The organism is Stenotrophomonas maltophilia group sp. LNF247, from assembly GCF_054083135.1.
This window is the reverse complement of the sequence record NZ_JBSRQL010000002.1, coordinates 170,154-226,972: the sequence shown is the minus strand read 5'-3', so window position 1 is coordinate 226,972 and position 56,819 is coordinate 170,154. Positions and strand designations below refer to the sequence as shown.

Annotated in this window: 48 protein-coding genes and 1 riboswitch (2 of these 49 cut by a window edge); of the genes, 26 read left to right on the top strand and 22 right to left on the bottom strand. The window is 66.9% G+C overall.

Features of this window, described 5'->3' with window-relative positions; translation table 11 throughout:
* The 3 genes from ACTXG9_RS03140 to ACTXG9_RS03130 all read left to right on the top strand — a co-directional run.
* On the top strand, nt 1-1,038 hold the 3' portion of the coding sequence (locus ACTXG9_RS03140; RefSeq protein ID WP_019662058.1) for a glycosyltransferase. Its footprint begins 78 nt before the window's first position; only the last 1,038 of its 1,116 coding nucleotides appear in the window; its start codon lies beyond the left edge, outside the window; the stop codon is at nt 1,036-1,038.
* Complete coding sequence (locus ACTXG9_RS03135) at nt 1,019-2,350, top strand: O-antigen ligase family protein (RefSeq protein WP_021204349.1); 1,332 nt, start codon at nt 1,019-1,021, stop codon at nt 2,348-2,350. Before ACTXG9_RS03140 ends, ACTXG9_RS03135 begins: the two co-directional genes overlap by 20 nt.
* A 137-nt stretch (nt 2,351-2,487) precedes the next feature.
* Entirely contained in the window at nt 2,488-2,937 is a 450-nt protein-coding gene (locus ACTXG9_RS03130) for an REP-associated tyrosine transposase (RefSeq protein ID WP_021204348.1), read from the top strand.
* A gap of 107 nt (nt 2,938-3,044) precedes the next feature.
* On the opposite strand, the gene ACTXG9_RS03125 is transcribed toward ACTXG9_RS03130, so the two are convergent.
* Nucleotides 3,045-3,962: an LpxL/LpxP family Kdo(2)-lipid IV(A) lauroyl/palmitoleoyl acyltransferase gene (locus ACTXG9_RS03125; RefSeq protein ID WP_058983548.1), complete on the bottom strand. Its 918-nt coding sequence runs from the start codon at nt 3,960-3,962 to the stop codon at nt 3,045-3,047.
* A 60-nt stretch (nt 3,963-4,022) separates the two neighbouring features.
* Between ACTXG9_RS03125 and waaA the strand changes: the two genes are divergently transcribed.
* Nucleotides 4,023-5,321 (top strand): lipid IV(A) 3-deoxy-D-manno-octulosonic acid transferase, encoded by a 1,299-nt coding sequence (gene waaA, locus ACTXG9_RS03120; protein ID WP_058983546.1) that lies wholly within the window; start codon nt 4,023-4,025, stop codon nt 5,319-5,321.
* Nucleotides 5,322-5,546: 225 nt separating this feature from the next.
* The gene (locus ACTXG9_RS03115) at nt 5,547-6,773 is read left to right on the top strand and encodes an amino acid transporter (RefSeq protein WP_456115449.1); all 1,227 of its coding nucleotides are present in this window, start codon (nt 5,547-5,549) and stop codon (nt 6,771-6,773) included.
* Nucleotides 6,774-6,839: 66 nt separating this feature from the next.
* Here ACTXG9_RS03115 and ACTXG9_RS03110 read toward each other — a convergent pair whose 3' ends face one another.
* The 3 genes from ACTXG9_RS03110 to ACTXG9_RS03100 form a co-directional block, all read right to left on the bottom strand.
* Complete coding sequence (locus ACTXG9_RS03110; RefSeq protein WP_005419128.1) at nt 6,840-8,198, bottom strand: TolC family outer membrane protein; 1,359 nt, start codon at nt 8,196-8,198, stop codon at nt 6,840-6,842.
* 16 nt (nt 8,199-8,214) lie between these two features.
* Nucleotides 8,215-8,862 carry a protein-L-isoaspartate O-methyltransferase family protein gene (locus ACTXG9_RS03105; protein WP_019662052.1) on the bottom strand — a complete coding sequence of 216 codons (648 nt, stop codon included), beginning with the start codon at nt 8,860-8,862 and terminating at the stop codon, nt 8,215-8,217.
* A gap of 135 nt (nt 8,863-8,997) precedes the next feature.
* Nucleotides 8,998-9,678: a TetR/AcrR family transcriptional regulator gene (locus ACTXG9_RS03100; RefSeq protein WP_019662051.1), complete on the bottom strand. Its 681-nt coding sequence runs from the start codon at nt 9,676-9,678 to the stop codon at nt 8,998-9,000.
* A 117-nt stretch (nt 9,679-9,795) separates the two neighbouring features.
* Here ACTXG9_RS03100 and ACTXG9_RS03095 point away from each other — a divergent pair, with 117 nt between their 5' ends.
* Together ACTXG9_RS03095 and ACTXG9_RS03090 are read left to right on the top strand one after the other, a co-directional pair.
* Nucleotides 9,796-10,926: an efflux RND transporter periplasmic adaptor subunit gene (locus tag ACTXG9_RS03095; RefSeq protein WP_111099200.1), complete on the top strand. Its 1,131-nt coding sequence runs from the start codon at nt 9,796-9,798 to the stop codon at nt 10,924-10,926.
* 4 nt (nt 10,927-10,930) lie between these two features.
* A complete protein-coding gene (locus ACTXG9_RS03090) occupies nt 10,931-14,092 on the top strand; it encodes an efflux RND transporter permease subunit (RefSeq protein WP_111104247.1) in 3,162 nt (1,053 codons plus the stop codon).
* Nucleotides 14,093-14,370: 278 nt separating this feature from the next.
* Here the strand turns inward: ACTXG9_RS03090 and ACTXG9_RS03085 are convergent, their stop codons facing one another.
* Nucleotides 14,371-15,276, bottom strand: coding sequence for a LysR family transcriptional regulator (locus ACTXG9_RS03085; protein ID WP_456115448.1), 906 nt, complete (start codon nt 15,274-15,276; stop codon nt 14,371-14,373).
* A gap of 117 nt (nt 15,277-15,393) precedes the next feature.
* On the opposite strand from ACTXG9_RS03085, the gene ACTXG9_RS03080 reads away from it, so the two are divergent.
* Nucleotides 15,394-16,167: an SDR family oxidoreductase gene (locus ACTXG9_RS03080; RefSeq protein ID WP_111099202.1), complete on the top strand. Its 774-nt coding sequence runs from the start codon at nt 15,394-15,396 to the stop codon at nt 16,165-16,167.
* Nucleotides 16,168-16,274: 107 nt separating this feature from the next.
* Here ACTXG9_RS03080 and leuB read toward each other — a convergent pair whose 3' ends face one another.
* The 9 genes from leuB to ilvC form a co-directional block, all read right to left on the bottom strand.
* Nucleotides 16,275-17,336 (bottom strand): 3-isopropylmalate dehydrogenase, encoded by a 1,062-nt coding sequence (gene leuB, locus ACTXG9_RS03075; protein ID WP_021202145.1) that lies wholly within the window; start codon nt 17,334-17,336, stop codon nt 16,275-16,277.
* The gene (gene leuD, locus ACTXG9_RS03070; protein ID WP_021202144.1) at nt 17,326-17,904 is read right to left on the bottom strand and encodes a 3-isopropylmalate dehydratase small subunit; all 579 of its coding nucleotides are present in this window, start codon (nt 17,902-17,904) and stop codon (nt 17,326-17,328) included. Before leuD ends, leuB begins: the two co-directional genes overlap by 11 nt.
* Nucleotides 17,904-19,322: a 3-isopropylmalate dehydratase large subunit gene (leuC, locus tag ACTXG9_RS03065; protein WP_021202143.1), complete on the bottom strand. Its 1,419-nt coding sequence runs from the start codon at nt 19,320-19,322 to the stop codon at nt 17,904-17,906. The genes leuD and leuC overlap by 1 nt, the downstream gene beginning before the upstream one ends.
* A gap of 60 nt (nt 19,323-19,382) precedes the next feature.
* Nucleotides 19,383-20,162, bottom strand: coding sequence for a class I SAM-dependent methyltransferase (locus ACTXG9_RS03060; protein WP_180832760.1), 780 nt, complete (start codon nt 20,160-20,162; stop codon nt 19,383-19,385).
* Nucleotides 20,163-20,172: 10 nt separating this feature from the next.
* Nucleotides 20,173-21,759, bottom strand: coding sequence for a 2-isopropylmalate synthase (locus tag ACTXG9_RS03055; RefSeq protein WP_180832761.1), 1,587 nt, complete (start codon nt 21,757-21,759; stop codon nt 20,173-20,175).
* Complete coding sequence (locus ACTXG9_RS03050; RefSeq protein WP_111099069.1) at nt 21,756-22,847, bottom strand: threonine dehydratase; 1,092 nt, start codon at nt 22,845-22,847, stop codon at nt 21,756-21,758. Before ACTXG9_RS03050 ends, ACTXG9_RS03055 begins: the two co-directional genes overlap by 4 nt.
* A 96-nt stretch (nt 22,848-22,943) precedes the next feature.
* On the bottom strand, nt 22,944-23,195 hold the full coding sequence (locus ACTXG9_RS03045) for an ACT domain-containing protein (RefSeq protein WP_005410947.1): 252 nt from the start codon (nt 23,193-23,195) through the stop codon (nt 22,944-22,946).
* A complete protein-coding gene (gene ilvG / locus ACTXG9_RS03040) occupies nt 23,179-24,915 on the bottom strand; it encodes an acetolactate synthase 2 catalytic subunit (RefSeq protein ID WP_058983527.1) in 1,737 nt (578 codons plus the stop codon). The genes ACTXG9_RS03045 and ilvG overlap by 17 nt, the downstream gene beginning before the upstream one ends.
* A gap of 39 nt (nt 24,916-24,954) precedes the next feature.
* Nucleotides 24,955-25,929 (bottom strand): ketol-acid reductoisomerase, encoded by a 975-nt coding sequence (gene ilvC, locus ACTXG9_RS03035; RefSeq protein WP_021202138.1) that lies wholly within the window; start codon nt 25,927-25,929, stop codon nt 24,955-24,957.
* Nucleotides 25,930-26,588: 659 nt separating this feature from the next.
* Here ilvC and ggt point away from each other — a divergent pair.
* Nucleotides 26,589-28,307, top strand: coding sequence for a gamma-glutamyltransferase (ggt, locus tag ACTXG9_RS03030; protein WP_111099071.1), 1,719 nt, complete (start codon nt 26,589-26,591; stop codon nt 28,305-28,307).
* A gap of 640 nt (nt 28,308-28,947) precedes the next feature.
* Here the strand turns inward: ggt and ACTXG9_RS03025 are convergent.
* Entirely contained in the window at nt 28,948-30,525 is a 1,578-nt protein-coding gene (locus ACTXG9_RS03025; RefSeq protein WP_111098781.1) for a BCCT family transporter, read from the bottom strand.
* A gap of 245 nt (nt 30,526-30,770) precedes the next feature.
* Nucleotides 30,771-30,871, top strand: a riboswitch (TPP riboswitch).
* Between the two features lie 82 nt (nt 30,872-30,953).
* Between ACTXG9_RS03025 and thiC the strand changes: the two genes are divergently transcribed.
* The 6 genes from thiC (at nt 30,954) to ACTXG9_RS02995 (ending at nt 40,450) form a co-directional block, all read left to right on the top strand.
* Nucleotides 30,954-32,798 (top strand): phosphomethylpyrimidine synthase ThiC, encoded by a 1,845-nt coding sequence (thiC, locus tag ACTXG9_RS03020; RefSeq protein WP_111101874.1) that lies wholly within the window; start codon nt 30,954-30,956, stop codon nt 32,796-32,798.
* Nucleotides 32,799-32,891: 93 nt separating this feature from the next.
* Nucleotides 32,892-33,563: an ion channel gene (locus ACTXG9_RS03015; RefSeq protein WP_010483983.1), complete on the top strand. Its 672-nt coding sequence runs from the start codon at nt 32,892-32,894 to the stop codon at nt 33,561-33,563.
* 260 nt (nt 33,564-33,823) lie between these two features.
* Nucleotides 33,824-36,148 (top strand): winged helix-turn-helix domain-containing protein, encoded by a 2,325-nt coding sequence (locus tag ACTXG9_RS03010; RefSeq protein WP_111101875.1) that lies wholly within the window; start codon nt 33,824-33,826, stop codon nt 36,146-36,148.
* A 114-nt stretch (nt 36,149-36,262) separates the two neighbouring features.
* Complete coding sequence (locus ACTXG9_RS03005; protein WP_010483985.1) at nt 36,263-37,162, top strand: helix-turn-helix transcriptional regulator; 900 nt, start codon at nt 36,263-36,265, stop codon at nt 37,160-37,162.
* A 49-nt stretch (nt 37,163-37,211) separates the two neighbouring features.
* On the top strand, nt 37,212-40,070 hold the full coding sequence (locus tag ACTXG9_RS03000) for a TonB-dependent receptor (protein ID WP_188250319.1): 2,859 nt from the start codon (nt 37,212-37,214) through the stop codon (nt 40,068-40,070).
* A gap of 170 nt (nt 40,071-40,240) precedes the next feature.
* Nucleotides 40,241-40,450 carry a hypothetical protein gene (locus ACTXG9_RS02995; RefSeq protein WP_010483987.1) on the top strand — a complete coding sequence of 70 codons (210 nt, stop codon included), beginning with the start codon at nt 40,241-40,243 and terminating at the stop codon, nt 40,448-40,450.
* 55 nt (nt 40,451-40,505) lie between these two features.
* Here the strand turns inward: ACTXG9_RS02995 and ACTXG9_RS02990 are convergent, their stop codons facing one another.
* Together ACTXG9_RS02990 and ppa are read right to left on the bottom strand one after the other, a co-directional pair.
* Entirely contained in the window at nt 40,506-41,627 is a 1,122-nt protein-coding gene (locus ACTXG9_RS02990) for an HDOD domain-containing protein (protein ID WP_111101876.1), read from the bottom strand.
* A gap of 151 nt (nt 41,628-41,778) precedes the next feature.
* The gene (gene ppa, locus ACTXG9_RS02985; RefSeq protein WP_005410935.1) at nt 41,779-42,315 is read right to left on the bottom strand and encodes an inorganic diphosphatase; all 537 of its coding nucleotides are present in this window, start codon (nt 42,313-42,315) and stop codon (nt 41,779-41,781) included.
* A gap of 185 nt (nt 42,316-42,500) precedes the next feature.
* On the opposite strand from ppa, the gene ACTXG9_RS02980 reads away from it, so the two are divergent.
* The 4 genes from ACTXG9_RS02980 (at nt 42,501) to ACTXG9_RS02965 (ending at nt 47,734) form a co-directional block, all read left to right on the top strand.
* Nucleotides 42,501-42,974 carry a hypothetical protein gene (locus ACTXG9_RS02980; RefSeq protein WP_188250317.1) on the top strand — a complete coding sequence of 158 codons (474 nt, stop codon included), beginning with the start codon at nt 42,501-42,503 and terminating at the stop codon, nt 42,972-42,974.
* 72 nt (nt 42,975-43,046) lie between these two features.
* Complete coding sequence (locus ACTXG9_RS02975) at nt 43,047-43,547, top strand: RNA polymerase sigma factor (RefSeq protein ID WP_019662030.1); 501 nt, start codon at nt 43,047-43,049, stop codon at nt 43,545-43,547.
* 104 nt (nt 43,548-43,651) lie between these two features.
* Nucleotides 43,652-44,587, top strand: coding sequence for a FecR domain-containing protein (locus ACTXG9_RS02970; RefSeq protein WP_188250316.1), 936 nt, complete (start codon nt 43,652-43,654; stop codon nt 44,585-44,587).
* 228 nt (nt 44,588-44,815) lie between these two features.
* Nucleotides 44,816-47,734 carry a TonB-dependent receptor domain-containing protein gene (locus tag ACTXG9_RS02965; RefSeq protein WP_456115447.1) on the top strand — a complete coding sequence of 973 codons (2,919 nt, stop codon included), beginning with the start codon at nt 44,816-44,818 and terminating at the stop codon, nt 47,732-47,734.
* A 108-nt stretch (nt 47,735-47,842) separates the two neighbouring features.
* Here ACTXG9_RS02965 and ACTXG9_RS02960 read toward each other — a convergent pair whose 3' ends face one another.
* A complete protein-coding gene (locus ACTXG9_RS02960) occupies nt 47,843-48,100 on the bottom strand; it encodes a DUF2789 domain-containing protein (RefSeq protein ID WP_006390068.1) in 258 nt (85 codons plus the stop codon).
* Between the two features lie 106 nt (nt 48,101-48,206).
* Here ACTXG9_RS02960 and ACTXG9_RS02955 point away from each other — a divergent pair, with 106 nt between their 5' ends.
* The 6 genes from ACTXG9_RS02955 to ACTXG9_RS02930 all read left to right on the top strand — a co-directional run bounded on the left by ACTXG9_RS02955 (nt 48,207) and on the right by ACTXG9_RS02930 (nt 51,582).
* Nucleotides 48,207-48,794, top strand: a complete 588-nt coding sequence (locus ACTXG9_RS02955) for a biliverdin-producing heme oxygenase (RefSeq protein WP_188250314.1) — start codon at nt 48,207-48,209, stop codon at nt 48,792-48,794.
* A gap of 31 nt (nt 48,795-48,825) precedes the next feature.
* Nucleotides 48,826-49,293 (top strand): YbaN family protein, encoded by a 468-nt coding sequence (locus ACTXG9_RS02950; RefSeq protein WP_021203620.1) that lies wholly within the window; start codon nt 48,826-48,828, stop codon nt 49,291-49,293.
* Nucleotides 49,280-50,008, top strand: a complete 729-nt coding sequence (gene exbB, locus ACTXG9_RS02945) for a tonB-system energizer ExbB (protein WP_456115452.1) — start codon at nt 49,280-49,282, stop codon at nt 50,006-50,008. The genes ACTXG9_RS02950 and exbB overlap by 14 nt, the downstream gene beginning before the upstream one ends.
* 9 nt (nt 50,009-50,017) lie before the next feature.
* Nucleotides 50,018-50,443 carry a TonB system transport protein ExbD gene (gene exbD / locus ACTXG9_RS02940; protein WP_164144704.1) on the top strand — a complete coding sequence of 142 codons (426 nt, stop codon included), beginning with the start codon at nt 50,018-50,020 and terminating at the stop codon, nt 50,441-50,443.
* Complete coding sequence (locus tag ACTXG9_RS02935) at nt 50,440-51,159, top strand: energy transducer TonB (RefSeq protein ID WP_207048893.1); 720 nt, start codon at nt 50,440-50,442, stop codon at nt 51,157-51,159. Before exbD ends, ACTXG9_RS02935 begins: the two co-directional genes overlap by 4 nt.
* 117 nt (nt 51,160-51,276) lie before the next feature.
* Nucleotides 51,277-51,582, top strand: coding sequence for a hypothetical protein (locus tag ACTXG9_RS02930; RefSeq protein WP_111101879.1), 306 nt, complete (start codon nt 51,277-51,279; stop codon nt 51,580-51,582).
* Nucleotides 51,583-51,625: 43 nt separating this feature from the next.
* On the opposite strand, the gene ACTXG9_RS02925 is transcribed toward ACTXG9_RS02930, so the two are convergent.
* Nucleotides 51,626-53,653, bottom strand: coding sequence for a sodium-translocating pyrophosphatase (locus ACTXG9_RS02925; protein ID WP_019662021.1), 2,028 nt, complete (start codon nt 53,651-53,653; stop codon nt 51,626-51,628).
* A 360-nt stretch (nt 53,654-54,013) separates the two neighbouring features.
* On the opposite strand from ACTXG9_RS02925, the gene ACTXG9_RS02920 reads away from it, so the two are divergent.
* Complete coding sequence (locus tag ACTXG9_RS02920) at nt 54,014-54,517, top strand: hypothetical protein (RefSeq protein ID WP_207048894.1); 504 nt, start codon at nt 54,014-54,016, stop codon at nt 54,515-54,517.
* A gap of 74 nt (nt 54,518-54,591) precedes the next feature.
* On the opposite strand, the gene ACTXG9_RS02915 is transcribed toward ACTXG9_RS02920, so the two are convergent.
* The 3 genes from ACTXG9_RS02915 to ACTXG9_RS02905 all read right to left on the bottom strand — a co-directional run.
* A complete protein-coding gene (locus ACTXG9_RS02915; RefSeq protein WP_019662019.1) occupies nt 54,592-54,984 on the bottom strand; it encodes a DUF488 domain-containing protein in 393 nt (130 codons plus the stop codon).
* Between the two features lie 121 nt (nt 54,985-55,105).
* On the bottom strand, nt 55,106-55,900 hold the full coding sequence (locus tag ACTXG9_RS02910; protein WP_019662018.1) for a hypothetical protein: 795 nt from the start codon (nt 55,898-55,900) through the stop codon (nt 55,106-55,108).
* A 165-nt stretch (nt 55,901-56,065) separates the two neighbouring features.
* Nucleotides 56,066-56,819, bottom strand: the 3' portion of a protein-coding gene (locus ACTXG9_RS02905; RefSeq protein ID WP_456115446.1) for a 6-phosphofructokinase. 503 nt of this gene lie beyond the right edge of the window; only the last 754 of its 1,257 coding nucleotides appear in the window; its start codon lies off the right edge, out of view; it ends in the stop codon at nt 56,066-56,068.

Below are 56,819 nucleotides of genomic sequence, written 5' to 3'. Positions count from 1 at the left end.
GCGGCCCTGGTCGCTGCCGGCCATCGTGCGCTGGTGGTCTCCGCCGGTGGCCGCCTGGTGCAGCCCCTGCTCGATAGCGGTGCCGAGCACCTCACCCTCGACATCGGCCGCAAATCGCTGCTGACGCTGCGCCACCTGCCGACCCTGCGCCGCCTGTTCGCTGAAGTCGGCGCGGACATCGTGCACGCCCGTTCGCGGCTGCCGGCATGGCTGGGCCTGTACGCGATCCGTGCCATGCCCGCCGCCCAGCGCCCGCACTGGGTAACCACCGTGCACGGGTTGAATTCGCCCAGTCGCTACAGCGCGGTGATGACCAGCGGTGAACGCGTGATCTGCGTGTCCAACACCGTGCGCGACTACGTGCAGCGGCACTATCCGACGGTACCCGAAGCGAAGCTGCAGGTGATTCCGCGCGGCGTCGATGTCACACAGTTTCCGCGTGTGGCCCGCGCCGACCGCCGGCCACGACTGGCGCTGGCAGCCGACTACCCGTGGCTGGCGCAGGTTGGGGGCCCGCTGCTGCTGCTGCCGGGGCGGGGCACCCGGCTGAAGGGACATGCCCATGCGCTGCAATTGCTCGCCGATGTACGTGCAGCTGGTGTGCCGGCACAGCTGTGGATGCTGGGCACCGATGAACCGGGCCGCGAAGCCTACGTGGCCGACCTGCGCCGGCAGGCCACTGCCTTGGGCGTGACCGACGCCGTGCAGATCAGCACGCCGACCGCGCGCATCGCCCAGGCCTATGCAGCCAGCGATCTGGTGCTGCAGCTGTCGGACAAACCGGAAGCGTTTGGCCGCACCGTGGTCGAGGCGCTGTCGGTCGGCCGTCCGGTGCTGGGCTGGGATCATGGTGGCGTCGGCGAACTGCTTCGGCAGCTGCAGCCCGCTGGCGCGGTGCCGCTGGGCGATGCACGCGCGTTGGGTGAACGTGCGCTGGCCCTGCTGGCGCAGCCGCCGTTCTTGCCGACCCGCATCCCGTTTACGCTGCAGGCCATGCAGCGCGATACCCTCCGCCTCTATGCCGACCTCGCTGGCTGACTCCGCCGTCACCGTGCGCGACGACCGCGCCGGGCGCTGGGCGCCGTGGTGGGTGCTGACGTACGTAGCACTGTGGCCATTGCCGGGCATCGCGGAGACCGTGCTGGGCCTTGGCGCGGTCTACGCCGCCGCGCGCATGGTCATGCGCCGCCTGCAGCGCCGCCCGCATCTGTTGAGCACGGCAGCGTGGGCGCTGACCTCCATCCTGTTCCTCGGCTATTGGCTGCCGCAGGCGTTCTCGGCGTTTGATGCAATCGATCCGGCAGCGTCGTGGACGAAGGCGGCTGCCGGCCTGCGCTACCTGCCCTTCATGTGGCTGGTGGCGATCGCGGTGGCCACGCCGGAACGCAGGCGGCTGACCTTCGGTGGCCTGGCGCTGATCACCGGCGCATGGACGCTGGATGCGCTGGTGCAGGCGCTGGCCGGAACCAGCCCGTGGTTCTGGTCGCTTGAGCAGCTGAAGCTTGCGGTGAGTGGTCACGCGTTGTGCCCGGCCACTGAGGCAGCCGTGGTCGATCGCCTCAGTGGGGCACTCGGGCCGTGCAACCTGAAGTTCGGCCAGGTCCTGGCCAGTCTCTCACCGTTCCTGTTGTTGCCGCTGGCGCGTCGCTTTGGCAATCCGGGTTGGGTACTGGCCGCGGCGGCGCTGGGCTGCGTGCTGCTGCTGGCCGGCTCGCGCGCGTCGTGGATCACCTTCGCGCTGGTGCTGGCCTACAGCGGCGTGCGCCAGTTCGGTGTGAAGCGGATGCTGCTGCTGGCGCTGCTCGGCGTGCTGGGCGCCGGCGTGCTCACCGCAGGCGTGCCGCAGCTGCGCGAACGCCTTGCGCGTACCGCGATGGCGTGGGATGGAAGCGAACGCGGTGTCGACGAGGCACTGTCGGGGCGCGCGCGTATCTGGGAAGCCGCCGTCTGCATGATCGAAGAACACCCGTTCAACGGCGTCGGCGCACGCGGTTTCCGCGATGCCTATCCCGCTTGCGTGGCCGAAGAGGGGCTGGCGGTATGGGGGGATGCTCCCGCCCTGCACGCGCATCAGATCGTGCTGGAAATCCTGGCAGAAACCGGGGTGATCGGCCTGCTGCTGTGGCTGGCAGCCGTGGCCCAGGCCTGGCGGGCCTGGCGCTATGCACCGACGGCCGCGCGTGACCGGGCCCGCCCTGCGATGCTGGCGCTGGCGGTCACCGTGTTCCCGCTCAACACGCATCTGGCGTTCTATTCCGCGTTCTGGGGCGGCCTGACCGTGCTGCTCGCTGCCTTGTTCGCCGGCAGCCTGCTGGCCCGCGACGCAGATGATTCCCCGCCGGTGAAGTGACCGCGCATCCGCGCATGGTAGGGATCAACCATGGAGTCGATCAGTAGATCCACGCCATGCGTGGATGAGGCTTTCCCGACCTGAACACGGTGACATCTCCACTATCGGTGCCCCGGCAGTTCGCGCACGCTGGAGGCATGGCCAGCCCCAGACTCCGCTACGGTCGGTATTCCCGAACCGGCAACGTGTACTCATTGACCACGGCAACCCTTGGCCGTGAACCGTTATTCGCCGATGCGGCGAACATGGCGATCCTGATCGACACCCTGCGCTTCGTCGAGCGTAGGGGCTTCAGCCACAGTCTCGCCTGGGTGGTGATGCCTGACCATCTGCACTGGTTGATGGAACTGCGCAGTGGAACCCTGGCCGAGTGCATGGCCCTGCTCAAATCACGCAGCAGCCGACTGCTGAACCGGCGATTGGAGCGACGAGGGGCGCTGTGGCAGCACGGTTACCACGATCATGCCGTACGCAGCGATGAATCCCTTCATGAGAAGGCGATGTACATCCTGGCCAATCCGGTCCGTGCGGGCCTGGCCGGCACGTTGGGTGAGTACCCGCACGCATGGTGCCGTTGGCCGTTGTAGGTGCCGGCACCCGGATTAGAGCATCCACGCATGGCGTGGATCTACTTCAGAATGCTCCGCGTCATCAAATTCACGCCATGCGTGGACGAAACCCTCCCGCCCCACCGTTATTTGTAGAAATCACTCCGGCCGCCGGGCTGGCGCTTGAAGCGGCGGTGGATCCACAGGTACTGGTCGGGAGCCTCGCGCACCATCGCTTCGATGGCCTGGTTGACCCGCGTGGTATCGGCTTCCACATCCTCGCTGGGAAAGTTCTCCAGCGGCGCGCCGATCTTCAGGAAGTACTTTCCGCCCTCGCGGCGGTGGAAGTACGGAATCACCGCGCAGCCGGTCATGCGCGCCAGCTGGTGGGTGGCGGTAATGGTGGACGCGGTATGGCCGAAGAACGGGACGAACACGGTGTCCTTGCCACGCATGTCCTGGTCCGGCGCATACCAGAGAAAGCCGCCCTTCTTCAGGTGGCGCACGGTCGCGCGGATGTCCTCGTTGGCGAACATCGCCTTGGCATAGCGCAGGCGGCCGAACTTCACCGCCCACTCGTACACCGGGTTCTTGTGCTTGCGGTACATGCCTGAAAGATCGACGTAGTCGCACAGCAGGCGGCCGCACATCTCCAGGGTCATGAAATGGCCGGACACCAGCAGTACGCCGCGGCCTTCGGCCTGCATCCGCCGCAGATGTTCCAGGCCTTCGATCTGCACCTGTGGGCGGATGCGGTCGATGCTGCCCCACCACGCGCGGATGCACTCGAACACGCCCACACCCAGTGCGTCGAAGCTGTCGCGCACCAGGCGCTGGCGCCAGGCTTCGTCCTTTTCCGGGAAACACAGCCGCAGGTTGACTTCGGCGGCGCGACGGCGGCTGCCGAGCAGGCGCCAGCTGATCCAGCCCACGCCACGACCGAGCGCACGCTGCAGCATCCACGGCAGGCGGGCGATGGCGAAGGCGCCGAGCATGGCGGCGAACATCGGCCAGTTGCGGGGATCGCGCAGCGACGGACGGACGGCGGTGGTGGCATCGGACATGGCGCCATTCTACCAACCCGGCAGCGTGTCTTTCCCGGGGGGCTCCCGTATCCTTGCCGCATGCGCAAAGACCCTGCCGAATGGATCCTGCGCGGCCTGTACTCGGCCGTGCTCTACATCCTGCTGCCGATCACCGTGTACCACCTGGTCTGGCGCGGTTTCCGGGTCCGTGAATACTTCCGGCGCTGGGACGAGCGCTATGCCTCGTATCCGCAGCCGACCGGCCAGCCGCGGGTCTGGCTGCATGCGGTCTCGGTGGGCGAAGTCAATGCCGCCGCGCCGCTGGTGAATGCCCTGCGCCAACAGCGTCCGGACATCCGCTGGGTCATCACCACCATCACGCCGACCGGTTCGGAGCGCGTGCGTGCGCTGTGGGGGGACGCGCTGGACCACGTCTATCTGCCGTACGACGTGCCGGGCAGCGTCAACCGCTTCCTCGGCCACTTCCAGCCCAGCCTGGCGCTGATCCTGGAAACCGAGCTGTGGCCGAACATGCTGTTCGGCTGCCGCGACCGCCATATTCCGGTCTATATCCTCAACGCCCGCCTGTCTGCGCGTTCGCTGCGCGGTTACCGGGTGCTGGCGGCGCTGATCCGCCGTGCGCTGCGCACGGTCACCTGCGTGGCCGCGCAGTCGCAGGACGACGCCGCGCGCTTCGTGCAGCTGGGGGCGGCGCGGGAACAGGTGCAGGCCCTGGGCAACCTCAAGTTCGATATCGCCACGCCGGATGTGCAGGGCTTCGTCGAGCAGTTCCACGCCTGCGTGCCCGCCGGGCGCCCGGTGTGGATCGCGGCCAGTACCCATGATGGCGAGGAGCAGGCGGTGATCGACCTGCATCGGCGCCTGCGCCAGCAGCACCCCGACCTGTTGTTGCTGTGGGCGCCGCGGCACCCCGAGCGCTTCCCGAAGGTGGAGGCGCTGGCGCGCGAGCAGGGGTGGAGCGTGGCGACCCGTCGTGCGAAGCAATGGCCCGAGGCCGGCACGGATGTATTCGTCATCGACACCCTGGGCGAGCTGATGCCGTTCTATGCCTGCGCGCAGGTTGCCTTCGTCGGCGGCAGCCTGCAGCCGATCGGTGGCCACAACCTGCTGGAACCGGCGGCAATGGGTACTGCGGCTGTGACCGGCCCCCACCTGCACAACTTCGCCGAGATCTCCCGCCGCATGCGTGAGGCCGGTGCCTTGCTGATCGGCGATGACGTGCAAGCGGTGGGTGACCTGCTGCAGCACCTGCTCCAGGACCCGCAGGCGCGCGAGGACATGGCGCGGGCAGGCTGCACGTTGATCAGCAATGGCCGTGGCGCTTTGCAGCGCACGCTGGCCCTGGTCGCGCCACATCTGCCGCCGCCGCGCGGCTGAGTCCACCGGCCGCACAGGCCTGCGCCCAGTCCGTCGACTGACGTGATCGACTGCATCAATTCTGCTTAGCGGGCGGAGTTCTGTCGCGACAGAACCGGGTGCGCGTCGCTGGGCGTGTCTGCGGTCACATCGCGGCGTGCACGGCAAGGATTCTGATATCGCCCTTCGGCGCAGGCTGCCAGCCTGCTGTCGACCGCGCTTGGACGGATATCAAGGGAGCTTGCGATGGATGGGGGCAGCAGGCCGGAGGGCATCGGTGATGCCCGGCCCGGCATGGAGCATCTTGCAGTGGTGGCGCTGACGCTGCTGCTGGGGGGCAATGTGGTCGCGCTGATCGGCCAGCACACGGCGGCCGAGGCTGGGCCGGCCATCGTGCTGAGCCTGTTGCTGGCCGCACTGGGTACGATGCCACTGCTGTATTGCCTGCACGCCCTCAACCAGCAGCTGCCGGCTGTCGATGGCCTGCAGGGAGTGTTGCGTGCGTGCTGGGGCCGGGCATCCGCCGGTGTGCTCGGCGGCGCGCTGTTGTTGGAACTGGTGGCGACCATGGGTGGCGTGGCGCAATCGCTGGCCCGTCATCTGCGTGCACTGCTGGCCTATTGTGGCGTCGAGGCCGACTACGCGGTGCCGGGTCCGCTGATGGCCAGCCTGGCGGTGCTTCTGATTGGTGTGGTCGGGTTGCTGCCGTGGCGACGAATGGTTCTGGTGGCGTGTGCGCTGTTGACGATGAAGATCGGGACCGGCCTGCTGCTGGTGGCACTGGCAGCCCGTTACATGCACTACGCGCACTGGATTCCCTGGCTGCCGGAGGCGACGGCTCCCTATCGCTTTGGGCTTGGTGGTGTATTGGCGGCGAGCGTGCCGCTGCTGGGTGCGTTCGCCAGCGTGGGCCTGGCGGTTGGATTTCCCGGCTTGGGCGGGCAGGTGAAGGCGCGCCAGTCGCGGCTGCTGGCGGGCATGCTGCTGCTGGCCATGCTGTTGCTGATCGTGGTCGCTGCATTGCAGGCCGGGCTGGTCGAGTTCCCTGCATTGGACAGCACGCGACCGCTGGCGGTAGCCCTGCAACCGCACCCGCAGCTGCAGTGGCTGATGCCGTTGCTGCCGCTGGCCGGCGCGGCTGGATTGGCCGCGCTGCTGCTGGTGCTGCTGCGGGTGGGCCTGTGCTTGGCGATGCAGCTGTGGCCGGCACGGCATGACGAAGCAATCGGCATGCATGTGCAGGCGGTGCCGGTCGCGTTGATTCTGTCAGCGGCGGTGCTGGCTTTCGGCGTGCCCGCGGGCATTCTGCCGGTGCTACCCGGCCCGGTCGTGCTGGTGGTGATGGCCGCCCTGTGCCTGGCCGTACTGCGCGGGCAGTCACCGTTGGCACGTGGCCTTGCGCTGCTGGCGCCTGTGGCCGCCGGACTGTGCATGCTGGCCGCCATCGGGTGGCTGCGGGCCTGGCCCGGCTGATGGCCGTGCATCGCGCACAAAAAAGCCACCCTCGCGGGTGGCTTTTCGTTGCCGGCAGGCGACGGCTCAGTGCGTCGTCGTTGCCGGATTGCCCGCGTCCTGGGTCAGCAGGCGGTTCACGTCCTGCAGCTCGGCCACGTCCAGTGCACCCAGCGACTGGCTCAGCAGCAGGCGGTTCTGCAGGAAGGTGTAACGGGCCTGGGCGTAGTCCAGCTGCGCCGAGAACAGGATGCGCTGGTTCTGGATCACATCCAGCACGGTACGGGTGCCGACCTCCAGGCCGACCTGCGAAGCGTCGTACGCGCTCTGCGCCGAGACCACCGCCAAGCGGCGGGCTTCCACTTCGCTGATGCCCTGCACCAGGGTCTGGTAGGCATTGCGGGTATTGCGGTCCAGGGCACGCTTCTGCTGCTCGTAGCCGTCCTGGGCGATGTCACGCTGGGCCAGCGCCTGGCGCACGCCCGACTGGGTGGCACCACCGGAGAAGATCGGCACGCTCAGGGTCAGGCCGATGCTGTTGGTGCGTGCGTCCGGCGACAACGAGCCGGCGCCGGTGCTGTCGCCCCAGGTCGCGCTCTTGCCCCAGCTGCCGCCCAGCGACAGGGTCGGGTAATGGCCACCGCGGGCAGCCTGCACGCCAGCTTCGGCCGCACTGACCTTCAGCTCCTGCGCCTTCAGCGCCGGATTCTGGGTGGTGGCCTGCTGCACCAGCTCATCGATGTTGCCGCGGTTGGCCGGCACTTCCGGGCGGAAGTCCGCCGGCAGGCCACGCAGGTTGGTCACCGGCTGGCCGGTCAGTTCGGTCAGGGCCTGGTAGTTATCGGCCAGGGTGTTCTGCGCAATGATGGTGTTGGCACGCGCCTGGTCGTACTGGGCGCGTGCTTCGTGCACGTCGGTGATCGGCGCCAGGCCCACTTCCAGGCGCTTGTCGGCGAAGTCGAACTGCTTCTTCGCGGCCGCTTCGTTGGTCTGCGCGGCGTTCAGCGATTCGATCGCCACCAGCACGTTGAAGTAGGCCGCCGAGGTGCGCACGATCAGGTTGTCGTTGGCCGATTCGAGGGTGAAGTCCGCCGCCTTGCTCAGCTCACGCTGCGAGCGCAGGTTGTTGATCTGGGTCCAGTTGAACAGCGTCTGGCTGCCGTCGATCGTGTAGGTGCGGCGCTTGTTGGTGAACGAGCCGGAGTTGGCGTCGGCGTTCGGCTCGCTGCGCGTGCGGTTCAGCGCGGCCTGGCCGTTGATCTGCGGCAGCAGGGCGGCACGCGCCTGCACGGCGCCTTCCTTGTCGTACAGCCGGGTCGATTCGGCGGCCGACAGCTGCGGATCGCCGTTGCGGGCCATTTCGTAGACCTGCAGCAGGTCGGCGGCATGGGCGGACAACGGCAGCAGGGCAGTGGCCAGCGCAACAGCGAGGGATCGGCGGATCATTGCGGCTTCCTTGGACTCAGAGGTGGAACTGGGGGGCCGGGGCGGCACCACGCAGGTAATCGATATCGGTCTCGAACAGGGACTCGGAGCTGCCGTCGGCCTTGACCAGCAGGGCCTCCATCGCCGGCGAGCGGCCGTGGATCACGAACAGGCGGCCACCCGGACGCAGCCACGAGGCGAACTGTGACGGCACCACGTCGACCGCACCAGTGACACAGATCACGTCAAAGCGGCGTTCGGTCTGCCAGGACAGGGCATCGGCCACTTCCACGCGGACGTTGCTGCCCAGGCCGGAAGCGTCCAGGCGGGCACGCGCGGCGGCGGCCAGCTCCGGGTCGATTTCCAGGCTCAGCACATCGCGCGCCAGCGCGCCGATGCAGGCGGCCAGGAAGCCGCTGCCGGTGCCGATTTCCAGCACTTCGTCACCCGGCTGCAGGTCCAGCGCCTGCAGGGTACGGCCCTCGATGACCGGCTTCATCATCTTCTGGCCGTGGCCGATCGGCAGTTCGACATCGGCGTAGGCCAGTGCCCGGTGTGCATCGGCGACAAAAGCCTCGCGCGGCAGGCGGGCCAGGACGTCGAGCACCTTGATGTCCAGCACGTCCCAGGGACGGATCTGCTGTTCCACCATCAGTTCGCGGGCGTGGGCGTAATCAATCGTCATGAGGTTCAAATCCAGCGCAGTGGGCCGGCCATTTTACCGGTGCCGGAGGCCGGCGGCGCGCCCAGAGCATCAGCTGCCGGGGGCCGGGGTCGCAGTGCCGGAAGTCATCGCGACCTCCGGTTCGTTCAGTTTTGGTTATTCAGCTGTTCCGGCCCCTCGCGGCGCGTAGGCGCGCAGGAAGAAGTCGATGCTGGCGGTCACGTGGGCAAGAGGGTCGCATTCCACCGGTGACAGTGGCATGCCGCACATCATATGCATGTGCACTTCGCCCTTGACCAGGGTCAGGAACTGCTCGCCAGCCAGCGAATAGTCGGTGATTTCCAGCTCGCCGCGCTCGGCGCGTGCCCGCAGGAAGTCAGCCAGGGCCTCGCAGGTACGTTCCGGTCCTGCCTTCCAGAACAGCTCGCGCAGGCGTTCGTCGGTCTCCGGCGCCATCATCATGCGCTGGATCGAGATCGCCGCGTCGGAGGTGATCAGTTCGAAGAAGGCCAGACCGATGCCGATCAGCTGGTCGCGCAGCGGGCCGTCCGTGTCGGCCACGAACAGGGCATCGGGCAGCATTTCAATGCACTTTGACTGCACGGCCTCGGAGAACAGGGTCTCCTTGTCGCCGAAGTGGCTGTACACGGTCAGCTTCGAGACGCCGGCCTGGGCGGCGATGGTGTCCATGCTCACGCCGGTATACCCCTGTTCGATGAACAGTACCTTGGCTGCTTCAAGGATCGCCGCGCGCTTGCCCAGATCCTTGGGGCGCCCGGGTCCGGCGGCCTTGGCAGCAGGCTTGGCCGACGGCTTGCGGGAAGTGGAAGAACTCATCGCAACAATACTAGACCAAGCGGTTCGATATTTATACTATACCGGCCGGTTTATTAAATTGGGCCGGCAGTCGCGGCTCCCCCTTGTTGCAACCCTGCGTTTTCAGGACGTTGACCGATGAAGATCGTGCGCTGGATGGGCGGTATGGTGTGGGTGGCTGCGCTGGCAGCCTGTTCGGGACAGGAACAGGCGCCGCAGGCGGCCGTGCCGGTACTGGTGGTTCACCCCGGCGAACAGGCCGGACAGGCGCCGGCGGCATTCCCGGGCACGGTGCGTGCCCGCCAGGAAAGCCCGCTGTCGTTCCGCGTCGGAGGCAACCTGGTCAAGCGCCACGTCGATGCCGGCCAGCGGGTGAAGAAGGGCGACGTGCTGGCCGAACTGGACGTGGCTGACTTCGCGCTGCAGGCCCGTGCCTCACAGGCGCAGCTGGCTGCGGCCGAGGCCGACCTGGTGCGTGCCCGCGATGACCTCAAGCGCTACCAGGTGCTGGCCGACCAGCAGCTGGTCAGCCGTTCGCAGCTGGACCAGCAGTCCGCCGCCTTCAAAGCGGCGCAGGGTCAGGCCAACGCCGCCCGCGCCAACCTCGATGTGCTGCGCAACCAGGCCGACTACGCGCAGCTGCGCGCACCGGCTGACGGCGTGATCGCCAGCCGCGAGGCCGAGGCTGGGCAGGTGGTGTCCGCCGGACAGACCATCTTCAACCTGGCCGCCGACGGTGGCCGCGAAGTGCTGATCGACCTGCCCGAAGCCACCATCCGCGACTACGCGGTCGGCCAGCCGGTCGAGGTGGAACTGTGGAACCGCCCGGGGCAGCGCCTGCCGGGCACGATCCGCGAGATTGCCGCCGCCGCCGATCCGCAGGCACGCACCTATGCCACCCGCGTCAGCCTGGCCGCCGATGCGCTGGCCGATGTCGAACTGGGCCAGAGCGCGCGCGTCTACAGCAGCGCCGGTCGCCACGGTACCCTGCAGCTGCCGCTGGGCGCGCTGCAGCGCGGTGTCAACGGTGCCGCCAGCGTGTGGGTGGTCGATCCGGCCAACAGCACGCTGAAGGCCGCCTCGGTCACCACCGGTGCGTTTGGCAGCGAGACCGTGCCGGTGCTGTCCGGCGTGAACGCGGGTGACTGGGTGGTTGCCGCCGGTGGCCACCTGCTGCGAGCGGGCCAGCCGGTGATCGCCGTGGACCGGCAGAACCGCCCGGTGCTGAAGCCGGCCGCGCCGGCCGCTGCCGCCAAGGCCAGGGAGTAAGCCGGTGCGCCGCTTCAATCTTTCCGAGTGGGCGCTGGCCAATCGCCCGCTGGTGCTGTTCGCGATGCTGGCCTTCGCGCTGATCGGCGCGTGGTCGTACAAGCACCTGGGCCAGTCCGAGGATCCACCATTCACCTTCAAGGCGATGGTGGTGCGCACGCTGTGGCCGGGCGCCACCGCCGAGCAGGTCTCGCGCCAGGTGACCGAGCCGATCGAGAAGGCGCTGATGAACACCGGCGAGTACGAGTTCATCCGCTCCTATTCGCGCCCCGGCGAATCGCAGGTCATCTTCATGGCCCGCGACAGCCTGCGTTCCAGGCAGATCCCGGACCTGTGGTACCAGGTGCGCAAGCGCGTGGGCGACATCCGTGCGACGCTGCCGCGCGAGATCGTCGGCCCGTTCTTCAACGATGAGTTCGGCGACACCTACGGCAACATCTATGCGTTGACCGGCAAGGGCTTCGACTACGCGGTGATGCGCGACTACGCCGACCGCATCCAGCTGGAACTGCAGCGCGTGCCCGATGTCGGCAAGATCGACCTGGTCGGCCTGCAGGACGAGAAGGTCTGGATCGAGCTGTCCAACACCCGCCTGGCCACGCTGGGTGTGTCGATGCAGCAGGTACAGCAGGCGCTGGCCGACCAGAATGCGGTCACCGGCACCAGCTTCTTCGAGACCGCCACCGATCGCGTGCAGCTGCGCGTGACCGGCCAGTTCAACGACATCGAAGCAATCCGCCAGTTCCCGATCCGTGCTGGCGACCGCACCGTGCACCTGGGTGACATCGCCGAGGTCAAGCGCGGCTTCGCCGATCCGGCGTCGCCGAAGATGCGCTTCATGGGCGAAGAGGCGATCGGCCTGGCGGTGGCGATGAAGGATGGCGGTGACATCCTCAAGCTCGGTGCCAACCTTGATGCCGAGTTCCAACGGCTGCAGAAGACCCTGCCGGCCGGCATGCAGCTGCGCAAGGTGTCCGACCAGCCGCAATCGGTGGAAGAGTCGGTCGGCGAGTTCGTGCAGGTGCTGACCGAGGCGGTGGTGATCGTGCTGCTGGTCAGCTTCTTCTCGCTGGGCCTGCGCACCGGCCTGGTGGTGGGCGTCACCATTCCGCTGGTGCTGGCGATGACCTTCTTCGTCATGCACTACTTCGACATCGGCCTGCACAAGATCTCGCTGGGCGCGCTGGTGCTGGCGCTGGGCCTGCTGGTGGACGATGCGATCATCGCGGTGGAGATGATGGCCACCAAGATGGAGCAGGGCTACGACCGCCTGCGCGCGGCCAGTTTCGCTTGGGAATCGACTGCGTTCCCGATGCTGACCGGTACGTTGATCACCGCAGCCGGCTTCCTGCCGATCGCCACGGCGGCATCGAGCACCGGTGAATATACGCGTTCGCTGTTCCAGGTGGTGACCATCGCGCTGGTGGTGTCGTGGATCGCGGCCGTACTGTTCATTCCCTACCTGGGTGACAAGATGCTGCCGGACCTGTTCAATCCGCAGCCGCCCAAGCCGGGCAGCCTGTCCGCGCGCTGGCATGCCAAGCGCCAGCAGTGGGCCGACCGCTACCCGGCGCTGGCCAACCTGATTGCGCCGCCGCAGCATGGGCACGACCATGATCCGTACCAGCGCCCGTTCTATCGCAGCTTCCGCCGCTTCCTCGATACCTGCCTGCGCCATCGCTGGTGGGTGATCGCCGCGACCATCGCCCTGTTCGTGTTCTCGCTGATGATGTTCCGCTTCGTGCCCCAGCAGTTCTTCCCGGACTCGACCCGGCCGGAGCTGATGGTGGACATCGAGCTGGCCGAGGGCGCCTCGCTGCGCTCGACCCAGGCCCAGGCCGAGAAGCTGGAAAAGCTGCTGTCCCGCCGCGAGGGCATTGCCAACTACGTGTCCTATGTGGGCACCGGTTCGCCGCGCTTCTATCTGCCGCTGGACCAGCAGCTGCCGGCGACCAACTTCGCCCAGTTCGTGGTGTTGGCCAAGGACATCAAGGCGCGCGAGAGCACCCGCGACTGGCTGCTGCACGAGGTGATCCCGAAGTTCCCGGACGTGCAGATGCGCGTGACCCGCCTGGAGAACGGACCGCCGGTCGGCTATCCGGTGCAGATGCGCATCTCCGGCGAGCACATCGAGAAGGTGCAGGCGATCGCGCGCCAGGTCGAGGCCAAGGTGCGGGAGAACCCGCACGTGATGAACGTCAACCTGGACTGGAGCGAGCCGAGCAAGGTGGTGCGCCTGGTGGTCGACCAGGAGCGCGCCCGTGCGCTGGGCGTTAGCAGCGCCCAGGTCAGCCAGTTCCTGTCCAGTTCGTTGGCCGGGCAGTCGGTGAGCGTGTATCGCGAAGGCAATCGCCAGATCGAGATGCTGCTGCGCGGGCCGGCCGATGAGCGCAACCAGCTGGAGCTGCTGTCCAGCCTGTCGATGCCCACCGCCAACGGTGGCAGCATCACGCTGTCGCAGGTGGCGACGATGGAGTACGGCTTCGAGGACGGCATCATCTGGCACCGCAACCGGTTGCCGACGGTGACCGTGCGCGCCGACATCAGTGATGGCATGCAGGCGCTGGACGTGGTTCATCAGATCCTGCCCACACTGGATGGCATCCGTGCCGAGCTGCCCAGTGGTTACCTGCTGGAAACCGGCGGTACCGTGGAGGATTCGGCACGTGGCCAGAACTCGATCAAGGCCGGCATGCCGCTGTTCCTGGTGGTGGTGGCCACGCTGCTGATGCTGCAGCTGCGCAGCTTCTCGCGTGCAGCGATGGTGCTGGTGACCGCGCCGCTGGGCATCATCGGCGCGACCCTGTTCCTGCTGCTGTTCCGGGCGCCGTTCGGCTTCGTCGCGCTGCTGGGCACGATCGCACTGGCCGGCATGATCATGCGCAACTCGGTGATCCTGATCGACCAGATCCAGCAGGACATCGATGCCGGGCATGACCGCTGGCATTCGATCATCGATGCCACGGTGCGCCGTTTCCGCCCGATCGTGCTGACCGCGCTGGCGGCGGTGCTGGCGATGATTCCGCTGTCGCGCAGCGCGTTCTACGGCTCGATGGCGATCTCGATCATGGGCGGCCTGATCGTCGGTACGGTGCTGACGCTGGTGTTCCTGCCGGCGCTGTATGCGGCGTGGTTCCGGGTGAAGCCCGATGAATCCGGGGCGTAACGCCCCGGGTTCCACGGCCACCGCCTCTGGTAGGTGCCAACCTTGGTTGGCACTGCGGCTTGCATCCACGCATGGCCCGGATTGATCTGCTCGCGGGATCTGCTTTCTGTAGAGCCGAGCCATGCTCGGCTGCTCTTCGCGGGATGACGGGATGAGTCGAGCATGGCTCGACGCTACAGAAGCACCCACGCATGGCGTGGATCTACCGCGATTCGCCATCGCTCGGTAGGTGCCAACCTTGGTTGGCACGGATGCATGCATCCACGCATGGCGTGGATCTACTGCAGCTGCAGACCGATCCGTAGCACCGGCAGCAGCCATTCGATGAACACCTGTACGCGCAGCGCACGGTGCTGCCGATGCGGCTGCAGCAGGGTGACCGGCAAGGGCTGCGCCACGTGCTGTGGCATCACCTCCACCAACGCGCCGGATTGCAGTTCGGCCTGCACGTCGTAGCGCGGAATCTGCAGCAACCCCAACCCCGCCACACAGCACGCAATCGATGCCTCGGCGCTGTTCACCCGCACCCAGCCGGGCATCGGCAGCGTGCGCAGTTGGCCGCCGTCCTGCCACTCCCACGGTTCCACCCGTGCCGTGGTCGGCGACGCGTAGTTCACCGCGCGGTGCTGCGGCAGGTCGGCAGGATGCTGCGGCATGCCGTGTTCGCGCAGGTAAGCGGGCGCGGCGACGTTGACGAAGTCGAGCTGGCCCAGCGTGCGCGCCACCAGGCTGGAATCGCCCAGTTGACCGACCCGCAGCACCGCATCGCAACCGTCCTCGATCAGGTTTACCGCGCGGTCGGTCATGCCCAGGTCCACTTCCACCTGCGGATACTGCGCGAAGAATTCGGGCAGCGCCGGTGCGATGATGCGGCGGCCGATGCGGCTGGGCACGTCGATCTTCAGCAGACCGACCGGTTGCGCATCGTCTTGACGGAACAGCGATTCGGCGTCCTCAACCTCGGCGATCAGGCGCAGGCAGCGGGCATGGAACACGTCGCCATCATGGGTGGTGGACACCCGGCGGGTCGAGCGCTGCAGCAGGCGGGTGCCGAGCCTCTGTTCGAGCTCGGCCACCGCCGCCGAAACGGTCGAGCGGGGCAGGCCGAGCTGGTCGGCGGCGCGGGTGAAGCTGGCGCACTCCACCACCCGGGTGAAGATGCGGAAGCGATCGATCCGGTCCATTGTTCGCTTGCTCTGGAAAGTTAAGTCAATGTGGCGGGCTTTATCCGCTTTTTCTGCACGATATCGTCGTCAGGGCAGGGTTGCCACCCCGGGTAGCCCCCTCCCGAGACCGAAGCCATGACCGAGCATTCCCTCAAGGGCAAGACCGTGCTGATCGCCGGCGGCGCCAAGAACCTGGGCGGCCTGATCGCCCGCGACTTCGCCGCACAGAGCGCCAAAGCCATCGTCATCCACTACAACAGTGCCGCTACCCAGGCGGATGCAGAAGCGACTGTAGCCGCAGTGCAGGCCGCCGGCAGCAAGGCGGTGGCCCTGCAGGGGGACCTGACCTCGGCGGCAACGATGGAGCGCTTGTTCGCCGATGCCGTGGCCGCAGTCGGCCGTCCCGACATCGCCATCAATACGGTCGGCAAGGTATTGAAGAAACCGCTGCTGGACATCAGCGAAGCGGAGTACGACGAGATGAGCGCGGTCAACGCCAAGGCGGCGTTCTTCTTCCTCAAGGAAGCCGGCCGCCACGTCAACGACGGTGGTCGCATCTGCACCCTGGTCACCTCATTGCTGGGTGCCTACACGCCGTTCTATTCCAGCTACGCCGGTACCAAGGCGCCAGTCGAGCACTTCACCCGCGCGGCGTCGAAGGAGTTCGGTGAGCGCGGCATCTCGGTGACTGCGATCGGGCCCGGCCCGATGGACACGCCGTTCTTCTACCCGGCTGAGAGTGCCGATGCGCAGGCGTACCACAAGACCGCGGCCGCGCTCTCGGCGTTCACCCGCACCGGGCTGACCGACATCGCCGATATCGTGCCGTGGATCCGCTTCCTGGTCACCGATGGCTGGTGGATGACGGGGCAGACCATCCTGGTCAATGGTGGGTACACCACCAAATAATGCAGCCACGCCTGGCGTGGCTGCCTGCTACCTGTAGAGTCGAGCCATGCTCGACTGCTGTTGCATGAGCCGAGCATGGCTCGGCTCTACAGGTGTTGCCCGATGGGTCAGCGCAGCTTGGCGAGCACGGCGTCGGTGGCAGCGGCGGTACTCACCGCCTGGCCCTTGGCGGCCAGATCGGCGGTGAACACGCCATCGTCCAGCACGGCGTGCACTGCAGCTTCCACCGCCGCAGCCTCGGCTTCCAGCCCCAGCGAATGGCGCAGCAGCATCGCGGCGCTGAAGATCGTCGCGTACGGATTGGCGATGCCCTTGCCGGCGATGTCCGGGGCCGAACCGTGGATCGGTTCGTAGATGCCGACCGCACCCGGCTCACCCAGCGAGGCCGACGGCAGTAGGCCGAGCGAGCCGGCCAGCATCGAGGCTTCGTCGGTGAGGATGTCGCCGAACATGTTCTCGGTGACGATCACGTCGTACTCGCGCGGCTTGGCCAGCAGGTGCATGGCCATCGAATCGACCAGCTGGTGCTCCAGCGCCACCTCCGGGAACTCCTCGCGGCCGATGCGAGCGGCCACGTCACGCCACAGGCGCGAGGTCTCCAGCACGTTGGCCTTGTCCACCGAGGTGACCTTGCCACGCCGCTGCTGGGCCAGGCGGAAGGCACTGCGCAGCACGCGTTCGATCTCGGCCACCGTGTAGCGGCACAGGTCGCTGGCGCTGTCGGCGTCGCGGGTCTTGTCGCCGAAGTAGATGCCACCGGTCAGCTCGCGCACCACCACGAAGTCCACGCCCTGCAGCAGCTCGGCCTTGATCGGCGAGGCATGCAGCGCGGCTTCGTGGGTGCGCACCGGGCGCAGGTTGGCGTACAGGCCCAGCGCCTTGCGGATCGCCAGCAGGCCCTGTTCGGGGCGCACCTTGGCATTCGGGTCGGACCACTTCGGGCCGCCGACCGCGCCCAGCAGCACGGCGTTGGCGGCCTGGCAGGCTTCCAGGGTCGACGCCGGCAGCGGTTCACCGTGGCGGTCGATGGCAACGCCACCGATGTCGTGCTCGCTGAAGGTGAAGGTGTGGTTGAAGCGCTCGGCGACGGCCTTCAGGACGGCCACTGCCGCGGCGGCCACTTCCGGGCCGATGCCATCACCGGGCAGGACAACAATTTCAGCGTGCATGCTCACTCTCGTAACGTTCGATTTCAGGGACACGGCCCAACAGATACCCCAACTGGTCCACGCCTTCCAGCAGGCAGGTCTGCGAGAAGCCATCCAGCGGGAAGGAATAGACGCGGCCATCGGGCGTGCGCAGTTCGCGCGCAGCCACGTCGATGGTCAGCGCATCGTCCGGGCGCTGCATCAGCGCCTGCACGTCGGCCTCGTCCAGCACGATCGGCAGCAGGCCGTTCTTCAGCGCGTTGCCGCGGAAGATATCGGCGATCTCGCTGCTGACGATGGCACGCAGGCCCAGGTCGGTCAGCGCCCACGGCGCATGTTCGCGCGAAGAACCGCAGCCGAAGTTGCGGCCCGCCAGCAGGATGCTGCGGCCGGCGTTGTGCGGCTGGTTGAAGGCGAAGTCGGCCACCGGCGAACCATCAGCCTGCCAGCGCCAGTCATTGAACGCGTTGCGGCCCAGGCCGGCACGCTCGGTGGTGGACAGGAACCGTGCCGGGATGATCTGGTCGGTGTCGATGTTGGTCTGGCGCAGCACCACGCTGGCCGAGGTCAGGGTACGGAAACCGGCCATCACGCCACCTCCTGTGCGAACAGTTCGCGGGTATCGGCCACGTGCCCGTTGACCGCGGCCCACGCCGCGCTCATCGGCGAAGCCAGCAGGGTGCGCGAACCGGGGCCTTGGCGGCCCTCGAAATTGCGGTTGCTGGTGCTCACGGCCAGCTGGCCGGGCGCGACCAGATCGCCGTTCATGGCGATGCACATCGAACAGCCCGGCTCGCGCCACTCGGCCCCGGCAGCGCGCACGATCTCGTGGATGCCCTCGGCCTCGGCCTCGCGCTTGACGATCTCCGAACCTGGCACCACCAGCATGCGCACCCGCTCAGCGACACGGCGGCCGCGCAGCACCTGCGCGACCTCGCGCATGTCACTCAGGCGGCCGTTGGTGCACGAACCGACGAACACCACGTCCACCGGCGTGCCGGCCAGTGCCTTGCCGGCCTGGAAGTGCATGTAGTCCAGGCCTTTCTGTGCGGCGGCATCGTTGGCGGCGGGAATCGGCGCATCCACCGCGATGGCGGTGCCCGGATGCGTGCCCCAGGTCAGGGTCGGGCGGATGTCGGTGGCGTCGATGCGTACTTCGCTGTCGAAGCGCGCGCCGTCATCACTGCGCAGCTGCTGCCAGCGCGCCACCGCAGCCTCGAAATCGGCGCCCTTTGGGCCGCGCGGGGTGTTGGCGACGAAGTCGAAGGTGACCTGGTCGGGCGCGACCATGCCGGCGCGTGCACCGGCCTCGATCGACATGTTGCACAGGGTCATGCGCTGTTCCATGTCCATCGCTTCGATGGTGCTGCCACGGAACTCGATGACGTGGCCGGTGCCGCCGTTGACGCCGATCACGCCGATGATGTGCAGCACCACGTCCTTGGCGCCGACGCCGGGCGCCAGCGGGCCATCGACGGTGATCGCAAAGGTCTTCGCCTTGCGCTGAAGCAGGCACTGCGTGGCCAGCACATGGCCGACTTCGCTGGTGCCGATGCCGAACGCCAGCGAACCGAAGGCCCCGTGGGTGGATGTGTGGCTGTCGCCGCAGACGATGGTCATGCCCGGCTGGGTGAAGCCCTGTTCCGGCGCGATCACGTGGACGATGCCGCGATTGTCCGAGGCCATGTCGAACAGCTCGATGCCGTGCTCGGCGCAGTTGCGTGCCAGCGTGGCGACCTGTGCCTCGGAGGCGGCGCTGGCATAGGGTAGCGTGCCGTCCGCGGCGGCCGGCAGGGTCGGCGTGGAGTGGTCCATCGTCGCCTTGGTGCGGTCCGGGCGGCGCGGCGACAGGCCGCGCTCGCGCAGCTCGGTGAACGCCTGCGGCGAGGTCACCTCGTGGATCAGGTGCAGGTCGATGTACAGCACGGCGGGCGCGCTGTCGGATTCGGGAACCACCACGTGGGCGTCCCACAGTTTGTCGTACAGGGTGCGGGGAGCGGAAGTCATGCGTATGCCTGGCAGAAGTACGAAATAGCGAACATCAGTAAAGAAAGCGGAACGGTCAAGTCAGCGACGGCGGGCGAGCACGCGCAGCCGCACATAGTCCGCCAGCGGCTGGCCGGCGGCGTTGCGCGGCAGCTCGGCCAGCAGCGCGCTCGCGGCCTCGCGCACCGTAGCGCGTGCCTCGGCTGGCAGGTCGTCCAGCAGCGGCGCGGCGAACACGCGCAGCCAGCCGGCCACGCCGGTCGGCAATGCCGTTGGGCGCGGCGTGCACTCGATCAGTTGCACCTGGAAGCCATGCTGGCGCAGGCGGTCGGCGTAGGTATCGGCCGTCGGGAAATACCACTGGAAGGTGCTGGCGCCATGGCCGTGGGCCACGCGCGCGGCCTGTACCGCCGCGATGATCGTGGCCACGTTGCCATGGCCACCGAATTCGGCGACAAAGCGGCCGCCGGGGCGCAGGGCGCGGCGCACGCCTTCCAGCACGCGGTCGGGAGTGCCCATCCAATGCAGTGCCGCGTTGCTGAACACTGCATCGAACTCGCTGTTGAACGACAGTGCGTGGCCGTCCATCACCTGGGCATCGACACCGCGCGCGCGGGCGGCGATCACCAGTTCCGGCGAGGCATCCACGCCGTGGATGCGCGCACCGCTCAGCGCCAGTTCGGTGCTGAGCACACCATCGCCACAGCCCAGGTCGAGGATGCGTTCACCCGCGCGCGGGTCGAGCAGGCGCGAGACCGCGCCGCCGAGCAGAGGCACGAAGCCGGCATCGATCGCATAGTCCTGGGCATTCCACTGCTGGCCAGCGGCGCTGGCCGGGGTGGGGGTGTCGAAGGCGCTCATGGCGGGTTCCTCAGGCGGTGGCGGGGGTGGGAACGTCGGTGCTGCTGTGGGCGGCGGCCTGGCGCTGGCGCAGCAGACGATTGGCAACATCCAGCCAGGCCAGCGCGGAGGCTTCGATGATGTCCTTGCTGGTGCCGGTGCCGTCGTACTCCACGCCCTCGTGGCGCACGCTCAGGTTGGCTTCGCCACGCGCATCGGCGCCGATGCCGACGCTGTGCACGTGGTAGCTGTCCAGCATCAGCTGCACGCCGGTGGCGGCCGACAGCGCGCCGAACAGCGCATCGACCGGGCCGTCGCCCTGTGCGGTTTCGGCCACGCGGTTGCCGTCCGGGTCGGACAGTTCGACCAGCGCGTTGGCGCGGCTGCCCACATCGCTGATGGTCATCGAGGCCAAGCGGTAGCCCTGTGCATTGGAGCCGCCCTGCATCAGCGTCTGCAGGTCGGCATCGGTGACCACGCGCTGCTGCTCGCACAGGCCCTTGAACTGCTCGAATACCAGCTTCAGTTCGTCTTCGTCCAGCCAGAAACCCAGCGCGCGCAGGCGCGCTTCGACGGCGGCGCGACCGCTGTGGCGGCCCAGCACCATCTGCGAATCCTCCCAGCCCACGTCTTCCGGACGCATGATTTCGTAGGTGCCGCGATGGCGCAGCATGCCGTGCTGGTGGATGCCCGATTCGTGGGCAAAGGCATTGGCACCGACGATGGCCTTGTTGCGCTGTACCGGCATGCCGACCAGGCGCTGCAGCAGCTGCGAGGTGCCGACGATGCGCGGGGTGTTGATCGAACTGTCCTGCTCGTAGAAGGCCTGGCGCACCTTCAGCACCATCGCGATCTCTTCCAGCGAGCAGTTGCCGGCGCGCTCGCCGATGCCGTTGATGGTGCACTCGACCTGGCGCGCGCCACCTTCGATGGCGGCCAGCGAGTTGGCCACGGCCAGGCCCAGGTCGTTGTGGCAGTGCGCGCTGAAGATCACATTGGCGGCGTTCGGAACGTCGGCGACGCCGGCGATGACCTGCTGGAACATCGCGCGGATTTCTTCCGGCGTGGTGAAGCCGACGGTGTCGGGCAGGTTGATGGTGGTGGCGCCGGCGGCAATGGCCACGCGCGAGACTTCGATCAGGTAGTCCAGCTCGGTGCGGGTGGCATCCTCGGCCGAGAATTCGACATCGTCGATGTACGAGCGTGCCAGCGATACATGCTTGCGTACCGATTCCAGTACCTGCTCGCGGGTCATCCGCAGCTTGTGTTCGCGGTGCAGCGGGCTGGTCGACAGGAACACGTGCAGGCGCGGGTTGGCCGCGGCTTCCAGTGCACTTGCCGAGGTCTCGATATCGGCCTGCAGGCAGCGCGACAGCACCGCCAGGCTCAGGCTCGGTCGGCGCAGTTCGCGGCCGATCAGTGCCATCGCCTCGCGGTCGGACTGCGAGCTGGCCGGGAAGCCGGTTTCGATGATGTCCACACCCAGTTCGTCCAGCGCACGCGCCATCACCAGCTTCTGCGGCGGGCTCATGCTGCAGCCGGGGGACTGCTCGCCGTCACGCAGGGTGGTGTCGAAGATGCGGATGCGCGGGGTGGTAATTCGTTCGATGGTGGTCACAGGGAAATCTCCTCGACAGCGGGCGTTGCGGCTTGCAGGTGGGAAGGGGAAGAGGTGGGGGAGGACGGCGCGCTGGCCCTGGCGGGCGAGCGGGGTGTTTCGCTGCGCCGTCGCCGCGGTTTGCGCGGCGGGCGCGGCCGGATGTCGGTAAGCAGGCCGGCCAGCACGCCGGCATCGATGTTGCCGCCGGAGACCACTGCGCACTTGCGGCGGCCCGCGACGCGGCGGCCGGCAGCCAGCGCCAGCGCGCCGGCGCCCTCGGCGATGATGTGTTCTTCCAGCGCCAGCCGCACCAGGGTTTCGCGCAGCTCGGCTTCGCGCACGATCACCACGTCGTCCAGCAGCGAGGTGCACAGGCGGCGGGTCAGGAAGCCGGGGATCTTCACTCGCACGCCATCGGCCAGCGAGGCGACGGGGGCGATCTCGCGGGCATCGCCACGGATCGCGCGCGCCATCGAATCAACGCCTTCTACCTGTGCACCAACCACGCGCACGCCCTGTGATTTCAGCGCCAGGGCTACGCCGGAGGCCAGTCCACCGCCGCCGATCGGCACGATCACCACGTCAGGGGCATGCGCGGCCAGTTCGATGCCGACCGTGCCCTGGCCGGCGATCACGTCGGCATCATCGAACGCGGACAGGAAGCGGTAGCCGTGGCGCCGCGCCAGTTCGACCGCGAAGGCGTAGGCCTCGTCGTAGCTGTTGCCGTGCTGGCGCACGGTGGCGCCCCAGTGGGCGACGCCGGCAATCTTGGTGGCGGGTGCACCATGGGGCATCACAGTGATGGCCGGCACATCCAGGCGATAGGCCGCCCACGCAACGCCCTGGGCGTGGTTGCCGGCCGAGGCGCAGATCACCGGCCGGGTATCGCCGCGCTCGCGGCCGGCCAGCAGCGCGTTCAACGCGCCGCGCACCTTGTAGGAACCGGTGCGCTGCAGGTTCTCCAGCTTCAGCCAGGTACCGAAGCGCTCGGCATGGTGCAGCGGAGTGGGCGGCAGGAAGCGGCGCAGGCGGGCCTGCGCCGCCAGTACGTCGGCAACGCTTACGTCGCCGGCATCGCTTTCCTGGCTGGCATCAGCGGCCGGCATGGGCCACCAGCGCGGTGCGGGCGACCGCCGCATGCGGGCACGGGCGGCGAAGAAGACGCCTCCGTACCGGCACCGTGGTCGCTACGGTACGGGTGTTCATGGCGATACTCCTTCCACGGCGGTGACCTGTACGGACACGCAGTCGTAGATCTTCTCGATCTGCCGGCACAGCGTTTCCGCCGGGCGCTGGCCATCCACGACCAGCTGCAGGTGCCAGCGGCCATCGTCGGCAGCTACCGGCGCGCCGCTGATCGCACGCGGCGCGAAGCCGCGACGTTCGGCCATGCCGATCACGCGCAGCAGCGCGCCTTCGGCCGGGTGCAGCACCAGGTCAAGCCGGTATTGCATTGGGGGTCTCCTGGCGGGCATGGGCGGGATTGCTTTCCAGCATCGTGCTGTTGGCGGTGTTCGGCGGCACCAGCGGCCACACGTTGGCGCGTGCATCGATGGCCACGTGCAGCAGGGCCGGGCCCGGCTCGGCCAGCAGCGCGGCCAGGCCGCCTTCCACGTCGTCGCGGTTGTCGATGCGGGTGGCGGCGATGCCGAACACCTGCGCCAATGCCACGAAGTCCGGGTTGTCGGACAGGTCGATCTCGCTGTAACGCTCGGCGAAAAACAGTTCCTGCCACTGCCGCACCATGCCCAGCGAACTGTTGTCCAGCAGCACGATCTTCACCGGCAGGCGGCAGCGGGCGATGGTCGCCAGCTCCTGCACGTTCATCATGAAGCTGCCATCGCCGGACACCAGCACCACGGTGCGGTCGGGGCAGGCAAACTGCGCACCCATCGCCGCCGGCAGGCCGAAGCCCATGGTGCCCAGCGCGCCGCTGGTCAGGTGGTTGCGCGGGTGGTTGAAGCGGCAGTGCTGGGCCACCCACATCTGGTGCTGGCCGACATCGCAGGCGATCACCGCATCGGCCGGGGCCAGCTCGCTCAGGCGCTTCAGCAACGCCGGTGCGTAGATGTGCTGGCCCGGTGCGTCGTAGCGTGCGGCGAAGCGATCGCGATGCTGCGCACAGCGCTTGCGCCACGCCTCCTGGTGGGCCTTGGGGGAGGGGAAGGCCGCACGCAGGGCGCGGATGGCGTGACCGACGTTGCCAGGCACGGCGACATCGGCGCTGCGCAGCTTGGAGATCTCGTAGGCGTCCGCATCGATGTGGACCACACGGGCGAACGGGGCGAACTCGGCCAGCTTGCCGGTGGCACGGTCGTCGAAACGCGCCCCCAGCACCAGCAGCAGGTCGCTTTCCTGCACCGCCATGTTGGCCGCGCGAGTGCCGTGCATGCCCAGCATGCCCAGCGACTGCGGATGGCTGGCCGGCAGGGCACCCAGGCCGCGCAGGGTCATCACGGTGGGGATGGCACTGGCCTCGACGAAGTCGCGCAGGTCCTGCACGGCATCGCCCAGCGCGATGCCGCCACCGGCGTAGACCACCGGCTTCTCGGCTGCGGCCAGCGCGGCGATGGCCTCGGCGATGGCGGCCTCGGCCGGCGCCGGCGGCGGTTCGACGCTGCTGGGCACATGCGCCGGCAGATGGCTGGCATCGGCCAACTGCACATCCTTGGGCAGGTCGATCAGCACCGGGCCGGGGCGACCCTCACGGGCAATGCGGAACGCATCGGCCACCACGCGCGGCAGGTCATCGACGCTGCGCACCAGCCAGCTGTGCTTGACGATCGGCATCGTCAGGCCGAACACATCCAGTTCCTGGAAGGCGTCGGTGCCCAGCAGCGGCGTGCCGACCTGGCCGGTGATGCAGACCATCGGTACCGAATCGAGCATCGCATCGGCAATGCCGGTGACCAGGTTCGAGGCGCCCGGGCCCGATGTGGCTACGCAGACGCCGACCTGGTTGCTGGCGCGGGCGAAGCCGTTGGCGGCCAGCGCCGCGCCCTGCTCATGGCGTACCAGGATGTGCTTCAGCGACGAATCCACCAGCGCGTCGTAGAACGGCATGATGGTGCCACCTGGATAGCCGAACAGCGTGCGGACGCCTTCGGCCTCCAGCGCCTGGGTCAGCCAGCGCGCGCCGTTGGGCGGCGCGCTGCGATGTGTCGAAGAGTTCATGGGGGAACCTTGCAAAGCGGGTGGGGGAGGGCCGCGCGTTTACGCGGCCTGTCCTTGCAACCAGACCATCTTGGCGCGCAGTTCCTTGCCCACCTTCTCGATCGGGTGCTCCAGGTCGGCCTGCTTGAACCTGTTGTAGTTCGGCAGGCCCGCTTCGTACTCGGCCACCCAGTTCTTGGTGAAGGTGCCGTCCTGGATGTCCTTCAGTACTTCCTTCATGCGTTCCTTGGTGCCGGCATCGATCACACGCGGGCCGCTGACGTAGTCGCCGTACTGCGCGGTCTCGGAGATGAACTCCAGCATGCGCGAGATGCCACCTTCGTAGAACAGGTCCACGATCAGCTTCAGTTCGTGCAGCACTTCGTAATAGGCGATTTCCGGCTGGTAACCGGCTTCCACCAGGGTCTCGAAGCCCGCCTGCACCAGCGCCGAAGCGCCACCGCACAGCACCGCCTGCTCGCCGAACAGATCAGTTTCGGTCTCTTCCTTGAAGGTGGTCTGGATCAGGTTGGCGCGGGCGCCACCCAGGCCGGCTGCATAGGCGAGTGCGTACTCGGCGGCCTTGCCGCTTTTGTCCTGGTAGACCGCCCAGATGCACGGCACGCCGCGGCCGATTTCATATTCACGACGGACCAGCGCGCCCGGGCCCTTCGGTGCGACCAGCACCACGTCGAGGTCGTCGCGCGGCTTGATCATGTCGAAGTGCACGTTCAGGCCGTGCGCGAACAACAGCACCGCACCCTGTTTCATGTTCGGCGCCAGCACATCGTCGTAGAGCTTCTTCTGCACCATGTCCGGCGTCAGCACGGCGACCAGGTCGGCATCCTTCACCGCATCGGCCGGTGCTTTCACGGTGAAGCCATCGGCCTGCGCCTTGACCTCGGTCGGGCCGCCCGGACGCAGGCCTACCACCACATCGAAGCCGGATTCGCGCAGGTTCAGTGCGTGGGCGCGGCCCTGGCTGCCGTAGCCGATGACGGCGATCTTGGTCTGGGGCAGGTCGTTGGTGCTCATGGGGGAGGTTCCTTGCGGTGGGAAGAAAAAAGAACGGCCGGTCGTCGAGGTGACGTACCGGCCGGTCAGGGGAAAGCGGTGGAGGAGGCGCTGCGCATCGCACAGGCACAGCCACCACGAGGCGTGGTGGTGGTCCGGGGCCGGGCTTTGCACTGAGCGTTGGTCATGGTGGTTGCGTCTGAAACCAGGTCCTGAAATGAAAAAACCCGCACCGGGGCGGGTGCGGGTTTTGATGAGTTCCGGTGTGTTTGTTGCTTACACGCTGGCTCGTCCCGCACCTGGTGGCTGGGTAATAAGTACGAGCACAAGAATCGAACGCAGCGAGGCGGCGCCGGTGTCGGCGGCTTCAATGTGGGTTCGCAGTGGCGTGTTGTGATGCAACATGTGATCGAGAGAAACACAGCCGTTTTGGCGGTGTCAACCCTCGCGACGGTTTTTTTATCGGTTTCCAGTGAATCCAGCGCAATCGCTTGCGGCACAAGGATGGTTGCTGCTGAAAGTGTTTCGGTGAACCCGAATTCACTCCTTTCTGGGCGGTTTTTGCGCGGAATCCGTTGGATTCTTCCACCCCAGGATCAACGTCCATGACGTCTGTCCGATACCGCGTGAAGGCCGCAGCGGCGAAGATCGGGGAACCACCCGTCCATCGGAACCCGACCGTGTCCCGACGCCTTGCCCGTTCCCTGCTCGCCGCCGCCGTGCTGGCTGCCGTGCCCGCGCTGTCCTTTGCCGCCGACCGCATTACCGGCCACACCTTCGCCTCCCGTTCGGAGGTGATCGCCCCCCATGCGATGGCCGCCACCTCGCAGCCGCTGGCCACCCAGATCGCGCTGGACGTGATGAAGGGCGGTGGCTCGGCGGTGGATGCCGCCATCGCGGCCAACGCAGCGCTGGGCCTGATGGAGCCCACCGGCAACGGCGTCGGCGGCGACCTGTTCGCCATCGTCTGGGACCCGAAGACGCAGAAGCTCTATGGCTACAACGGCTCGGGGCGCTCGCCGAAATCGCTCACCCTGGCCGAGTTCCAGCGCCGTGGCCTGAAGGACATTCCGGCCACCGGCCCGCTGCCGGTGTCGGTGCCCGGCGCGGTCGATGGTTGGTTCGCGCTGCACGAACGCTTCGGCCGCAAGCCAATGGCTGACAACCTGGCGCCGGCCATCCGCTACGCCCGCGAGGGCCACCCGGTGGCCGAAGTGATCGCCTACTACTGGGACCGCTCGGTACCCAAGCTGTCGCAGTACCCGGGCTTCAAGGAGCAGTTCACGATCAACGGCCACGCCCCGCGCAAGGGCGAGATGTGGAAGAACCCGAATCTGGCCAGCACGCTGCAGAAGATCGCCGATGGCGGACGCGACGCCTTCTACAAGGGTGACATCGCCCGCACCATCGGCGACTATTTCAAGGCCAACGGTGGCTACCTGAGCTATCAGGACATGGCCGAGCACCACGGTGAATGGGTCGAGCCGGTCAGCAGCAACTACCGTGGCTACGACGTCTGGGAGCTGCCACCCAACAGCCAGGGCATTGCCGCGCTTCAGATCCTCAACGTGCTGGAAGGCTACGATTTCTCGAAGATCCCGTTCGGCTCACCCGAGCACGTGCACCTGTTCGTCGAAGCGAAGAAGCTGGCCTTCGCCGACCGTGCACGCTTCTACGCCGACATGGCATTCCAGCCGGCGCCGGTGCAGAAGCTGATCTCCAAGGAGTACGCCGCGCAGCGCCGCGCGCTGATCTCGATGGACAAGGCGTTGAAGGAAGTGCAGCCGGGCACGCCGAAGCAGCTGGAGGAGGGCGACACGATCTACATGACCGTGGCCGACGCCGACGGCATGATGGTCTCGCTGATCCAGTCCAACTACCGCGGCATGGGCAGCGGCATGGCGCCGCCGGGGCTGGGCTTCATCCTGCAGGATCGTGGCGAGATGTTCGTGCTGCAGAAGAACCATCCCAACGGCTACGCGCCGGGCAAGCGCCCCTTCCAGACCATCATTCCGGCGTTCATCACCAAGGGCGGCAAGCCGTATGCCAGCTTCGGCGTGATGGGCGGCGCGATGCAGCCGCAGGGCCACGCGCAGATCGTGATGAACCTGGTGGACTTCGGCATGAATCTGCAGGAAGCCGGTGATGCGCCGCGCATCCAGCACGAAGGCTCGACTGAACCGACGGGTCAGGCCACGGCGATGACCGATGGTGGTGAAGTGAATCTGGAAACCGGCTTCCCGTACGAGACGGTGCGCGCGTTGATGCGCAAGGGGCATCGCATCGTGTTCGCCGATGGCCCGTATGGCGGGTACCAGGCGATCATGCGTGATCCCGAGACCGGTGTTTACTACGGTGCTTCGGAGAGCCGCAAGGATGGGCAGGCGGCGGGATATTGAGGTTTTCCGGCGACCGGGCTGAGCCCCCTCTGCGGTGGTAAGGGTTTCAGTGATGCTTGGTTTGGCCGGGCGGGTGGATTGTCTGGGGGCCGCTGCAAGTACGACCATGTAAACTCGGTCGCCGCTTGCTCGTGTGCACTGTCCTGCGCACACGGCAAGACCGGGGTTGGGCATCCGGCCCAACCCGCCCGAGGCATGCCTCGGGCCCATGCGGCTCACGCCCCCAGCCAACCCACCCGCCCGGCCACGGACAGTTTCCTGCGGCCGCCACCGCAGGAAGAGAAAGAAGAAGATCAAGAGCAAAGGCAACAGCAACAGCAACAGCCGCGCGCTGTGGGTTGGGGTCGGACCCGTTTTCCGAAGGAAAACGGATCCGACCCCTTCTTGTTTTCCGATACACCTGATCCACGCATGGCGTGGATCTACTGCCGTCACCGGGAAATTGCCGGAGGCGGGGAGGGGGCCGATGGCGGGACCGTCCACGGCATGGATGCCGTGGCCGAGCCTACAGGGACGTACTTGCGGCGTGTCCCGCCATCAGCCCCCTCACCGCCAGACCAGCAGAAATCCAGAGCCGCTTTTGAAGTTGTTGTTGCCGTTGCTTGAAAAAAGCGGTGCAGCCGCAGGCTGCAAAACCCCCTCAATCCTGATCGTGCGCGCGCGCTGCCTCCGCCTGGGTTTCCTCCTGCGCCGCCATCTCGCGTGCAATCCACGCATCGATCATGTGCCGCTGGCGCTGCGCCTGCCGCCGCTCCCGGGTGTATTCCTGGTCCAGCACCCGGTACAGGGACACCATCACAAGAAGCATCAGCAGCGCGAACGGCAGCGCAGCGATGGTGATCATGCCCTGCAGCGCCTCCAGTCCCCCTGCCAACAGCAAGGAACCCGCCACGAGCGCAATGCCGACACCCCACGCCACTTTGTGCTTGCGCAATGGCTCGCCCGCGCCGTCCGTGGACATGCTGGCCAGCACAAGTACCGCAGAATCAGCCGAGGTCACGAAGAAGATCATCAGTAGCACCAGCGCAATGCACGACAGCAGCAACGGCAGCGGCATGCTGTCGAACATGGTGAACAGCACCGTTTCATAGCCGTTGCCCAGTGCCTGCAGCAGGTCGGCCTGGCCGAAGATCTGCATCCAGATCGCGGTGCCACCGAACACCGAGAACCAGAAGAAGCCCAGCAGCGTCGGTGCCAGCACCACGCCGATCACGAACTCGCGCACGCTGCGCCCGCGCGAGATGCGCGCGATGAACGAACCCACGAACGGTGCCCAGGAGATCCACCAGGCCCAGTAGAAGATCGTCCAGTCCGCGACCCAGGTGCTGGACGAGAACGGTGACATGCGCAGGCTCATCGTCACCAGCTGATTGAGATAGGAGCCCAACGTCGTCGTGAAGGTGTTGAAGATCGCGCCAGTCGGGCCGAGTACCAGCACCAGCGCGAGCAGCAGTGCAGCCAATGCAAGGTTGAAGTTGGACAGCCATTTCATGCCGCGGCCGACGCCGCTGAGCGTGGACGCCATGTACAGTACGAAAGCCACTGCGATGATGGTCAGCTGCAGCGGCACGCCCGCCTGCACGCCGAACACGCGTTCCACGCCGGCCGCGATCTGTACCGTGCCGAAGCCCAGTGCTGTAGCCACGCCAACCGCGGTGGCGACGACCGCGGAGATGTTGACCATATGCCCGATCCAGCCACGATGGTGACGGCCGATGATCGGTTGCAACATATCGCTGATCTGGCCACGGCCGTTGCGGTTGAACTGGAACCAGGCCATTGCCAGGCCGATCAGCGCATAGATGGCCCAGGGGTGCAGGCCCCAATGGAAGAACGCATAGCGCATGGCGGCGCGCGCGGCGTCCATGCTTTCGGGCGCCAGCCCCTCCGGTGGCTTGCTGAAGTGCGAAATGGGCTCGGCGGCGCCCCAGAACACCAGGCCGATGCCCATGCCGGCAGCGAACAGCATCGACATCCAGCTGGCCCGCGAGAACTCCGGTTCGGCGTCCTCTCCGCCGATGCGCAGGTTGCCGAACCGGCCAAAGGCCAGGTACATCAGGAATACCAGGGCCAGGAACACGACCAGCAGGTAGAGCCAGCCGATGCCGCGGATGAGTTCGCCGAGGATGCTCTGCACCACGGTATTGAAGGGACCGGGTGCAACACCGGCGAGCAGCACCAGCAGCAGAACCAGTGCAATGGAAACGCGAAACACCATGAAGGGGCTTCTCCGATCAAGGGATTGAGGGGAGCGAGCAGAGCTTGCTGCGAGGGGCCGGCGACATGCAGCACAGACCGGGCAGGGGCCGCGAAGGCGGCGGGGAAACACCGGCCGCAGCGGCACGATGCGCGTGCACGTTACTGAATGCGATGTCACGGTTCTGTTAATACAGAAACAGCGGATCCACGCCGTGCGTGGATGGAACAGCCATGGGCTACAGCACGTTCTGTGCTCTAATGCACACCAAGAAGCGGGGGTACCGGGCCATGTGGCCACGGTTGAGACAGTCCCTTGGAACCTGATCCGGCTCATACCGGCGTAGGGAAGCTTTGCAATGCAGCCGTGCCCGGACTCCGCCCAAGGACCGTCCGCGCGGGGTCGCAGTGCGCCGCCGCTTCGTCCCTGACCTTCCTGGACGATGCCCGATGAACGCACAGCTCTCCGCCCTGCAGCAACAGGCCCAGCAACTCTCCGAATCCGTGACCCGGCCCATTCCCGGATCGCGCAAGATACACGTGGCCGGCTCGCGCCCGGATCTGCTGGTGCCGATGCGCGAGATCGCGCTGACCCGCACGCCGACCCTGTTCGGCGGCGAAGAGAATGCGCCGGTCACGGTCTACGACACGTCCGGCCCCTACACTGATACGGGCGTACGCATCGATCTGTCCGCAGGCCTGCCGGCGCTGCGCCGCGGCTGGGTGGAGGAACGCGGCGATACCGAACAGCTCGAAGGACTGAGTTCTTCGTTCGGCCGCGACCGCGAGCATGACCCGAAACTCGATGCCGTGCGGTTCCCTGCGCGCAGCCTGCCACGCCGTGCGCGAGCCGGCGCGAACGTCACCCAGATGCACTATGCGCGGCGCGGCATCATCACGCCGGAAATGGAGTTCGTCGCCATCCGCGAGAACCAGCGGCTCGACGCGGTCCGCGATGCCGGCCTGCTGCAGCAGCACCCGGGCGAGTCGTTCGGTGCTTCAATCCAGAAGGTGATCACACCCGAATTCGTGCGCGACGAGATCGCACGCGGCCGCGCGGTGCTGCCCAACAACATCAACCATCCGGAGAGCGAGCCGATGATCATCGGCCGCAACTTCCTGACCAAGATCAACGCCAACATCGGCAACAGCGCGGTGTCCTCGGGCATTGCCGAGGAAGTGGAGAAACTGGTGTGGGCGATCCGCTGGGGCGGTGACACGGTGATGGACCTGTCCACCGGCAAGCACATCCATGAGACCCGCGAGTGGATCATCCGCAACTCGCCGGTGGCGATCGGTACCGTGCCGATCTACCAGGCGCTGGAGAAGGTCGACGGCCGTGCCGAAGCACTTACCTGGGAGATCTTCCGTGACACGCTGATCGAGCAGGCCGAGCAGGGCGTGGACTACTTCACCATCCACGCTGGCGTGCTGCTGCGCTACGTGCCACTCACCGCCAAGCGCGTGACCGGCATTGTCAGCCGTGGTGGCTCGATCATGGCCAAGTGGTGCCTGGCGCACCACAAGGAGAATTTCCTCTACACGCATTTCGAAGACATCTGCGAGATCATGAAGGCCTATGACGTGACCTTCTCGCTGGGTGACGGCCTGCGCCCGGGCTGCATCGCCGATGCCAACGACGCCGCGCAGTTCGGTGAGCTGGAAACGCTGGGTGAGCTGACGAAGATCGCCTGGAAGCATGATGTGCAGACCATGATCGAAGGCCCCGGCCATGTGCCGATGCAGCTGATCAAGGAGAACATGGACAAGCAGCTGCGCGAGTGCGGCGAGGCGCCGTTCTATACGCTGGGCCCGCTGACCACCGACATCGCGCCGGGCTATGACCACATCACCAGCGCGATCGGTGCGGCGATGATCGGCTGGTTTGGTACCGCCATGCTCTGCTACGTGACGCCGAAGGAACACCTCGGCCTGCCCAATCGCCAGGACGTGCGTGACGGCATCATGGCCTATCGCATCGCCGCGCATGCGGCCGACCTGGCCAAGGGCCATCCGGGCGCGCAGGTGCGCGACAACGCGCTGAGCAAGGCGCGCTTCGAGTTCCGCTGGGAAGACCAGTTCCATCTTGGCCTGGATCCGGAGAAGGCCAAGGAATTCCATGACGAGACGCTGCCGAAGGATGCGCACAAGCTGGCGCACTTCTGCTCGATGTGCGGTCCGCACTTCTGTTCGATGAAGATCACCCAGGACGTGCGCGACTACGCCGAGGCCGGCATGAAGGAGAAGTCGGCGGAGTTCCGCGCGGCCGGTGCCGAGGTCTACCGCCAGGGGTGATGCGGAAGCGGGGGTGCCGGCCAGCGACCGGCACTACCGCTCATCACACCGCTCCCGGCTATCCTCGGCCCACCACCCCGGGGAAAGGACGCCATGCCCGTTGCCATCACCACCCGCTGGCTGGCCATTGCCCGCCGTCATCCTTCGGCCTGGCTGCTGGGGGCCCAGTTGATCGCCGTGCTGCTGTACCCCGCGCTGGATGACACCGCTGCGGGCCGCGCGGCGCTGGGCATGTTCGGCATGGCGGTACTGGGCCTGGCGCTGTGGGTGGTCCAGCGCAGCCCGCTGGGCACCTGGCTGGCGCTGCTGCTGGCCATTCCTTCGGTGGTGTTCTCGCTGGCCGGTGCATTGCTGGATCGCAGTGCGCTGCTGACCACCGCGCAGCTGCTGGAAAGCCTGCTGTACTTCTATACGGCCGGTGCACTCATCGCCTACATGCTCCAGGACCATAAAGTCACCCGCGATGAACTGTTCGCGGCAGGTGCGACATTCACGTTGCTGGCCTGGGCCTTCGCGTTTGCTTTCGCCGTGTGCCAGCAGTGGTATCCGGGCAGTTTCCAGGGCACCGGTGGTGGTGCACAGCGCACCTGGATGGAACTGCTTTATCTGAGCTTCAGTTTGCTCTCGGGTGTCGGCTTGAGCGACGTCGTGCCACTGCATCCGCAGGCGCGTGCATTGGTCATGCTGGAGCAGTTTTCAGGCGTGATGTACGTGGCTTTGGTGGTTTCACGACTGGTCGGATTGACCATGCTGCGGCGCATGTGAAAATGAACGCCAGATAAAAATTTCGCGCCCCGCAGGGCGCGAATGGTGCAGCAAATTATGTGAATGCGTCGGCGAGAGAGAGCCTGGATGTCGACCACGCGATAGGCGAGGTAACCCGCATAGGCTAGTATTCGCCCGCTTCATTGTTTTTGCGGTATGCGCCGATGCTTTGTGCGGAGTCTGGCTTTTTGCTGTTCCCAGGACGGGAGGGTATCGAAGGCAAACGCTGCCCCGGACCTGTCTCTACTGTGTAGCGGAAAATGAACAGCAGTGAAAACCAGCCCCCCGGATTCGATCGGATCCGGATCGGAGAGTGCACTGTCACTCTGTCCTCGCGAGAAGTCGAGGTCGTCGGTGCGCGTCGCCCGCGTCGGCTGACGCCGAAGGCGCTGGGCGTGCTGCGTGTACTGCTGCGCCAGCCCGGGCGGGTTGTCACCCGAGATGAACTGTTCGCGGAAGTCTGGCCGGACACGCTGCCGACCAATGATGTGCTTACCCAGGCCGTCACCCAGCTGCGCAAGGCGTTCAGCAACGACGACGACAACGGCCAGGCCTATATCGAGACCATCGCCAAGACCGGCTATCGCCTGCTGGTGCCGGTGCAGGTACTGGACGATGTCGAGCCGGCGCCGTCCGCAGGAGCCGATGACGGAATCGCGGACCTGCAACCGGTGATGGTCATCGCCGAGGAGAGGCCGGCACACGTGCAGGCATCGCGCCGCCGCTGGCGCCACGTCCGCCGGCGCGTGCTGCTGGTGCTGGGCGTGCTGATGCTGGCCACGGTGGTGGTGCTGGCCGCGCTGCTGCTGCGGCGGGCACCGGCCAGCAGTTCAGCGGTGGATGCGGCCGTGGAGAACGGCACGCGCGTGATCGGCAGCCCGCAGCGTCCCTATCGGTTGATCACCGCAACCAGCGGTTTTGAAACCTATCCCACGCTTTCACCCGATGGCTCGTTGGTGGCCTATGAAGGCGCCAACGAAGACGGGCAAGGGGGTGGGGCGATCAAGGTACAGACCTCCGGCAACGCGCCAGCGCGGCAGCTGCTGGCTCCGCCGGCCGGCTCGGTTGACCGCTTCCCGAGCTGGTCGCCGGATGGACGCGAGATCGCCTTCGCGCGGTTCAGCAACAACGGCGGCTGCCAGGTGCTGATCGCCAGCGCGACCGGTGGTGCCCTGCGCCAGGCCACGCGGTGCGATGGCACCGAGCTGCTCAGTTTCGACTGGACGCCGGACGGCCGTGGCCTGGTGTTCGGCAGCATGGTGGGGCGCTATGCCCATCGGGGCATCCGCAAGCTCGATCTGGCCAGTGGCCAATGGGAGGCGCTGGACTACGGTGTTGCCGAGGATGACTTCGACTATGCGCCGCGCTACTCGCCTGATGGCAAGTGGCTGGTGTTCGTGCGCAATCCGCAGCTGGGCGACCTGTGGCGCATGCCGGCAGCGGGTGGCACGCCCGAGCAGCTGACCAGCGAGGCCGCTGAACTGCGTGGCTGGGCCTGGTTGCGTGATGGCCGGACGATCGTGTTTGGACGCCGTGTCGACAGTGAAGTGCGCCTGTACTACCTGGACGTCGAGAGCCGCACGCTGCGCGATGCCGGGCTCGACGACGCACAGTGGCCGGCCACTGCACGCCGCGCGGGCATGCTGGCCTTCGTCCATCGGCGCGCGCAGTTCGGCATCTTCAAGGTGCCGATGGAGGGCGGCTCGCCGCCGCAGCGCTTGTTTGCGTCCAGTGGCCGGGATGGGCAGCCGATGGCGGCGCCGGATGGACGCCAACTGGTGTTCACGTCCGATCGTTCAGGCAGCTTCGCGCTGTGGTGGGCGGACATGGAGCGCCCCGATTCGCTGCGGCCGATCGAAGGCTTGCGGCCCGAGGCACGTCAGGCACCGGATTGGTCGGCCGACAGCCGGCGGTTGCTGGTGGTGGGGCGCGACGAGCACGGACGCACAGTGGTCTATGAGATCGCCCCACGTGACGAACGCGTCCAGCCGTTGCCTGTCCCGTCGGAGCAGCCGCTGCAGGCACTGTACGGGGCACGCCCGGACCAGCTGCTGGTGGTCGAGCGCGATGACCAGCAACAGACCCGGCTGAGCCTGTTTGATCGAAGCGTGCAGCCCTGGCACCGCCTGGCCAGCATCGACGGTGTTTCGCAGGCGCGGTTCGATCGCAGCAGCGGGCGTGTGCTGTTCACCCGCCTGGCCGCAGGAGGCCTGTGGTCGGTGGATGCGGCGTTGGCACCGGCAAGCGTGCAGCAGATCAGCGATGACCGGCCCAGCCGGTGGCGGTACCGTGCCTGGACTGTGGCCGGCAGCAACGCGATCGGCTACCTCGGTACGTCCACCCGTTGTGGCACGACACTGGTGCTGATCCAGGCCGGGCGCGAGGAACCGGAACGCTGCCTGGATGCGGAACGCCTCAGTGCCGGCAACGGGCTGAGTGCCAGCGCCGATGGGCACACGCTGTTCGTGGCAATGGCGGTCAGCGACGGTGCCGACATCGGCGTGATGCGCTTGCCCGAGCGCTCGCCGACGCTACTTCCGGCGTTCTCCAAGTTGTTGTTGTTCAACGGAAATGGGCCTTCGTAATTTCTTCGTGGCGACCTCGCCGCGAATTCGTGGCGATCTCGTCTGACTTTCCTGACGTGGTGCCGCCTGATTTGGCAAAACGGAGGCCTGTACTAGGCAAACCGTGGTGCCCCCATGCGTCAACTCTCGCTGGCCGATCGCGGCCAAACCGTCTCTCTGGACCGGTCGCTCGACGATGCTGCGCCGACCTGCCTGGGCGTGGCCCGGCTCGGCAGCCTGCAGACCGCAGGCAGCAGCTTCACTGTGTGGATGCAGGTGCGCGGCAGCTCCTGGGTGGAAGCCAAGGAAGGACGCTTCCGCTTGCGCCAGGGCGAGTGGATCGCCTTCGAGAAAGAGTCGCGGCCGCTGGTGCAGGCAGGCCGCAACGGCTTGTGCGTTGGCCTGAACCTGACTGTCGAAGCACTGCGCGTGCTGGCCGAGATGGCCGACTGCGGCCTGTACGCCGGGCGTGGCCGCATGAGCCGTGGCGATGCCCGCGTTGCGCTGCGCCTGTGGCGCGATGCGCTGGCCAGTGGCCAGCCGGCACAGGCACTGCGCCCGCTGCTGCTGCATCTGGCGGGCCTGCAGCGTGGGCTGGCCGACAACGTGCAGCGTTGCCCGGGTCGCTCGCGCAGCCGCAAGCGTCAGGTATTCGGCCGCATGCAGCGCGCCCGCCTGTACCTGGAAGGCAACAGCCACCGCGTGGTGCGCATCGGTGAACTGGCCGAGCTGACCAACTTCTCCAGCTGGTATCTCTCCAAGACCTTCCAGAGCCTGTACGAGGAAAGCCCGCAGTCGCTTTCAGCACGTTTGCGCCTGGAACGGGCGGCCGACCTGCTGCGTGACACCGACATGATGGTTGGCGAGGTCGCTGCGGCCAGTGGCTTCGACAACTGCTGCAGCTTCGCGCGTGCGTTCCGCGCCCGCTACGGCCAGTCCGCATCGCGCTTCAGGGAAAACGGCGGCTTGCTGCCGCCACAATCTGCAAAGTCTCCGGTTGGCTCGCGCAAATACAGCGCTGCAACGCAATCGTAACGTGCTGGGGTGTTTTAACACGCTGCTAACACGTACCTTGGAGAGATAGATGAACGTTCGTAATCCCGCAGTGCGGCTGGGCCTTCTGCCGGCTGGCATTGCGTTGGCGCTGACGCCCGCCTTTGCTTCTGCGCAGGAAGCAAAGGATGCGACCACCCTGGATCGCATCGAAATCACGGGCTCGCGCATCCGCGGCGCCTCGATGGAGACCCAGCAGCCGGTCCTCACGCTGAGCCGTGAGAACCTGGAAAAGCAGGGCTACACCACCGTCGCCGATGTCCTGCAGAACCTGACCTCGGCAGGTTCGCCGGCCATTTCCCGCGCGGACTCGCTGTCCTCCGGCGAAAACGTTGGCGGCTACTACGTCGACCTGCGCAACCTTGGCGCGCAGCGCACCCTGGTGCTGATGAACGGCAAGCGCCTGGGCGCGACCACTGCCGGCTACCAGGATCTGAGCCAGATTCCGATGGCCGCCGTCGAGCGCATCGAAGTGCTGAAGGATGGCGCCTCCGCCATCTACGGTTCGGACGCCATTGCTGGCGTGGTCAATGTGATCACCCGCAAGCGCTTCGATGGTGCTGAAGCCAGCGTCTACGTTGGCCAGTACGGCCGCGGCGACGGCGACACCAACACCTACTCGTTCACCCTCGGCTCTGAAGGCGAGCGTGGCGGCGTGACCCTGTCGGCCGAGTACTCCAAGCAGGATCCAGTGTGGGCGAAGGATCGTTGGTTCAGCCGCGACGGCGGCCTGGGCCCGAATTCGACCTCTGCCGACTGGAGCCCGCTGAGCCAGAACAGCACCTGGTGCGACCCGCGCGTGTGGGGTGACTGCAAGCCGCGCGCTGCAGGCCAGCCGCAGCCGGAGTGGAAGACCCTGAATCCGGGCGGTGACCCGAAGAATGCGGCCGACTACCACCTGCTGACTCCGGCCGAGTACTCCAACGCCAACCAGCAGATGATGGTGCAGACCGGCATCGAGCGTAAGTCCGTGTATGTCAACGGCAGCTACGATCTGGCTGACTCGATCACCTTCAATGCTGACGTGCTGTACAACCAGCGCACCACCGACCAGCAGATCGCGGGTTACCCGTACCAGTCGCTGTCGTTCGGTACCCCGCTGTCGAAGGACAGCGCGTTCAACCCGATCGGCCAGGACGTCGAGTTCCGTCGCCGCCTGTGGGAAGTGCCGCGTACCACCAAGAGCGACCTCAAGACCCTGCGCTTCGCGCCGAGCCTGAGTGGCTTCTTCGAATTTGCCGGCAAGACCTGGGACTGGGACGTTGGCGCGCTGTGGAACCGCAACGAGCTGACCAAGACCGGCTACGGCGACATGAGCCTGATCGCTTCCGAGCAGGCACTTGGCAAGTCGTTCATCAACGGCCAGGGCGTTGCTCAGTGCGGGACCGCCGCCAATCCGATCCCGCTGAGCCAGTGCCGCCCGTGGAACCCGCTGCTGCCTTACGGCGTCAACGGCCAGGGCTCGCTTGCCGACCGTGATCTGCAGAACTTCCTGTTCCCGACCTACACCGACACTGGTGTGACCAAGACCACCAGCTACACCGCCAACCTGTCCGGTTCGCTGTTCGAGCTGCCGGCCGGTGACCTGGGTGTGGCCATGGGCTACGAGCACCGCAAGGAAGAAGGCCGCTTCGTGCCGGACGCCTTCCGTCAGTCGGGCCAGTCGACCGGCCTGGCGTCGACCACCACCTCGGGCAACTACTCGCTGGATGAGTTCTACCTGGAACTGAACGTGCCGATCCTGTCGGACCTGCCGTTTGCCAAGGAACTGACCTTCAACGTCGCAAGCCGCTACTCTGACTACAGCAACTTCGGTGACACGATCAACTCGAAGTTCGGCCTGGTGTGGCGCCCGATCGACGAACTGCTGGTCCGCGGTACCTACGCAGAAGGCTTCCGCGCACCGACCGTTGACGATCTGTACGGCGGCACCAACTCGAGCTTCGAGCGTTATACCGATCCGTGCGGTTCGACCTCGCCGGGCAACGTCGCTGGCAATGCTGCCTGCGCCGCGGCTGGCGTGCCGGTCAACTACGTGCAGGTCGGCCAGGGCTTCGCGCCTTGCAGCACCTTCCCGTGCGCGACCCCGGACCAGTTCGTCAGCGGTTCGAATTCGGCTCTGAAGCCGGAAACCTCCAAGAGCAAGACGGTTGGCCTGGTCTGGAGCCCGCGCTGGGTGCAGGGCCTGGACATCTCGCTCGACTGGTACCGCTACGAGCTGAAGAACATGATCATCGCTGACAGCGTTGATCGCATCCTGCGTGACTGCTACGTGCTGGGCAACGCAGCTCGCTGCGAAGGCGTCACCCGTGCCGCTGATGGCCATATCGAGGCGCTGACCTACGGCCTGGCCAACCTCGGCTCGATGGAGACCGAAGGCTACGATCTGGGTGTCAAGTACCGCCTGCCGGAACTGTCGATCGGCAAGTTCAGCATCGACTGGCAGACCAGCTACCTGGCCAAGTACGACGAAGCCGGCCAGAACAAGAAGGGTGAGAACATCACCATCGGTCGCGTTGGTGAGCCGGGCCTGTTCCGCGTCCGTTCGAACCTGGGTGTCAACTGGGAGCTGGGTGACTTCGGCGTCAACTGGACTGCCCGCTACTACTCGGGCATGAAGGAAAGCTGCATCGACGACGCATGGTGCGACGCTCCGAACCACTACGCCAATGGTGAGCCGGATCCGCTGCGCCACACCGGCTCCAACACCTTCCACGACGTGCAGGTCAGCTGGAAGGCTCCGTGGGATGCCACCATCGCCCTGGGTGCGAACAACGTGTTCGATCACCGCGGTGCGCTGCAGTACTCGGCGCCGAACTCGAGCTTCGCCTACTACGGTGGCTTCGACGTCGGTCGCTTCCTGTACATGAAGTACACCCAGCGCTTCTGATAGTTCGAAGTGCGACAGCAGTACCGGGAGGGCGGACCGCAAGGTCCGCCCTCTTTCTTTGTAGGGGAATTCCGAAATATCTTGGAAGGTGAGGGAAGTCACGTTCCTGTCGTGTCGTAATCAACACAGTTGCTGGGTCCACTTGCGGACACTTGCACATGGAGAGAGCGATGAAGAGCACGCTGTTGCACAAACTGTCTGCTGCTGCACTGATCTATGCAACATTGGTGGGTGCGGTGTTTGCCCAGACCGGTGGCGTCTGTGGGGGCGGGCTGTACTGCGAGGAGCTGCGTCAGGAATGCCTGGCTGCAGGCAAGTCGAAGGTCCTGTGTGATCTGCAGTATCGCCACTGCGTGCAGGATGCCTGCGGCGCGCGCTGATGCAAAAAAGGCGCGCCTTTGGGCGCGCCTTCGAGGTTCTTCCTGCGTTGACAGCTCAGATCTCGCTGGGTACCAGTCCCATCAGGCTGTTGGCATGCTCCCGCCACTGCGGCAGCCTGTTGAGAACACCTGCGCGCTGCAGGTAGTCCTCGTCCACCGGATCACCATTGACCAGTGCCAGTGCCACGTGCACTGCGCCGGTCACCCAGAAGCTGCGTGTATTGGCACGCTGCGGCTGCAGATGGAACGCGACCGCTTCGATGATCGGCATCGGCAGGCCCCACAGGCCGAGCAGATAGGCACCGGCTTCGGCGTGGCCCGGGCGGGTGTCACCGGTCAGCGATGGTTCGCTGCGCTCGTTGCGCACGCCGGGCAGCAGCAGGCCGATGTCGGCCAGCAGTGCCGCGGTTGCGCCCAGCTCGGCACTGGATTCGGGCAGCAGGCGTGCGGCCAGGCGCGAGGCAAGCAGGGCGCGCTGCTGCAGTGAATTGCGCTCGGCCGTGGACAGTGTCGGTGCCGAGAACACCTCGCTGGCCAATACCAGATCGCGCAGCGTCGACAGGCCGAGGCGGGTCACGGCGGTGCGCAGGTCGGCGATGGTGCGGCCCTGGCTGAAGAACGCCGAGTTCGACAGCTGCAGCACCTTGGCCGCGATTGCCGGATCAGCGGCCACCAGCTTGGCGACGTCGGCGCTGTCGGCGTCGTCGTCATGTTCCAGTGCCTGGGTCAGGCTCAGGTACAGGTGCGGCGGCGAGGGCAGCTTCTCGATACGGCCGATGGCGTCGCGCAGGCGCGGGCTGTCCAGCACTTCACGCAGCTCTTCCAGGCTGGTCAGCGCTTCCAGCAACACTTCCGGTGCCAGCGGCAACGGCAGGAAGCGGTGGGCCACGCCGATCAGGCGTGCCGGCGGCGGCCGGTTGCCGTGCTGGGCGTCCACCAGCGCAATGCGGATGGTTTCCGGGCGCAAGGTCCGGATCTGGCCCAGCAGCGTGGTGGCATTGAGATCCGGCAGCTGCGGGCAGACGATCACTGCATCCACGCCCTGCGTGGCCACCGCGGTCATTGCGGACTGGCCATCGGTGGCGGTCAGCGGCTGCCAGTCTTCCCCAAGATCGGCAATGAATTCGGTCAGCTCGGCCGGCAGGCTGGCTGCATCCCCAACAAGCAGAATACGCACGACACATTCCCCTGGCTGTCTCGACGATGGATGTCGACGACGTGTGAAGTGACGCAATTTACCTAATACGGCGGCAAGAGTGATGTGCCGTCGTCATGAAACGTGACCCGCATCGCTCCGGCAGGGCATGCCGGAGCGATCCGGTTCAGGCTCAGGCCTTGCTGTCCAGATGGCGCTGGTGCGCCTCGATCAGGATCTGCTTGGCCTCAGCGGCGCCGCCCCAACCGTCCAGCTTGACCCACTTGCCCTTCTCCAGGTCCTTGTAGTGCTCGAAGAAGTGGCCGATGCGCTCCAGCCAGTGGCTGGACACCTGGGCGATGTCTTCCACGTGGGCGTAGCCACTGAAGATCTTCGACACCGGCACGGCCAGGATCTTCTCGTCGCTGCCCGCCTCATCGCTCATCTTCAGCACGCCGACCGGACGGCAGCGCACGACCGAACCCGGCACCAGCGGCAGCGGCAGCACCACCAGCACGTCGGCCGGATCGCCGTCGCCGCACAGGGTGCTCGGCACGTAGCCGTAGTTGCAGGGGTAGCGCATCGGGGTGGACAGGATGCGGTCGACGAAGATCGCGCCGGTTTCCTTGTCCACTTCGTACTTCACCGGCTCCGAGTCCTTCGGGATCTCGATGATGACGTTGATTTCTTCCGGCGGGTTCTTGCCGGGCGAGACGAGTTCCAGACCCATGGTCGTGCTCCAGGTGGGGGATATAGACGGATAGCCCCCCATTTTATGCCTTTGCCGGGCGCTGTGCAGGGGGAGGGGGCTGACGGCAGGGCGAGGAAGGCGCCGACCCGGCGGGCCGGGGTTGACCGATGGGTCCGGGTGGCGCGCGCGCGCAGGCTGGATGTACCTACCCGAGGAGTTCCCGCATGAAACCATCCGCCTTGTCACTCGGACTGTTCTGCACGCTGCTGATCGCGCCCGCCGCCCAGGCCTTTCCCTACGTGGACCTGATCGACTACCCGCACCAGGAAGCCAACTGGGACCGCTTCTTTGCCCTGGAAGGGCGTCTGCAGCACGGGTTCGACGCGATCTGCGGCGACACCTTCTGCGAGGGTGAGTACAGCGACATCCGGGCGCTGCGCCTGCGCTGTTCGGTGGACGCGGTGCGCGGCACGGTGCATGAGTGCCTGTGGGCATTTGCCGCCAGTGACCTGGCCGTGTCGCGGAACGACGGTGCGATCGTAGCCCGGCAACCGACCTGGTTGTGCCCGCTGCCGCTGGTGCCTGGCACCCCGGTGGAGGCCTTCCATGCAGCGCTGGCGGCCCGTAATCCGCTGCATGATCCGTTGCCCGGCACGTCGGAGAGCACCTATGACGGGCTGACCGGCTGCATCCACTGATGCGAACGTGACTGATTCTCATTAACGGAGTAGCATGCGCGGCGCCTTCCGTCTGTCGCCCCGGTTCCGCGCATGTCCTCCAATGCCGCCTCCCTTACCGAACTGCTGATCCGTGAGCGGCCGGCACTGTTGCGCCGGGTGCAGCGCATCCTCGGCGGCGACAATGGCGCCGAGGATGTGATCCAGGCGGTGTGGTTCAAGGCCCGTGGGGTCGACGACAGCCAGGCCATCGACAACCCGCGGGCCTATCTGTACCGGCTGGCCGCCAACCTGGCCACCGACCACGGCCGCGAATCGACCCGGCGCAACCGCCTGCTGGCCGACCACTACCTGTGGGGGCCGGACGAGGTCATCTCGACCGAGGAACAGGCCATGGCACAGGACGAGCTGCAGCGGGTGCTTGATGCGGCGGGGCACTTGCCGGAGCCGACCCGCACCATCTTCCGGCTCAACCGCCTGCAGGGCCTGACCCAGGCCGGGATCGCCCGCCGCCTCGGGGTGTCGGTGACCACCGTCGAGAACCATGTACGCACGGCGCTGCAGCGGCTGGCGTGGGCACGCAGCGGCCGATGATCGCCCCGGCTTGGGGCTGGCCCTCGCTGAAACGTCTTGATCACTGGACCGTGGATGCGGTCTAGTTCCTCCGCCCGCGCTTGAATGCGCCTGTCCGCCAGCCGATGAGCCCGCCGAACACGCTGCCCGCCGCCAATGACGATGCCCTGGCCGAACAGGCCCGGGGCTGGATCGCGTGGCTGGCCTCGGGTGACATCGGCGAGGGGCGCATGCGCGAGTTCGAGCGCTGGCTGGCACAACCCGGGCACCGCTGTGCCTTCGAACACGAGCGCGCGCTGTGGCGCAGTGTCGGGCCGCGCCCGCAGGTCCAGCCCGCCGAACGCCCGCGGCCGCATCGAATGCGCTGGGCGATGGCCGCTGCAGCCGCGCTGGCGATGCTGGTGGCATGGCCGGAGGCCTGGTTGCGGCTGCAGGCCGACCATCGCAGCACGCACGTCGCGCAGAACGTGCAATTGCCCGATGGCAGCCGCGCAGTGCTGGATGCGGACAGTGCGATTGCCGTGCGCTTCAATGCACATGCACGCGAGATCGAGCTGCTGCGTGGGCGTGCCTGGTTCGAGGTCAGCCCGGATGCGCAGCGACGTTTCAGCGTGCGTGCGGGCAACGGCGTGATCGAGGACATCTCGACCGCGTTCACCGTCGCGCGCGGCGATGACCAGGTTGAAACCCAGGTCGGGCAGGGCAGGGTGCGCGTGGCCAGCCCGGCCGACGGTGGCTGGACTTATCTGCAGGTGGGCCAGCGTGCGGTCTATGGCGAGCACAGCGGCGTGACGCGCCTGCGGGATGTGGCTGCCGACAGCGTCGGCGCGTGGCGGCAAGGCGAGCTGCTGCTGGAGCAGGCCAGCGTCGCCGACGCCGTGCAATGGGTGGGGCGTTATCGCGCCGGCCCGACCTTCGTGCGCGGCGATCTGTCGCGACTACCCGCAGTGAGTGCCGCATTGCGCATCGATCGCCCGGAGCAGGCGCTGGATGCACTGGCCGCAACAGCAGGTCTGCAGGTCACCCGCCTGCCGCTCGGCGTCGCCATCATTCACCAGTAGATCCACGCCATGCGTGGATGAAGGTCCCAGTGTGCCGACCAACGGTCGGCACCCACCACGATCACCGGCCGGTCGGCACCTGCCGCGACCGCAAATCGCTCTTGGGGTTGCCGCGCGCCCAACCGTCTTACCCCGCGAACGTACCCGCCGCCGCCACGTACGTCGCCGTGTCCGCCTGTGTTGCGGATGACGCCGCGCCTGCGGCACCGATTACCTGACAGGTTCCCCATGTTCGACTCCCACCGCCCGGGCCGCGCGCTGCGCCCGTCCCGCCTGTGCATCGCCCTGCTGGCCGCCGGCCTGGCCAGCGCCGCACCGTCCGTGCTGGCACAGGGCGCCACCGGCAACCACGCTGCCGTGCAGCGCTTCGACATTCCAGCGCAGCCGATGGATGAAGCGCTGCGCAGCTATATGCGCCAGTCCGGCGTGCAGGTCGTGTATCCGGCCACCCTGGCCCGGGGCGTAACCTCGCGTGCGGTCAATGGCAGCCTGCCGGCCAACGAGGCGCTGCAGCAGCTGTTGCAGGGCAGTGGCCTGGCGGTGCGCCGCGTCAGCGCAGATGCAGTCACTCTGGAAGCGGCGACGCCGGTGCAGGCCGACAGCGGTGTGATCGTCACCGACACGCTCAGCGTGGCCGGCGACCGCGTCGACAGTGGCGCGACCAGCGACGAGGCGCGCCTGCTCGACAGCTATCGCAGTGTGGGCTCCACCACCACGCTCAGCCGCACGCACCTGGAACGTTTCCGCGGCACTTCCAACGGCGACATCGTCAAGGGCGTGGCCGGTGTCACCGCCGGTGACCCGCGCGTGGGCAATGGGTTCGACGTCAACATCCGTGGTATCCAGGGCCAGGGCCGCGTGCCGGTGATCATCGATGGCGGCCAGTCCAGCATGGATACCTACCGCGGCTATGCCGGCCAGTCACAGCGCACCTACCTCGACCCGGACCTGATCTCCAGCCTGACCATCACCAAGGGCCCGAGCCTGCAGGCCAACGCCTCCGGTGGCATCGGTGGCGTGGTCGAGATGGAGACGCTGAAGATCGGTGACGTGCTGCGCGAGGGGCGCGACTTCGGCGTACGCATGCGTGGCGGCCTGGCCAACGCCAGCGCCAACAACCTGCCGTCCTACAGCGCCGCGCCGCGTTCCGACCGCAGCGCCACCGGCAGCCAGTTCTTCAACGTGGCCGCAGCCGGTCACTGGGACCGCTTCGATCTGGTGGCCGCCCATGCTTACCGCGACAACGGCAACTATTTCTCCGGCAAGCACGGCTACGATGATTTCCCGCAGACCCGTCGCACGCTGGCGCCGCTGAACCCGCCGCACACCGAGGTCTTCAATACCTCGGCGCGCTCGAAGTCGGCGCTGCTCAAGGGCACCTGGCGCATCGACGATGCACAGACGCTGGAGGCCGGCTACCGCCGCTATGAAGGCACTGCTGGCGAGATCATGGCCTCGCAGATCATCCGCGTGGATCGTGACCGCATTCCACAGTGGGATCCGGGCCATGTCGACATGGACAGCTACAGCCTGCGCTACCGCTTCAATCCGGACAGCGAGCTGATCGATCTACGCGTCAATGCCGCATACACCGACACCGACAGCGTGATGTACAACAGCCTGACCGGCATCACCCCTTGGTACTTCGATCGCCGCACCGAGTGGTACGACGCGCCCAGCTTCAGCGGCGACCCCGGCTACAAGGATGCCTACCGCAATCCGCTGCGGCAGAAGCGCTTCGGACTGGATGCCAGCAACACCTCGATGTTCGATACCCGCGCCGGTGCGTTCACCCTCGACTACGGCCTGTCCTACAGTGACGAAGACATCGCACCGGGCAGCTCGGGCCCGGTCATGCACGATGACCTGGTCAACAACCGTTTCCTGCGCAATGCCGAGCGCAAGGAATACAGTGCCGTGGCCTCGCTGAAGTGGCAGCCCGATGAGCACTGGGAACTGCTGGCCGGCGGCCGCTGGAACCGCGTGGACGTGCACGACCGCAACCGCCTGGCCACGCCCGATGCCTATGAGGTGCAGGGCCAGTACCGCTACACCGAACTGCTCAATGGCAACCCGGCGCTGCCGTCGTGGCGGGCCAAGCGCATCGCGCTGCTGAACTGGTATCCGGATGCCAACGGCAACTTCACCCAGGAATCGCTGCTGGCCTCACCGTACAAGAAGGGCACGGTGGCCGACATCGGTGGCTGGAACTTCTACGACGCCGGCAAGGCGCAGGACCTGGAAGTGCCGGTCAGCTGGACGTGGTCGCAGCCGATCCGCCGCCGTGACACCGCGTTCTCGCCGACCGCCAGCGTGGCCTACCGCTTCAGCGAAGACACCATGGTCTACGTGAAGTACGCCGAAGGCACCAAGCTGCCGAGCCTGTTCGAGACCACGCTGGGCCTGTTCACCGCCGCCAAGCCGGTGGGCGAGCTGAAGCCGGAGCGTGCGCGCAGCTGGGAAATCGGTGCCAGCACCCTCCGCTACGACCTGTTCACCGCTGGCGACCGCCTGGCGCTGAAGCTGGCGTACTTCGATACCCGCATCGACGACCTGATCACCCGTGACTACCGCACGCTGTCGGCGGGCCTGATCCGCAACGTCGACCAGTTCAAGGTCTCGGGCATGGAGTTCCAGTCCAGCTATGACAGCGGCAAGGTGTTTGCCGATCTTTCCGCGCACTATTACTTCAAGGCCAAGACCTGCGCGCCGGACATCGCCGCAGAGCGCCGCGCCTATGGTGCACAGCGCAAGAACGATGAACTGGCCAACACGCCCGACTGCGTGGACGGCGGCTTCGAGGGCTCGTACACCAATACCCAGAACCCGCCGCGCTACATGGTCAACCTGACCCTGGGCTCGCGCCTGTTCGAGGAGCGCCTGACCTTCGGCACCCGCGTGGTCCACAACGCCGGGCCGATCAGCAAGCTGGACAAGGACTGGAACGTAGGCCTGTCGGCGATCCAGCAGCTGTACCGGCCAACCACGCTGGTGGACCTGTTCGCCAGCTGGAGCTTCAACGACCAGCTCTCGGTGGAAGCCGGCGTGGACAACCTGACCGATCGTTACTACCTGGACCCGCTGGCGTTGGGCGTGATGCCGGCGCCGGGCCGCACTGCGCGGCTGGCGCTGACCTGGAAGTACTGATCGGTCGCGTATGAGCGGTGGGGTCGGACCGCCCTCGGTGGGTGCGGACCTTGGTCCGCACCGCTTCCGCCGTGCAATCGCCAGCGCCCCGCCACGCCCGGCGTCTACTTACAGCCCGGTCGCGGCCTTCACCGCATCTTCGTGCAGGGACTCGTTCAGCTCGTCCACCACGGTGGTCCATGCCGCATCGGCCTGCAGCGACTCGGACAGGAACTGGCGCTGCGCATCGTTCCAGTACGGCGCCTCGACCACTTCCACATCGGTGGCCAGCTGGTGCTCGCGGATGAAGCGGGCGATGCCCTCGGCGCTGGCGTCCAGGCCCAGCTGCAGGAACAGGTTGGTCATGCGCGGTTCGGTGGTGATCATCGTCGGTTCCTGCGGTAAGAAGGGATGCGCCATTATCGGCGCACATAGCCTTGGGGAAAGCCCCGTGGCAAACGTCTACAGCAGGACGACCCCCTTGGCATCCCCCATGAACGCACACATCGCCCCTGAAGAAAGCCGCAGCCTGCGGCTCAAGTCCGCCACCCGCGACAGCCACGGTGCCCTGGACAAGCGCATCATGGCCGGCGACATCTTCGCCGACCGCAGCAATTTCGCCCGTTTCCTGCGCGTGCAGTATCGCTTCCACCGCAGCATCGATGCGCTGTATGCCAACCCTGCGCTGGACGCACTGCTGCCGGACCTGGGCGAGCGCCGCCGCCTGACCCAGGTCGCGCGCGACCTGCAGGACCTGGAGCAGACCCTGCCGGGGGCTGACATCGCGGCGTTGCCGTCCGATCTGGAACTGCCCGCCGCGTTGGGGTGGCTGTACGTGGCTGAAGGCTCCAACCTGGGCGGCACCATTCTGTACAAGATGGCCGCCAGGCTCGGCCTGGACCGTGATTTTGGCGCCCGCCACCTGGCCGCGCATCCGGATGGCGCGGCGCGCCACTGGCGTGAGTTCACCGCTGCGCTGGACGCGGTACCGCTGAGTGTCGAGCAGGAGCAGCAGGTGATCGATGCCGCCGACGCCGCGTTCCGCAGCGTGCACGGCCACGTCGAAGTGGAATTCGCCTGATGCGCGGCGCGCGCCCACAGGTGCAGCGCTGATGCGCTGGCTCTGGTTCGCGCTGGGCTGGCTGATGGTCGGGCTCGGGGTGATCGGCGCGTTGCTGCCGGTGATGCCGACCACCATCTTCCTGATCCTGGCCGTGGGCTGCTTCGCGCGCAGCTCGCCGAAGTTCGAGCAGCGCCTGTTGGCGCATCCGCGCTACGGCCCGTCGCTGCGGTTGTGGCGCGAGCAGGGCGCGGTATCGCGCAAGGGCAAGGCGTTTGCCAGTGCCGGCATGGCGCTGGGCTTTGCCCTGTTCTGCTGGGGCGCGCATCCGTCCTGGCGCCTGCTGTTGGGCGTGGGCCTGTTCTTCGCGGTCAGCGCCGGCTACGTGCTGAGCCGACCGGCCCCCCGGCTGGAGCCCCATCCGGTCGTGGAAGTGGACGACGCCAATGATCCGCGCGCGGCCCGTAGTCGCGCAGCGACCCCTGATGCTGATGGAAGCCGAGATGATGCTGCCTGCTGACCTGGCCCCCGTGGCCGCCCCCGCATTGACCCCGTGGGGCATGTACCTGGCCGCCGACGTGGTGGTGAAGGCCGTGATGATCGCGCTGGCACTGGCGTCGCTGTCCACCTGGACCGTGCTGTTGGCCAAGGGCTGGGAGCTGACCCGTCAGGCCCGGCAGCTGCGCGCGGCGCGCGCGCTGTTGCTGCAGTCCGCACAGCTGCCGCCGCAGAGCGGAGAGGCAAGTCTGCAGCAGGGCACCGCACTCGCCATGCTGGACGCCGCTCGTACCGAACTGCGCCTGTCGCAGGATCTGGAAGGGCGCGACGGCACCAAGGAACGCATCGCCTCGCGCCTGGACCGTATCGAGCTGGAGACCGCGCGCGTGCAGCGGCGCGGCATCGGTGTGCTCGCCAGCATCGGCGCGGTGGCGCCCTTCGTCGGCCTGTTCGGCACGGTGTGGGGCATCATGAACAGCTTCATCGGCATCGCCCACAGCAACACCACCCACCTGGCGGTGGTTGCGCCCGGCATCGCCGAGGCCTTGCTGGCGACCGCACTCGGCCTGGTCGCGGCGATTCCCGCGGTACTGGTCTACAACCATTTCAGCCGCGTGTTGGCCGGCCTGCGGGGCCTGCTCGGCGATCTGTCGGCGGCCGTGCAGCAGCTGGTTTCGCGCGATCTTGATCGTGCCGTGCCGCGTGCCGCAGCGGCACCGCTGCACGCGGTGCACTGAGGCGCGACGATGGCGATCAGGACCGCGTCCGACCGCGACGACACGCCGGAAGAATCGCACGAGATCAACGTCACGCCCTTCATCGATGTGATGCTGGTGCTGTTGATCATCTTCATGGTGGCGGCACCGCTGGCCACCGTGTCGGTACCGGTGCAGCTGCCGGCCAGCAGTGTCAGTGCCACGCCGCCGGAACAGGCGCCGGTGTATGTGACCGTGCAGGCCGATCTGTCGCTGCGCGTGGGCGAGCAGGCGGTGGCACGCGACGGGCTGGCCGCTGCGCTGCAGGTAGCCACCCACGGTGACACCTCGCAACGCCTGTTCCTGCGTGCCGATACCCGCGTGCCCTACGGCGAACTGATGGCAACGCTGGATGCGCTGCGTGCTGCGGGCTACCTGAAGGTGGCACTGGTTGGACTGGAGCAGGGCGCGCGATGAGCGGACTGCGGCGCTGGGCGACCAGCCTGGCGATCGTGCTGCTGGTGCATGCGTTGCTGGTCAGCGTGGCCTGCTGGTGGGCGGCGCGCGCACCGGCGGTGGCCGCCGCAGCGCCGCCCGCTGCATTGATGCTGGAGCTGGCGCCGATGGCACAGGCGCCTCCGGTGCCGCCGCGCGAGGTTGCCACTGGGCCGCTGCAACAGCAACAGCAGCGGCAGGCGCCGAAGCCGGTGCTGCGTGAGCAACCGAAGGCGCCGATGCAGCCGCAGGGTGATTTGCCACCGCTGCGTACGCCGGAGCCGATGCCCGCGCCGGAAACCGCCGAGACCAATGTCGCGCAGACCAGCGCACCGCCGCAGGTGGCAGCCGATGTGGCCGCACGCTACACCGCACCGCAGACCACCGCCGGCGAGCGCAGTCGCGCCGAGGCGACCTGGGAAGGACGCCTGCTCGCGCACCTGCAGAAGCACCGGCGCTATCCACGCCAGGCCGAGCGGCTGCGCCAGCAGGGCGTGGTCTACGTGCGCTTTGCCGTGGCCCGCGACGGTGTGGTTTCGGCGGTGGTGCTGGGCCGCAGCAGCGGCTTCGCGTTGCTCGACCAGGAGACGCTGGACACCGTGCAGCGGGCCAGCCCGGTCCCCGCGCCGCCGGCCGAGGTGCCTGGCGGCCCGGTGCAGGTGATGGTGCCGGTGTCATTCTTCCTGCGCGGGCGCTGACCGCCATCGGGGTCGGATCCCTTTCCGCAGGACAGGGCTCTGACCCGAGCCGGAATTCAAGGCAGCGCGCAGGCGTTATGCTCGCGCACGACCGTCAATGGACGCGCGGAGGTTGGCATGACGACACGGACGTTACGGGTGCTGGCCTGGTGCAGCGTGTTGCTGGCTGCATGCGTGGCCGTGCTTTCGCTGGCACCGTTCACGCCGGCGATCATCTTCGCCTGGCCCTTGCTGGTGTTCGCCGCCTTCTGCATCTGGCGTGGCGCGTGGCTGCCCGGCGCACTGTGTGCGTGGCTGGCTTCGCTCGCTTTCATCGGCAGCCCGCTCAGCCTCTTCGATGGCTGGGACCGGCCGATCCATGCCTGCTGGATGATCGTCGTGGTGCTGCTTGTCATCCGATGGATGAGGCGGTCGCGGCCGTAGCGTCGAGCCTGCTCGACGCTACGGGTTCATGCATGGCGTGGATCTACAACAGAGGCACCAGCAGCAGCGCCACGATGTTGATGATCTTGATCAGCGGATTGATCGCCGGGCCAGCGGTGTCCTTGTACGGGTCACCGACGGTATCGCCGGTCACCGCAGCCTTGTGCGCTTCGCTGCCCTTGCCGCCGAAGTGGCCATCCTCGATGTACTTCTTGGCGTTGTCCCAGGCGCCGCCGCCGGTGGTCATTGAAATGGCCACGAACAGGCCGGTTACGATCGTGCCGATGAGTAGACCGCCGAGTGCGCGCGGCCCCAGCAGCAGGCCGACCACCACCGGCACCACCACCGGCAGCAGCGAGGGCACGATCATTTCGCGGATCGCCGAGCGGGTCAGCATGTCCACCGCCTTGTCGTACTGCGGCTTGCCGGTGCCCTGCATGATGCCGGGGATCTCGCGGAACTGGCGCCGCACCTCTTCCACCACTGCCCCCGCCGCGCGGCCGACCGCTTCCATCGCCATCGCACCGAACAGGTAGGGAATCAGGCCCCCGATCAGCAGGCCGATGATCACCGTGTGGTCGCTGAGGTCGAAGCGGAATTCCTGGCCGGGGTTGGCGGCCTGCAGGTTGTGGGTGTAGTCGGCGAACAGCACCAGTGCGGCCAGTGCAGCCGAGCCGATCGCATAGCCCTTGGTCACTGCCTTGGTGGTATTGCCCACCGCATCCAGTGGATCGGTGATGTCGCGGATCTCCGAGGGCAGCTCGGCCATTTCGGCGATGCCGCCGGCGTTGTCGGTGATCGGTCCGTAGGCATCGAGCGCGACGATCATGCCAGCCATCGACAGCATCGCGGTGGCGGCGATGGCGATGCCATACAGGCCACCCAGCGCGAACGCACCCCAGATCGCAGCACACACCGCCACCACCGGCAGTGCAGTGGACTTCATCGAGATGCCGAGGCCGGCGATGATGTTGGTGCCGTGCCCGGTGGTCGAGGCCTGCGCCACGTGTTGCACCGGCTTGTACTGGGTGCCGGTGTAGTACTCGGTGATCCACACGATCAGCCCGGTCAGGACCAGGCCGATCAACGCGCAGCCGTACAGTGGCATCGGTCCATGTACGTTGTCACTCATCAGCCCGGTGGTGATCGGGTAGAACGCGATCGCGGCCAGCACGCCGGAGACGATCACGCCCTTGTACAGCGCGCCCATGATCGAGCCGCCAGGCTTCACCTTGACGAACAGCGCACCGATGATCGAGGCGATGATCGACACACCGCCCAGCACCAGCGGATACAGCACGGCATTGGCGCCCGCCTCGGCCAGCATCAGGCTGCCCAGCAGCATCGTTGCGATGACGGTGACCGCATAGGTCTCGAACAGGTCGGCGGCCATGCCGGCGCAGTCGCCGACGTTGTCACCGACGTTGTCGGCGATCACCGCCGGGTTGCGCGGGTCATCCTCGGGAATGCCGGCTTCCACCTTGCCGACCAGATCGGCGCCGACGTCGGCGCCCTTGGTGAAGATGCCGCCGCCCAGACGCGCGAAGATCGAGATCAGCGACGAACCGAACGCCAGACCGACCAGCGCGTGCAGCGCCTGTTCCATCGGCAGGCCCATCCGCAGCAGCAGTGCGTAATAGCCGGCCACACCCAGCAGGCCCAGGCCGACCACCAGCATGCCGGTGATCGCACCGCCGCGGAAGGCGACGTCCATCGCCGCACTGATGCCATGGCGCGCCGCCTCCGCGGTGCGCACGTTGGCGCGCACCGACACGTTCATGCCGATGTAGCCGGCGGCGCCGGACAGCACCGCGCCGACCGCGAATCCAATCGCGGTATACCAGCTGAGGAACACCCCGACCAGCACGAACAGCACCACGCCGGCGATGCCGATGGTCAGGTACTGGCGGTTGAGGTAGGCACGCGCACCTTCCTGGATCGCGGTGGCGATCGCGACCATGCGCTCATTGCCGGTGGGTTGGCGCAGGATCCAGCGCGCCGAGACGATTCCGAACAGGATCGCGAGAATGGCGCAGCCCAGCGCCAATGAAAGCCCGTGACGTTCCAGCATTAGACCCCTCCGCAGAATGGATGTAGGCATCCAGTGGCGATGAACGGCACCACGAGGGGGACGACGGGCTGCAGCCTGGAACCAACCCGTACCGACCTTGGCGGTCGTCCGACGTATGGCGGTGTTCAGCATTCCCTGGTGCCCGCAGTATGCGTGCCGCCACTTGTAGAGTCGAGCCATGCTCGACTGGCCTCTACGAGCCGCACCTCGTGATCCTGTGGGCGCCCTCAAGACGGAACGCATCGCCATGCGCGCGGGCCCTGCCGCCGGGCCATGGGCACGATTCGAGAGCCATCAGGCCTTTGCGCCCCGTTAAGCCAGTCTCTGCAAGCCTGCGCACAGTCCCGTAGGAGATCCCACATGCGCCTGTCCCTGTTGATGCTTGCCGCCCTGGTCCCGTCCGTGCCGGCATTCGCCGCGGAAACCCCGGAACTGCAGCGTGCCGTGGGCGTGCCCCAGGCGGTGGGTGCGGTGCATACATTGCGCCAGATCCCCGAGGCCTGCGCGCGCCTGGAAGGTGCCTTCACCGGCCAGGCGGCCGAGCCGTATCGCTTTGCGCCGGTGCGGACCAGCGAGCAGTGCCAGCCGCGCGCGCGCTTCGTCGACTACACCAAGGCACAGCCAAGTGCCGACAAGGGCTGGAAGCTCAATGATGTGATCCGCGTGCCCAGCGCAGCATGCCCGGCACAGCAGGCGGTGGTGCGCGTGTGGCGACTGCCGTCGAGCAACAAGGTCGAGCTGGACGGTCAAGGCCAGTCGCGCATCTATCTGGAAGAGGCCAAGAAGCAGGCCGCGGCCGGCCAGATTCCGCAGGTGACCATGTTCGCCGCGCAGCTGCAGATGGAAGGCAAGGCCTGTAATTGATACAGGTGGGTGCCGACCGTTGGTCGGCACCGATGCCGCATCCACGCATGGCGTGGATCTACTGCGGCGCGCCATCATTCTCCGGCCAGCTTCGCTCCCCGCGCTACCAGCAACTCGCGCAATGCCTTGCGGTGGCAGTGCGCCTCATCCTCGCAGTAGCACCCCACGCTGAGGTCGCTGTGCTGCGACATCGCAGCCAGCAGGTCCAGCGCGTGGGCCGCATCCGGGGACTTCATCTCAGCCTTGTAGTGGCGGAAGAACGCGTTCCAGTCGGCGGCCGTTTTCGCCTCGTGCGCCTGCTTCACCAGTGCCGCGCTGGGTGACAGGGTCGGGAACCAGACGTCGTACCAGTCCTGCCGGGCGAACTCGCTGCGCGGCACGCCGCGCGGCGGGCGCCGCACGGTACCGATACGCAGCCCCTCGCCGGGTTGGCGTGGCGTTCCCAGTCGAACAACACGCAAGGCCATGATGATCTCCAGGCGGGGCGTCCATCATCCTGCGATGCTCGTGCGCCAGGCGTGAACCGCTGTGGAAAGGAAAATGCCCGGGCGCCTGCGCACCCGGGCATTTTCCCCATGCCTGCAGCAATCAGTTGCCGCGGCAGTCCTTCAGCCACAACACACGTCCCACCTGGTCATAGCTGTCGACCACGCCGGTCAGCGTCACTTTCTCGCGCGGGCGCAGGGCCAGCGCATACGCGGCCTGGTTGGCTGCGAACGAGCAGGAAATGGCCACGCGCTCAAAGTCGATGCTGCCATCGCTGGGCAGGTCGAAGCTGGTGTTGTAGGTGCCGCCACTGCGCAGCACGGTGGTGATGCGACCGGTGATGGCGTAGGTCTTGCCCTTGTAGCGCGGCTCGATCGCGGCCGGGTTGTCCTTGTTCTGGTTGCGCAGCTGGAAGCCAAAGCGGTCGGCGGCGATCGTTACCACCGACGCCTGCGGAGTGGCCTTGGCCGCCTGTTCGCCAGCCTTGCCCGGCTTGACCTGGTTGAGCAGCTTGCACATTTCTTCGCGCACGCCATCGGCCGAGGCAATGGCGCCCTTGTTGACCTTCACCACCATGCCGACGGTACCCTGGCCGCCTTCGGAGGTGGCACTGATGATCATCGGGATCGGCTTGTGGGCCAACGATTCCGGCTCTTCGATCAGCATCGAGCCGCCTTCCACGTCCTCGCTGAGGACGTCCATGTTGGCGTTCTTGGCGATCACCCGCATCTGGCCGATGGCACTGGCCACGGTCAGGTCCGGATGGGTGACCGATGAAGTGAAGGTCGTGCCGACGAAGGGGTTGCCCTTCTTCTGGAAGTTGCTTTCGCAGGTCGCAGCGAAGGCGGGTGCGGCGGCACCGCACAGCAGCGCGGCGATCAGGATCGGGTGCTTCATGGTTACAGTCCTTGTGGAATGGCAGCACAGGCCCGGGCCTTGAAGGCCGGGCAGCGTCGAATCTGGCTTGCAGCGGCCCCTTTGCCCCGGGCCGGAGCCCGATTGTGGGGCGCTTCGCCGGCCGCCGCAATGCGCCCTGTGCTCCGCACAGGACGCAGGCACACTTCAGCCCTCGAAGGCCGGCAGCTTCTGCTTCACCGCCACGTTCTTCAGGGTGACGTACTTCGGCAGGCCATCGGCGCCATAGGGAAGCGGTGCCTCGCCCTTGATCAGCGGCGACAGGTAGGCGCGTGCCTTGGCGGTGATGCCGAAGCCATCGCGGCGGATGAAACCGGCCGGCATCTTCTTCTCGTGGTTGGCGATCTTCGACAACGGCGCGGCTTCGATCTTCCAGCGATACGGTGCATCGCTGCTGCGCACGATCACCGGCATCACGCCGTTCTGGCCCTTCAACGCCAGCTGCACGGCGGCCTTGCCGACTGCCTGCGCCTGCTCCCAGTCGGTCTTGCTGGCCAGGTGGCGGGCCGAGCGCTGCAGGTAGTCGGGCAGGGCCCAATGCACCTTCAGGCCCAGCTGGTCCTTGACCTGTGCGGCCAGGTGGGCAGCCACGCCGCCCAGCTGCGAGTGACCGAACGAGTCCTTGCCGCCGCCAGCATCGGCGACGAAGCGGCCATCGGCGGTGGCGATGCCTTCCGACGCCACCACCACGCAGTAGCCGACCCGCTCGACCACGGCCTTCACCTTGGTCAGGAACGCGGCCTCGTCGTAGGCGCGCTCGGGCAGCAGGATGATGTGCGGCGCTTCGTCATCACCGTTGCCAGCCAGGCCGGCGGCCGCGGCCAACCAGCCGGCGTGGCGGCCCATCGCTTCGTAGATGAACACGCGGGTGGAGGTCTCGGCCATCGCCGCGACGTCCAGC

What these genes read in the sequence shown, in the direction of transcription:
- ACTXG9_RS03115 (WP_456115449.1), top strand. Translation starts at nt 5,547, where the DNA reads ATGGATGGGGGCAGCAGGCCGGAGGGCATCGGTGATGCCCGGCCCGGC.
- ACTXG9_RS02960 (WP_006390068.1), bottom strand. Translation starts at nt 48,100, where the DNA reads ATGATCACCACCGAACCGCGCATGACCAACCTGTTCCTGCAGCTGGGC.
- ACTXG9_RS03110 (WP_005419128.1), bottom strand. Translation starts at nt 8,198, where the DNA reads ATGATCCGCCGATCCCTCGCTGTTGCGCTGGCCACTGCCCTGCTGCCG.
- thiC (WP_111101874.1), top strand. Translation starts at nt 30,954, where the DNA reads ATGAACGCACAGCTCTCCGCCCTGCAGCAACAGGCCCAGCAACTCTCC.
- ACTXG9_RS02955 (WP_188250314.1), top strand. Translation starts at nt 48,207, where the DNA reads ATGAACGCACACATCGCCCCTGAAGAAAGCCGCAGCCTGCGGCTCAAG.
- ACTXG9_RS03025 (WP_111098781.1), bottom strand. Translation starts at nt 30,525, where the DNA reads ATGGTGTTTCGCGTTTCCATTGCACTGGTTCTGCTGCTGGTGCTGCTC.
- ACTXG9_RS03050 (WP_111099069.1), bottom strand. Translation starts at nt 22,847, where the DNA reads ATGCCGGCCGCTGATGCCAGCCAGGAAAGCGATGCCGGCGACGTAAGC.
- ACTXG9_RS02995 (WP_010483987.1), top strand. Translation starts at nt 40,241, where the DNA reads ATGAAGAGCACGCTGTTGCACAAACTGTCTGCTGCTGCACTGATCTAT.
- ACTXG9_RS03135 (WP_021204349.1), top strand. Translation starts at nt 1,019, where the DNA reads ATGCCGACCTCGCTGGCTGACTCCGCCGTCACCGTGCGCGACGACCGC.
- ACTXG9_RS02975 (WP_019662030.1), top strand. Translation starts at nt 43,047, where the DNA reads ATGTCCTCCAATGCCGCCTCCCTTACCGAACTGCTGATCCGTGAGCGG.
- ACTXG9_RS03085 (WP_456115448.1), bottom strand. Translation starts at nt 15,276, where the DNA reads ATGGACCGGATCGATCGCTTCCGCATCTTCACCCGGGTGGTGGAGTGC.
- leuC (WP_021202143.1), bottom strand. Translation starts at nt 19,322, where the DNA reads ATGACTTCCGCTCCCCGCACCCTGTACGACAAACTGTGGGACGCCCAC.
- ACTXG9_RS03080 (WP_111099202.1), top strand. Translation starts at nt 15,394, where the DNA reads ATGACCGAGCATTCCCTCAAGGGCAAGACCGTGCTGATCGCCGGCGGC.
- ilvC (WP_021202138.1), bottom strand. Translation starts at nt 25,929, where the DNA reads ATGAGCACCAACGACCTGCCCCAGACCAAGATCGCCGTCATCGGCTAC.
- ACTXG9_RS02930 (WP_111101879.1), top strand. Translation starts at nt 51,277, where the DNA reads ATGACGACACGGACGTTACGGGTGCTGGCCTGGTGCAGCGTGTTGCTG.
- ACTXG9_RS02965 (WP_456115447.1), top strand. Translation starts at nt 44,816, where the DNA reads ATGTTCGACTCCCACCGCCCGGGCCGCGCGCTGCGCCCGTCCCGCCTG.
- ACTXG9_RS03000 (WP_188250319.1), top strand. Translation starts at nt 37,212, where the DNA reads ATGAACGTTCGTAATCCCGCAGTGCGGCTGGGCCTTCTGCCGGCTGGC.
- exbB (WP_456115452.1), top strand. Translation starts at nt 49,280, where the DNA reads ATGCTGCCTGCTGACCTGGCCCCCGTGGCCGCCCCCGCATTGACCCCG.
- ACTXG9_RS03005 (WP_010483985.1), top strand. Translation starts at nt 36,263, where the DNA reads ATGCGTCAACTCTCGCTGGCCGATCGCGGCCAAACCGTCTCTCTGGAC.
- ACTXG9_RS03100 (WP_019662051.1), bottom strand. Translation starts at nt 9,678, where the DNA reads ATGAGTTCTTCCACTTCCCGCAAGCCGTCGGCCAAGCCTGCTGCCAAG.
- ACTXG9_RS03060 (WP_180832760.1), bottom strand. Translation starts at nt 20,162, where the DNA reads ATGAGCGCCTTCGACACCCCCACCCCGGCCAGCGCCGCTGGCCAGCAG.
- waaA (WP_058983546.1), top strand. Translation starts at nt 4,023, where the DNA reads ATGCGCAAAGACCCTGCCGAATGGATCCTGCGCGGCCTGTACTCGGCC.
- ACTXG9_RS03095 (WP_111099200.1), top strand. Translation starts at nt 9,796, where the DNA reads ATGAAGATCGTGCGCTGGATGGGCGGTATGGTGTGGGTGGCTGCGCTG.
- exbD (WP_164144704.1), top strand. Translation starts at nt 50,018, where the DNA reads ATGGCGATCAGGACCGCGTCCGACCGCGACGACACGCCGGAAGAATCG.
- ACTXG9_RS03045 (WP_005410947.1), bottom strand. Translation starts at nt 23,195, where the DNA reads ATGCAATACCGGCTTGACCTGGTGCTGCACCCGGCCGAAGGCGCGCTG.
- ACTXG9_RS02950 (WP_021203620.1), top strand. Translation starts at nt 48,826, where the DNA reads ATGCGCTGGCTCTGGTTCGCGCTGGGCTGGCTGATGGTCGGGCTCGGG.
- ACTXG9_RS03125 (WP_058983548.1), bottom strand. Translation starts at nt 3,962, where the DNA reads ATGTCCGATGCCACCACCGCCGTCCGTCCGTCGCTGCGCGATCCCCGC.
- ACTXG9_RS02920 (WP_207048894.1), top strand. Translation starts at nt 54,014, where the DNA reads ATGCGCCTGTCCCTGTTGATGCTTGCCGCCCTGGTCCCGTCCGTGCCG.
- ACTXG9_RS03015 (WP_010483983.1), top strand. Translation starts at nt 32,892, where the DNA reads ATGCCCGTTGCCATCACCACCCGCTGGCTGGCCATTGCCCGCCGTCAT.
- leuD (WP_021202144.1), bottom strand. Translation starts at nt 17,904, where the DNA reads ATGGCCGGTTTCCGTACCCTGACCTCGGCCAGCGTGGTGCTGCGCCAG.
- ACTXG9_RS02935 (WP_207048893.1), top strand. Translation starts at nt 50,440, where the DNA reads ATGAGCGGACTGCGGCGCTGGGCGACCAGCCTGGCGATCGTGCTGCTG.
- ACTXG9_RS02915 (WP_019662019.1), bottom strand. Translation starts at nt 54,984, where the DNA reads ATGGCCTTGCGTGTTGTTCGACTGGGAACGCCACGCCAACCCGGCGAG.
- ACTXG9_RS03130 (WP_021204348.1), top strand. Translation starts at nt 2,488, where the DNA reads ATGGCCAGCCCCAGACTCCGCTACGGTCGGTATTCCCGAACCGGCAAC.
- ACTXG9_RS03010 (WP_111101875.1), top strand. Translation starts at nt 33,824, where the DNA reads ATGAACAGCAGTGAAAACCAGCCCCCCGGATTCGATCGGATCCGGATC.
- ACTXG9_RS03105 (WP_019662052.1), bottom strand. Translation starts at nt 8,862, where the DNA reads ATGACGATTGATTACGCCCACGCCCGCGAACTGATGGTGGAACAGCAG.
- ACTXG9_RS02910 (WP_019662018.1), bottom strand. Translation starts at nt 55,900, where the DNA reads ATGAAGCACCCGATCCTGATCGCCGCGCTGCTGTGCGGTGCCGCCGCA.
- ACTXG9_RS02925 (WP_019662021.1), bottom strand. Translation starts at nt 53,653, where the DNA reads ATGCTGGAACGTCACGGGCTTTCATTGGCGCTGGGCTGCGCCATTCTC.
- leuB (WP_021202145.1), bottom strand. Translation starts at nt 17,336, where the DNA reads ATGCACGCTGAAATTGTTGTCCTGCCCGGTGATGGCATCGGCCCGGAA.
- ppa (WP_005410935.1), bottom strand. Translation starts at nt 42,315, where the DNA reads ATGGGTCTGGAACTCGTCTCGCCCGGCAAGAACCCGCCGGAAGAAATC.
- ACTXG9_RS02980 (WP_188250317.1), top strand. Translation starts at nt 42,501, where the DNA reads ATGAAACCATCCGCCTTGTCACTCGGACTGTTCTGCACGCTGCTGATC.
- ACTXG9_RS02970 (WP_188250316.1), top strand. Translation starts at nt 43,652, where the DNA reads ATGAGCCCGCCGAACACGCTGCCCGCCGCCAATGACGATGCCCTGGCC.
- ilvG (WP_058983527.1), bottom strand. Translation starts at nt 24,915, where the DNA reads ATGAACTCTTCGACACATCGCAGCGCGCCGCCCAACGGCGCGCGCTGG.